The organism is Curtobacterium sp. Leaf154 (genome assembly GCF_001424595.1).
Classification (GTDB): domain Bacteria; phylum Actinomycetota; class Actinomycetes; order Actinomycetales; family Microbacteriaceae; genus Curtobacterium; species Curtobacterium poinsettiae.
On the sequence record NZ_LMOS01000007.1, the window covers coordinates 1 to 54,927 of the forward strand.

The window sequence follows — 54,927 nt, forward strand, 5'->3', positions numbered from 1 at the left end:
CTCGAGGCAGGCCTGCGGGTCGTGGAGACCCCGATCACGTTCACCGAGCGGGAGTTCGGTGTCTCGAAGATGAGCGGCAACATCGTCCGCGAGAGCCTCGCGCTCGTGACGAAGTGGGGCATCGACCGTCGCATCCGCGAGACCCGCTCCCTGGTCAAGGACCACCGCAAGCTGCCCTCCGTGCGGAAGAACACCCGCTCCTAGCCGGCGCCCTGCAGCAGGGCCAGCAGCTGGATGCTCGACCACTCGCCGACGTCAGAGTCGGGGCTCGAGTGCGCCTGCCCATACGCTGGCGGGTGTGCATGCTGACGTGAAGCGGGACACCCGCAGGAACGCCCGATGGGTCATCGCCGGCGGAGCCACCCTCTTCGGCACACTCATCACCCTGATCGCGATCACCCACCGAACCATCTGGCTCGACGAGACCGCGACCATCGCAGCCTCGACCCGGTCGTGGGACGCACTGCAGGACCTCATCGGCCGGATCGACCTGGTGCACGCGGCGTACTACGTCGGCATGCACCTCTGGTTCGACCTCGTCGGCTACAGCCCCTTCACGCTCCGCTTCCCGTCGGCCGTCGCGATCGGACTGGCAGGCGGGCTCGTCGTCCTGCTCGCTGAGCGGCTGTTCTCCCTTGCCACGGCGACGATCTCCGCGATCATCCTGCCCCTCCTGCCCGTCGTCGCCTCGGCCGGCACATCCGGACGTTCTCCGGCGTTCGAGCTCCTGCTAGCGGTACTCACAACGGTGCTGCTCGTCCACGCTTTGGACGCCACCGACAGCCGGAAACCGCCACTGCTGATCACCCTGTGGTGGCTGCTGTACGCGGTCTTCGCCTACGTGTCGGTGCTGGTGTTCCTGTGGGCGGCACTCATCGTCGCCGCGCACGCCCTGACGGTGTTCCTCCGCTTCCTCTTCGCACCGAAGCAGCGCTGGATTGGTCTCGCAGCCGCAGCGTGGACGATCGCCATCCTCGGCGTCGCCGTCGTGCCGTTCGTTCGCGCAACGATCCCGCAGTCCCGACAGATCGGATGGCTGCAGGCACCCACCTGGCACAGCGCCATCGAAAACGGATGGCGGCTGCAGTTCTTCGACTTCGCGCTCGTCACCACCACCAGATCCTTCGTGACCGCAGTCGCCGTCGTGTCGTGGTTGCTGGTCCTCGTCGGTGTCGCGTTCGCGCTCCGAAAGCGCAGGGAAGCGCTGGTGGTGATGCTGCCGTGGCTGATCGTGCCCACCGTGGCGCTGCTCGCCGCATCGCACTTCTACAAGCCCGTCTACAACGCCCGCTACGTGACGTACTCCGCACCGGCACTCGCGATCCTCATCGCCGCCGGCATCGTCGCCCTCCTCCCCTACGCGAAGGGCATCATCAGTGGCCTGCTCCTCATCGCGTTCCTCATCCCCGCCGGACAGGTGTGGTGGAGCATCCGGTACGCATCCCCGAAGTCCACCGATCTCGCCACCGCCGCACGGGAGCTCACCGAGGCACGCCAGGACGAGCGGGGCCCAGCCGGACTCATCCTCGGCAAGATGCACCGGCCAGCCGACCAACTGACCATCGCTTACCCGTCATCCGTCGAGGGGTTGAAGGACCTCTGGACGAAGACGAGCGCGGCGGACATGAACTACTTCTTCGCGCGCATGCACGGCGCCGTCAACGCAGCGAACGACACCAAGGGTCTCCGCACTGTCTGGTACATCGGCGACAACCCAGCCGAACTCGACCAGGTCGCGGCGGCCCTCCGCAATGCGGGGTTCAAGGAGCAGAAGAAGCTCAACTACGGCGGGGCCGGCGAACGCAACTTCATTACTGAGTTCACCCGCTGAGTACTCGAGCGAAGACGCCTTCATTCATGCAGCATCCCGTCGAGTCTGACGAGCGGAAGGGCTGCGGCACTCAGCAGTCACGCATTCGCGATGCTCCTCAGCCGGCTCGGCTTCGCTCAAAGTGAGGCAACCGTAGGGATTTAGACTCTCAGACCGCCGCAGGTCGCCCTCCTGTGCTTCCTCGCACCCCGCCTATCTGAACGTCCATTAAGCCCACAGCGGTACTAACCCCTCTGATCAGGTCTTTCTCTCAGCGCCCCCAAACGGGTGCCACCCTGTCGTACTCAGCTTCCTCCTAAGCTTCGGGGGTTGACAGCAGCTCGTGCTGTCTGATTCATCTAGGGGGTTCCGTGCGCTCGACGCTGCACGCTCCGCGTATGGGAAAGCGCAGCATCGCTGCCGCAATCCTCGGCGCGATTGCACTGGTTGGTTCGTTACTGGTCGCCACGCCGGCTCAGGCGTTGAATGATTCCGGGACTGGTGGAGTATTTGTCCCCGCGAGCGGCCGGATTCTCGACACGGCGAAGGGTACTGGCGGTTTCAGTACGCCGATGGAAGCGGGCAAGTACCGCACGATCAAGGTCGCTGGTCTCGCTGGTTTGCCGGAGGACGGCTCCGTTGGCGCCGTTTCCCTCAACGCAACCGTAGGCACCACCCCAGACAACGGCACGCTGTTCGGTCGCCCCAACGCCGACACGTCACGCACCACGATGTTGATCTACAACGACCACACCGGCGAGTACGTTTCGAACACGGCGACGGTCGCGGTTGGTGCAGACGGAACGATCCAGATCATGACCGAAACCACGGCTCGCGTGATCCTCGACGTGCAGGGGTATTACACAGCGAACATCGACGGCACCTCTGCTGGCGGCTTCATCCCCGTCGCAGGGAAGCGGGTTGTGGACACCCGCTCCGGGCTCGGCACCGCCAAGGCATCGATCGCGCCGGGTAAGAGCATCGACGTGCAGGTAGCGGGTACCAATAGCATTCCATCAGACGCATCAGGTGCCGTCGTGAACCTGATCGCTATCAACTCTACGAACTTGGACGGCAACCTCACGCCCTACGCTGCCGATTCACCGAGACCGCAGAACTCGCTGCACTACGCCCCTTCGGAGACCACCTCAGTCCAGGCGCAAGTTGCCCTCTCTCCGACCGGCAAGATGACGATTGCGAACTCATCGACCACGATCAACCTTGTCGTGGATCTGCAGGGCTACTTCACTGCCGCAGGTAAGTCCGGCGCGAGCTTCACGCCCGCCACCGGCCGCGCCTACAACTCACGCGCAACCGGAAATACCCCGCTAGCGAAGAACGAAACCCGTTCCATCCAGATTGCCGGCCAAGCTGGTGTTCCCGTGATGGGTTCGGGGATCACCGCCGTAGTGCTGACCCTCATCGTCTCGCACGGCGGCAGCGACGGCCGTGCCACCGTTTGGGCTGACGGCACAACCAAACCCGACACCACCGCGATCAACTTCCAGACAGACGATATTCGCACCAACACCATCACTGTCCCCCTCGGCGCCAACGGCAAAATCGACCTCAACAACGTAGCGGACGCGACGCACTACATCGTGGACGTTCAGGGTTGGTATGTGAACACGATGGCCCCGACAATCTCCTGCCCGACCGAATACAAAGCTGGCAGTTGGACGACGCATTCGGATGGCGCTGACATCGTCTGCAAAGTCACAGCGCACCCCTCAGCGGACTCAGACTCTTACCTGATCACGCTCTTGAACGACGACCCGATCGACACCCTGCCACTCACCAGCGACAACGGTGCGTCGGTCAATGTCACCATCCCTGGTACACCCGGCTGGCATCGCGTTACGGCAATCATCACCAACGCTATGGGCGACACCGAAGAGCAAGAGTTCGCATTCGGACTAAACGCAACAGCCCCAAGCGCAACCCTCACGGCGATCGAGAACGCCACTCCCGAGTCCCTCATGGATTTGTCATCTCTGAAAAAGACCACCAGCGGCGCAGTGGCAATCCAGACGACCGATGAGGTAGCCGTAACGGTTCCGAATAGCGCCACGGACGGAATCACCTTGGATCCCACCGCCTCCGATTCCGCAAGCACCGTCCTCTCAGCGGCCCTTCCTTTCGCCGCCGGAGCAACCGCTGCTGTGTCCGAAACAGACGGCGTCGTTTCCTACAACAATCAAAACGGCTCTAGCACCGTACCCATCGTGCACTCAGACGGCGCCGTTCAAGTCGCCACCGTGATCGAAACAGCTCAAGCCCCGACCCGCTTCGCGTATCCTCTGGGCCTGCCGGAAGGTAGCCAAATCGCGACGACCGAAGACGGGGCGCTGGTTATCACGGATAGCTCCGGCTTCTTTATCGGCTCCTTGAACGCGCCGTGGGCGAAGGATGCACGAGGCGCTGACGTTCCAACGCGCTACGAGGTCGATGGTGACACCGTTACGCAGGTGGTCGACACTAGCAATGTGGACAGCTTCCCCGTGGTTGCCGACCCTGATCTTTGGACCACTATCAAGAATGTAGCGGGTTGCGCTCTCGATATCGCGTCTTGGACCCTGCCGGCCGCGAAGGCAGTACAAAAGCTTGCGAAGGTTGAAAAGATTATCAAAAGCTCTAAGAAGGTCATCAAGGCCTACAACGAGCTTGGTGGCAAGCTTGATAAGGTCATGAAGTCACTGAAGAAGTATGTTGCCAACAAGTCCAGCCTGTCGAAGAAGAAGGTTGGCGCCTGGGGGACTATCATCTCACTGGTTGGTGCCGGGCTCTTTGAGTTGCTAGGTATCGGGAATTGTGTTGAATTGGTCAAATCGTTCGCGGTGAGGAAATGAACAGTATCGACAATGACAAGGGATCACCTAAACTGCTGCAGCAACTATCATTTCCGTCCGGTCGGCTTCTCTCGTTATACGTTGCGGCTATGGCGATAACTACCATAATCGGCCTCGTGCTGTGGGTATCGTTCGATGTGGGTGTTCCGATATCGAGATGGATCATTGGCGCACTGTCCGTGTTCGGCCTACTGTGGACCGTGAACATAATCAGAAATGATCGTTCGAACAACTCAGATGACGAATCGCGCTGATTCTGCATAACCTTACATTGGGCCCCATGCCGCATCAGCGGGATGGGGCCCAATTTTTCACGGATTATCGTTGCCGCCTGAGATACCACGGCAAAGGGTTGGGCACAGATACCCCGATCGCCACATTGCTTAGAGCGGGCGAGGGCTGGAGTGATGTAGTTCCGGAATAAGATGTTTTGAAGCCACCCAATCCGGTGCATTTTTCACAGCGCATTGTATTACTGCCGCTTTCGACGCTCAACCAAGCTCGTCATCGTCTTGGTCCAGGATAGGAACGAGCAGGTCGTCGATCGCCATGCCGAGCCGACGCGCCTCTGCGAGGGCTTCGGCGGAACGCACGAACGCGGCCTCGGCCTTCGCTTCGAGATCTCCGGCAGCTCGGTAGGTGTCGGTCGCGCTCAGGTCGTCGAACTGGGTCGGCTTCCTGGTGTGCGGGCCGACCTCCTCCGCGAACCCAGTCGTTAGACGTCGCGCCGGGATGATCGACGTGATCGAGCGTTTCGACAGCGGCACACCGGTCCGGACCCAGCCGTAAGTGTCCAACGGCACGAGCAGGTCGGTAGCTCGGCGCCACTGTTCAGTGACCGGCTGACCGCAGTCGTGCTTCGTGAGGTCTGCCTTCGTGGGATCCAGGAGCCCGCGAGTCTGAGCACGGTGGCCGAGGTAGGCGTTACCGGCCACGCGCAGCCAGCGCGTCACAGCGCAGGCAAGACACGTCACCGGGTCATCGTTGCTCGGGATGACGCGACCGCAGATCTTCACGATGCTGCCAAGCTCGATCGCCGCTGGTGAGAGTTGTCGCGCTTCCTGCCGGCTGAGCTGCAGGAAGCCGACGAGCACGATCAAGAAGGCGTCGCGTCGGCCGCGCAGCCCAACAGGGTGGCGATACTTCGGGATCTCACCCAGGGCCTGCTCGATGTCAGCAACCACCGCCGAACCCTTCCAGACGCGGGCGGGCGGGACCAGGATGATTGGGGACGGCTCCCCCGCGTCCAGGTGTTTGACGGTGATCGCGCGCCGTCGAAGGCGCTGCTTGGATTTCGAGCCAGGGAAGAGCGCAAGGAATCTTTCCACGGTCTCCGGGGACGCCGGCAGGGCTTCCCTCCCCGACGCCGCGCACCAGGCCTCGAAGCGTGCCCAGTGCCGCTCGAGCTGCGGCGTCACGGTCACAGCTTGATCCGGGTCGAGGCGTTGCGGACCAACGGGGTGTACTCGCGGTCGTAGATCCGCAACGTCGCCGCGGAGTTGTGGCCAGTCTGGTTCATGATCTCGACGTCGGTCGCGCCGGCGTTGCGTGCCTCGGTGATGAAGCCGGCGCGCATCGAGTGCCCGCTGAAGCCTTCGGCGTCGACGCCGGCCTTCCGTATCCGGGACTGGACGACCTTGCCGACCGCGGTTGGGGTGAGCCGGGCCTCGCGGAAGAAGCCCCACTTGCTCACCGCTGGGAAGAACGGGGCGGCGGGGTCGAGACGTTCCTCGTGCGACGGAAGACCCTCATCGCAGATGTGCACGTCGGTCGCGGCGTCCATGAGCGCAGCAAACATCCCCGCCTCGCCGCGCTGATGCTGCTCGACCTGCAGGCGATACAGCCGCACGAACGCGCAGGGCCCGCAGGTGAGCGGGTTCGATCCGAAGCGGATGATCTTCGGCGGCCCGTCGCCCTCCTGCTGCGTCTTCGACCGACGCATCCGGATGCGGACGCCCTCGTCGGGGACGAGGCGGTAGTCGCTGACGTCGGTCGCGACGAGCTCGCTCTCGCGGAACGCACCCACGAAGCCGAACAGGAGCAGGGCGTAGTCGCGGGTATTGATAGCGCCGCGCTCGAAGTTCGTCAGGTCGATCGCGCGCAGGGTGCGCTGCAGGAGCTTCAGCGTCAGCGGAGCAGCACGTTGGACGGGTGGTGGGTCATCGCGACGGATGCCCTGCATGGTGTCGCGGACGCGCGGGTGCTTCCCGGGCGGATCGAAGTGGCGGCGCTCGTGCTCCCAGTTGATCGCAGCGAGGTAGCGCGCGATCGTCGATGGCGCGTAGCGACGGACCCCTGGCGCCACCTCCGAGGCAGCCTTGGCCGCCAGGAAGTCAGCAACCTCCTTGGCCGTCCGCGGCGCCGTGCGCACGCGAGCGATGTCGGCGGGGTCGTGCACCTCGTCGTCCTCGAAGCCGGCGAGCCAGCGCGCGAACTGGCGAAGATCACTCTGGTAGGCGCGCACCGTGCTCTCGGACTTCGCCTCGAGGGCGAGCTGCTCAGCCGTCTTCGCTACGACCGGCGGCCGCGGCCCCCGTGCTGCAGCACGACGAATGGCCGCTGCGGTGCGACTGCGCTCGGCGGCCGCGCGCTGCTCCGCGGTCATCGCCTTGCCCGACACCGCCCGGAGTGGCCGGCGCGCCAGCCGGTCATCACCGAGGAGCTCGGGGACGAGATCGTTGGGTGCGTCGCTTGCGACGACGAGCTCCTCCCCCGGCTCGTCACTCACCGGTGCGCCTCGGCCATCGTGTGCACAGCTCTCCCCTCGGCGGGACGGCTCGGCGTCACCTCGCTGCCAATTCACGTGTCCAGAACGGGCCTGTGGCCCCGGCCGCCTCAGTTCCGATAATAGTCATTCTCGGAACGTGCCAGCGGGAGATGAAGTGACCAGACTCGAGGCCGGGAATCGATCCGTCCGCACCCCTCGGACCTGCTCGAACCGATGCCGGATTGTTACACTCCCATTCTTAGTCTGGTAAACGAGCAAACCCGACATCTTGACTCGTAATCGGCGCCTACAACCGGAGTCGCAGCTATGTAGCTTTGCGAGAATGAGCATTCCGAACAGCACCGAGGACGGCCCGCGCCCGCGGCAAAAGAACGCACTGACCACGACAGCGGTGGAGGAGCAACTGCTACTTGCCTTCCGGGCTCTGGGAGCTGAAGGCGACTACCTTGTTCGCGGCCTCACGACGCTGATCAAGAGCATGCCGCCCGTGCTTCCGCGAGCAGCCCAATCTGAACACAGCAGGAGTCTCGTCGAGGCTGGGGTGATGACAGCCGAAGACGTGGCTGCTGCCGAAGACGAGCTTGCGCAGGGTGCACTCCCGCTAGTCGAGTCGGGCGGTTGGCTCTCGAGCGCCTGGGAGACGGTATCGCTGGACTCAGCGTCCGCGTTTCTGCATCGGACGCCTCAAGACATCGTCAGTGCCGCGGAACGAGGCGAGCTCTTGATGGTCGAGATCGGCGGCGAAAGACGTATCCCGACTTGGCAGTTCACGACCAGGCCAGTCGGTCAGCTCCTGCCACACCTGGCCGAACTGGTGCCTGCGCTCCTCGAGCGGTGGCAGCCGCTTTCGATCGGCCGCTTCTTCACGACACGTCAGGAGGACCTGATCGATGCGGGCATGAAGACACCTGCGGCCTGGTTGGAGGACGGCGGCGACCCCTCCGAGGTGCTCGACCTCATCAGCGCAGGGCTGTACCGATGACCGCGAACGGCATCGCGGTACCGGCCGTACAAGTGGCCCACGTCTCAGTTTCGGCCCGCTCCTCCGCACGGACGGTGACGCCTCGTGAACGAGGCTGACGCTAGCTCCGACTGGAGCACCGAGGCAGACGCCTTACGTCAGATCCTGACCCGGGAGACCGCTCGCATCGTCGTGACACGACTGAGCGTGTCGCCGTGGTTCGCTAGCAGGCACTGGGAGGATCTCAGCCGCGAGGAACAAGACAACATCCTCGGGTGGGTTGAACTCGTCTCCATCGCGCAGATCGAGGCGTACGGATCTGCGCTGAAACTTGCAGGTCTAGATGTCGACGAGGACTGAGCGCCGCGCGGCATGGTGGCCAAGCCGACAAACTTCGCCTCCAGCGAGCTGGGCCTACGTAATTGAAGACCTACTTGCGCCCGACCGTTCGCGGGAGTGGGCACGGGCCGCAGCCCTCTTCATCGAGGTGCACACGAAGCAACGGGGTCACGGACCGACGTTCAACGAGCTGTTCATACATCTCTTACCGGAGACGAACGGAGTTCCGTCACGGCGCCCGGAAGGCGTGAACTCACGAGACCACTACCACGCCAGGAGCTACTTCCGGCTCTATGTCATGCGCGAATGGCGCAAGCACGACCTATTCGTTTGGAGAACAGGAGTGCATCGGAGCCTCAACGTTCCGGGGAAGTTTGCAAAGAGGCTACGTCAACTCGAGCGCGCGGACGCAGCGCGATCTTGAGCCGCGCACTCACGCGCGGCGCGACGCCGTCTAGGCGCGAGGAAGCCGGACGGCTGGACCGCGTCGCTTAGACGAGCCGCTGCGCAGTGGATGCACAATCGCGCACAAGCCCGTCGCGAGGTTGTGCACGTCGCCGGGCGGGAGTAAAGCTCGAAGAATCGCGCCGATTGGCGGCACTCGGCCGAAACCTCGTGCACGACTTCGCGACGAAACTCAAGCTCTCAGTAAGCGGCCGCGCGGCGGTTCCATCGGGCTGCCGAGCCATCGATGCACAATCGTGCACGTTCTTGTGCTTAAGAGTCCCGCGGCCAAAGATTGGGGCTCAGTCCGGTACCGGTACAACGGGTACGCCGTCAGCAGGCTCTCGCGCCTCGCACTGGGGCTCGCACCCGGGCACCCGATCTGACTGGATGGATGCCATGGGGACGAACGACGCCACTGGAGCCGGTGCATCCGCTCATCGCGAATACGACCGCCGGCGGGCGCGCGACGAGGCGAAGGTCCGCGAGACGTGGGGCGAGGGTCGCATCGGCAAGATCGCCGTCGCGCTCTCGAGCGAGCGGCAGAGCACCGTCGCATGGAAGTCCGGGGCAGCCGGCGAGGCTATCGTCGGCCAGGCGCTTGACGCCATCGCCTCCGAGGACATCGTCGTGCTGCACGACCGCCGCGTCCCCAGGACGCGAGCGAATATCGACCACATCGTGATCACCCGCGCCGGCGTCTGGGTCATCGACGCGAAGCGCTACCGCAACAAGCGGCCCCGGCTGCAGGTCGAGGGCGGGCTGTTCCGGCCACGCACCGAGAAGCTCATCGTCGGCGGCGACCGCACGAAGCTCGTCGACAGCGTCCTCCGCCAGGCGGCGCTCGTGCACGAGGTCGTCGACCCGGTCAGCGTGCACGGCGCGCTCTGCTTCGTCGACGCGGACTGGCCGCTCCTCGGCGGCTCGTTCACCACCCGTGGCATCGAGGTCTGCTGGCCGAAGAAGCTCGCGAAGCAGCTCGCCTCGCTCGACGGTCAGGTCGACGTCACCGCGACCGCGGCCACGATCGCAGCGCACTTCCCGCCCGCCTGATTCGACGCACCGCAAGCCGCGCCCTCCATGGCGACGTGGTCGCCACAATTGCCACTTTTCCGGAATAAGTGACATTATCGACATGACTATTGGCGGGAAGGACGCGCGATGACGAACTGGCCAACACACACGACGCGCGTCGTCCCGTGGACGAGCACGAGCCGCCGAGGCGCACGCGAGGACCGCATGCTCACCGAGGTGGCCGTGTCCATCCCTCCGATGATCGCCAGCGCCCACGTGCCCGTCATCGCCGACCGCGACCTCGCCCGGGCCCGCTACGAGGCCGCCGACCTCGAGCGCGTGGCAGACGGCGTGCTCAGCCCCCTCGCCGGCTTCCTCATCCGCATGGAGTCCGTCGCCTCCAGCCGCATCGAGCACGTCGAGGCATCTCCGGTCGCGTTCGCGCGCGCCATCGGCGGATTGAAGGAGAACGCCTCCGCCATGTCGATGGTCGCCGCAGGCGCCGCGATCACGAAGCTCATCGACGCCTCGAACACGACGATCACGCTCGACGAGATCCTCGCCGCGCACAAGGCGCTCATGCAGGACGACCCGGACGTCGCCGAGCGCCCCTACGCCGGCCGCATCCGCGATGTGCAGAACTGGATCGGCGGCTCCCAGCACTCGCCCCGTGGTGCGCTCTACGTCCCGCCTCCGCCGGAGGAAGTCCCGGCGCTCCTGGACGACCTGCTCGCGTTCACCAACCGCGACGACGTCGAGCCGGTCACCCAGGCCGCGATCGCGCACGCCCAGTTCGAGAGCATCCACCCGTTCACCGACGGCAACGGCCGCATCGGCAGGGCGCTCATCGGCGCGATCCTGCGTCGCCGGGGCGTCACGCCACACACGGTGCTGCCGGTCGCCAGCGCCCTCGCCGCGGACACGGGCCACTACTTCTCGCTCCTCGGCGCGTACCGCACGGGTGACGCGGAGCCGATCGTCACCGACCTGGCGCTCTGCGTCGAGACGGCGGCCCGTGAGGCCCGCGGCACGTCGCGCGCCTTCGCGCAGTACGAAGCCGCATGGCGCGAGCAGGCATCCCCGCGCGCTGGCAGCGCCGCCGACCGCATCCTGCCGGTCCTCCTGTCGCTGCCGGTGTTCACCATCGAGCAGCTCGTCGAAGCGCTCGGCGACGTCCCGGATCGGAGCGTCTACCGCGGCGTGCAGGCCCTCGAGGAGGCCGGCGTCGTCGAAGCCGTCACCGAGCGAGTCCGCGGCCGCGCGTACGCCGCGATGGACGTACTCGACGAGTTCGAGGACCTCGACACCCGCATCCGGGAGCGGATCACCAGGCTCCGCGGAGCGTGACGCTCGTCACGACGACCGCTGCACGTTCGCTCGCACGTCGTCGGCCTGTGCCTCGTCGAGTACCCAGAATCCGGTGTGCTCCGGGTAACGCTCCCGCAGGTAGGCCCGCACGGCACGCCCCGGACGAGACTCGTTCGTGTAGCCGAGCTCGGCTGCCAGCTCTCGCGGTGTGTACGTCGTCACGAGGCCGGCCGCTTCGAGTGGTTCCGCGCGGGGTTCCGAGGCTGGGTGAGCGACTTCGAGTTCGTCCGGCACACCTCACCGACGTCGGAGCCGCATGTCGGGCACGGGTGCGACAAGTCCTCGGTGGCCCTGAGGTCGCGCTCCAGGCCTGCGTAGAAGGCGTCGACCGGAACGCTCGACGAGTCGAGGATCGCCTGTTGGACCAGATCGCGGTGCTTCACGAGGGCGTCGTAGAACCGCTGGGGGTCACCCGCCACGCGAATCACGGCTGGGGCGACCTCCCAGAGAGCCTGTTGAAGGCTCGGGAATGGTCGCGGACCTCCGAAGTCACCATTGCCGACCCGCACACCGTCTCGACGGGCCTCGGCGATGTAGAGCATTTCGAGGTAGTGCAGCTCGAGCGACGACCCCGCCGTCGCGACGATGCGCTTCGTGAGTCCGCCGGTGCCATGCTCTGCGATCACCTGAGTCATGAACGCACCGCTACCGAAGTAGCCATCGACATGTGCCGGATCGAGACGAGTGCTCTGACCGACGTACGCCCACGACTGGTCAGCGGGCTCTGTTCGGAACACATACCCGACCGCGCCCTCCGGCAACTCTGTCTGCTCGCTCATCGTCGTTCCACCCACCAAGGCCATTGTCATCGTCCCATGAGCCGGTCGAGCCACCCGCGGCGTCGCAGAGGCGCGACGCCCGGTGCTGATGAATCCACCGGCTGCGGCGCCGGCACGCCGATCATGATGGTCAGCTCGCGCTCGGCCGGGTCCGGCATCGGCGTCATCGGCCAGTCCGACGGCTCGTAGTCGTCCGGCACGACGTACCCGCCGCAGTCGACGACCTCGCCAGCGGCGTTCACTGTGACGTGCTGCACGTACAGCGTCCCGTCGTCGAAGTCGTAGGAGCTGGGCCCGTCCGGGACGTAGGCCGTCTGTCCGCGAAGCCCCTTCGACCAGGAGAGTCTGCCGACGGTGCCTTCGTCCGACGTCGCCCACCAGTGGGTGCCTCGCCACTCGACGTGGAGCTCGTCGCCGACGCGGACGGATCCGATGTGCTCGGTGACCGTCGAGTGGTACGGGCTCGACAGCATCGGCGTGCCTCGGCCCGCGTAGACGCGCGACAGGAGCCCCGCGACACCGAAGCGGCGGTCGCCGTTCTTGTGCGTCGAGCCGAGCTGCGGATGCCCGTCCGCTGCTACTGGTGAAGTCATGGCCGGCATCCCTGGGTCGTCGTCATCGCCGGGACTCGCAGACCGCCGTGTCCGGGAACACACCGCAGGCGATCTCGAGGTCCTGATCGCCGGTTGCGCGAGTCATGCCGAGGAGGCTGGGGTGCTTCGCGAACGCCTTATTCCAGTCATCGGCGTCCCGGCACATGTCGAGGCTCCGCTCGACGTAGAGGTCCGCGTTGTAGTCCGCGTCCGAAGCTTGCCGCTCGGCTTGTTCCATCGCCATCGTGCAGCTAGCGGTCGGTCCGATGGCCGTGCCGATTTTCACCGCGCCGATGATGCCGCCGAGCACGGCGAGCGTCAGCACGGGCAGCAAGATTGCGCTCCCCCACGGCAGCAGCTGCTTCCGCTTCACGACCGGTCGGACTTCCGGCGCAGCCTCGCCGTCCTGGAGCCATCGCTGACCCGTCCAGTACCGGTAGGTGTCCAGGCGCCACGGGTGGAGATGCCACCCGATGCGCCGGCCCGACTGCCGAGGATCTGTCATGGCGCGATTCTCGCAGAGATCGACTGCCTCAGCGGCTGCCCGCATCCGCAGACAGACGCAGCATCAGGTCACTTCAAGGGGTGCGACTCACACCGACGGTAATGGCACTTAACGCAACTTTTCGGCGCAGGGGTCAGCCTCTCCACCCCCGTCCATCCCGGTGCATCGTGCAGCTTGGCACGACGCAATTCCGCTGACGACTTGGGGTTACAGCTCAGCCCTTCACTCGGAACGGACGATCGCCGTTGTCCTCCTCGGCAAGCTGGCGCCGGAGCGGCTCGAGTCTCAGTGCGATCGACTCCCAGAGCTGTGCCACGGTCCCATCAGGGAGGAGCGGGAGCGGACAGCGTCCCAGAACATGGACGGCGCGATCTGCGATGCCGAGGACGAACGCCGCGTGGTTCACGACTTCCTGACGCGGAAGCCGCAGCCGGCCATTTGCGAGGAGCGAGCCGAGCGCCGGCACCATGCCGTGGGCGAATGAGGAGAGCTGCGAGTACGGGGTCCATTCGTCCAGATCCACGTTGCCCCACGCGTCAGCCGCGGCTTCGCGCACCGCGGTGCCGAGCGCCCAGCTCGGGGCTGTTGCGTTGATCGCTCGCTTCTGCGCAGTCACGAGGGCGAGGAACTCGCGGCGGTCGAGCTCACCTTCGACACCGACGAATTCAGTCGCGAACGCTGACTTGTCCACGTCCGAGTGCAGGACCGAGAGCGCGCGCACACGCACCTCGTCCGGCGTCGCGCCGATCGTGACCCAGCGGATTCGTGCCAGCGACTCGACTGCACCTCGGGCGATGGTAGCCGACGACGGTCCGAGCTTCGGACTCAGGATGAGGGTGTTCATGCTTCGCGCATGGTCGCCGACCGCCAACAGGTTCATCGCGATCATCTGCGACAGCAGGAAGTCCGGATCAATTTGCCCTTCCCAGTCGAGACTCCTGGTGCGGATCTCGGGCGCGAGCGCATCGGCACCCTGCTCGATGCCCTTCCAGAGGCTGCGAGCAAGCGAGCGCACCTCGGCGTCAGAACGTGTGGTCGGGCTCATCACTTCAGCGTGGCCTTCTTCCGGTCCAAGCGCGACTGGACGAGCATCCAGAGGACGATGCCCTGCGATACGAGGGTGGGAAGGTCGAGGTCGATTTCGATGGCCGAAAGGGTGATCTTCACGGCTGCTCCTGGGTCGTCGGACGAGGGTGCGGGCGCACCCACACTCGGGAATATCGACCCCGCGAGCCGTGGCTCGGCCCTGGTCGGTCCGGTTGTGCGGGTGGTACGTCGTCTACTATCGGATTCCGTTCAGCGGACTGGATCTGCCCGCCGAGCACTTGCTTCCGTCCGACCGACACCTCCTCTGCGCGGGGAGTTGATCCGCTCTTCAATGCCGTTCGCGGGATCCCCGCGGATCGGAGGTATCTACTCATCGGCCGCGCCTGAGGCGGGCCCGGATCTGGCGCCCGGCAGGCGTCTTCTACGTCGACGAGGGCCGGGTCGTCCTTCGCGAAAAAGCAGCCTGATGTTGCGGATGGTCGCACCTGCTGCGGGAAGCTCCGTTACCGCTTGGTTACCGGCGTAGTCGCCGAGGCATTACGAAAGAGCCCCAGATGCCCGTCGCAACGGGGATCTGGGGCTCTTGATCGTGGCGGTACCGGTGGGATTTGAACCCACGGTGGAGTTGCCCCCACACATGTTTTCGAGACATGATCCTTCGGCCGCTCGGACACGGTACCGGGAAAGAGTTTACACGATCCGGGAGGCCCGTGATGACACCCCGGGTCGGATCGCCCTCCACAGGCGGTCACCTGCAGGGCTCTCCCCACACCCACAGGTCCTCCTCGTCTCCGGCAAGACCGGCGGGCGTACCGTCCACGGCATGAGATCCCGCACGCTCATCGCACTCCTCACCTCCGTCATCGGCAGCCTCGGCGTCGTCGGTGCCGCAGCCGTCGGTGCCCGCGCTGGCGTGAAGGGCCAACGGGCAGCGGCGCAACGGGTCGTCGACATGCTCCCGATCCACGCCGACTGGTGGCGGGAACGACAGCAGCACGAGGGGCAGCTGCTCTACGTGGCGATCGGTGATTCGGCGGCACAGGGCGTCGGCGCGACCGCCCCCGGCCGCGGCTACGTCGGGCTCCTGACCCGGCGCATCCGGCACCGCTCGCACATGTCCGTGCGGGTGGTGAACCTCAGCGTCTCCGGTTCGACCACGTGGGGCGCGAAGCGTGACCAGCTGCCGAAGCTCCGGCACTACGCGCCCGACATCTGCACGGTGTCGATCGGGGCGAACGACATCGCCGACTTCGACCCGGACAAGTTCGAGCGGAACATCCGGGCGATCTACGGGGCGGTCCCCTCGCACGCAGTGGTGGCCGAGTTGCCGTGCATGTTCGTGCCGGACCGGGAGCGCAAGGTGGCGGTGGCAAACGAGATCGTGCACCGGGTGGCCGACGAGTTCGGGCTGACGGTGGCGCCGCTGCACACCATCACGAAGCGCGTCGGTGTCCGCCGCACCTTCTTCAACAGCTACGGCGACCTCTTCCACCCGAACGACCGCGGCTACGAGGTCTGGGCGAGCGCGTTCGAGCCGGCGGTCGACGCCCGGGTCGACACCGTGGCGGCGATCCGGCACTACCTGTCCGTGCGCGAGGCTGAGAACCTCGGTCGTGAAGCCGGGGCGGTGGCGAACGCCCGCGCCGAGCAGGACACCGACGGCGCCGAGGCGCTCGACCACGCCTCACGGCAGGCTCCGGGACCGGTCGAGCGCCTGCGCCACCGGATGACGGGGTCGATCGCGGTCCCCGACGACGGCGACGAGTCGGGCGGACACGGCGGACCGGACGAGCCGGGCGACCGCGCAGGTGATGTCGGCCGTACGGCCTAGCCTCGACGACATGGCGCGCCCGCAGTCCCTCTACCGTTGCACCGAGTGCGGCTGGACCAGCATCAAGTGGGTCGGCCGGTGCGGTGAGTGCCAGACCTGGGGCACCGTCGAGGACAGCTCTGCGGCGTCGGCGAGCACACGGGGCACGTCCGCGGTCGCCGTCACCGGCGCCCGGGCCGCACGACCGATCACCGAAGCCCGCGGCACCTCGGTGCAGCGTTGGCAGACCGGCATCGGCGAGTTCGACCGCGTCCTCGGCGGCGGCGTGGTGCCGGGTGCGGCCGTCCTGCTGAGCGGCGAGCCGGGTGTCGGCAAGTCGACCCTGCTGCTCGAGGTCGCCTCGCGAGCCGCGGCCTCGGGCAAACGCGTCCTCTACGTCAGCGCCGAAGAGTCCGTCGACCAGGTCCGGCTCCGTGCCGAACGCACCGGGGCGATGCACGACGACCTGTACCTGGCGAGCGAAGTGGACCTCGGCGTCATCATCGGCCAGATCGACCAGGTGCAGCCCGACCTGCTCATCGCCGACTCCGTGCAGACCATCTCGTCCAGCTCGATCGACGGCATCGCGGGCGGCACGTCCCAGGTGCGCGAGGTCGCCTCGACCCTGATCCGCATCGCGAAGGACCGCGCCCTGCCCGTCCTCATCGTCGGCCACGTCACGAAGGACGGCACGATCGCCGGCCCGCGGCTGCTCGAGCACCTGGTCGACGTCGTCTGCCACTTCGAGGGCGACCGGCAGACCGCCCTGCGCTTCGTCCGGGCGCTCAAGAACCGCTTCGGCCCCACGGACGAGGTCGGGTGCTTCGACATGGGCGGCGACGGCATCCACGAGGTCCCCGACCCCAGCGGCCTGTTCATGTCGAAGAACACCACCCCGGTGTCCGGCACCTGCGTCACCGTCGCACTCGAAGGGCGTCGAGCACTGCCGGTCGAGGTGCAGGCCCTCATCGTCCCGAGTTCCGCGCCGCAGCCACGCCGGGTCGTGAACGGTGTCGATGCCTCGCGCGTGGCGATGCTGCTCGCGGTCCTCGAACGACGCGCCGGCCTGAAGCTGTCCGACGCCGATGTCTACGTGTCCACGGTGGGCGGCATGAAGCTCACGGAGCCCGGCGCCGACCTGGCGATCGCGCTGGCCCTCGCGAGCGCCGCACGAGACCGTCCGTACCCGCACACGCTCGCAGCCGTGGGCGAGATCAGCCTCGCCGGCGAGATCCGTCCGGCCACGGGCACGAAGCAGCGCGTGAACGAGGCCACCCGCCTCGGGTTCACCACGGTGCTCGGCTCGGACTCCGGGCACCTGCGCGAGGCCCTGCGGGTGGCCTTCTCGATGACGCAGTCCCCGCGCGAACGCGAGCTCGACCGCGCGTTCTGAGGCGCTACGCGCGCAAAGCGGCCAGCAGGTCCGCCGGTGCAGCCTGCATGGTGTGCGGGCCGGCGATGTCGAAGAACACGCCCTCGAGCATGTCGAGGTGGGCGGCCAGGAACTCCTCGAGCCGCGGTCCGTCGTAGACCATCACCTGCCGGATCTTCTCGTCCGGCACCATCGCCGTGTAGGCGTCCGCCGACGAGAACAGCAGCAGGATGCGCTTGTCCGACCCCTCACGGCCGAACACCCGCACCTGCATGTCCTTCTTGCCGGTGACGAGCCGGGGGACGATCACGATGTCGTGGCGGAGCGCGAACGCCACCGCGGCGACGTCCTGCTTCGCGAGGGCTTCCTCGAGCTGTTCGCTGCGGAAGCGCTGTTCCTTGTCTGCCATCAGCTCAATTCCACCAGATTTTCGACGTTCCGGGACGCACGGGTAGCCAGTCGGCCCAGAGCACGCTAGCCTGATGGAACCGCTTCGGCGGCGCTCAACGTCCGGGCGAGGTGGTTTGCCCCTCAACCCGGGCCCCAGGGTCACTGGCCGACAGGCCTGACCCCGAACCCGTCCCGCCGGCACCTGCCCGCGTGGCGCATTACCCCCGTCGACGTACGTCGGGGTCTCCGTCGGTGCATCTGCACCTTGGCGGAAGCAAGAAAGCTAAGGAAACGCCATCATGGCATCTACCGGTACCGTCAAGTGGTTCAACAACGAAAAGGGCTTCGGCTTCATCGCCCCGGACGACGGCAGCGCTGACGTCTTCGCGCACTTCTCTGCGATTGCTGGCAACGGCTACAAGTCGCTCGAGGAGAACCAGAAGGTGGAGTTCGACATCACCGAGGGCCGCAAGGGCCCGCAGGCGGAGAACATCACCGTCCTCGGCTGATCACATCAGCTTGAACAGGCCCCGTCGTCTTCGGACGACGGGGCCTGTTGCTGTTCCCGGCGCCCCTGATCGGCACAGCGCAGCCGGAAGGGAACGGATCGGAATCGCGAACCGCGAACCGCGAACCGCGAACCCGCCGCCTACTGCAGGATGAACTGCACCGAGGTCTTCGACTCGAGGTTCCCGACGGCGACCTGCAGGTGGTAGCTCGCTCCCCCGGCGGTGACGGCCGGCCGTGACGAGTCGCACGTCGACGTGGACGAGCGGGTGCGGTCCCACGCGATCGCGGGCGTCGTGAGCGTCTGACCGGACTTGATCGTGACGTCCTGGTTCGTGCCGCCGGTCTGGCAGTCCTTCGACGACCAGTACTGCTCCTGGCCCGAGCTGATCGTCAGCACCTGCTGCGCCGAACCGAGGTCCAGGTGGCAGGAGTTCGTGCCGGAGTTCTTGATCGACATCGCGATCTTCGGGTCCTCGGTGGGGCCGTACGCCGACTTGTCGAGCACCGGGGTCAGGACGATCTGGTCCTTCGTGCAGGTCGAGCCGTCGGCAGCAGCGGGCTTCGTCGCAGCAGCCGAGGCGGACGGCTTCGGCGCCGCAGCCCGCGAGGACCCAGAACCGGAACCGGAACCGGCAGACCCGGCAGACGACGCACCGGCACCAGACCCGGCGCCGGCAGAGGCCGACGCGCTCGGCGCCGCCGACGTGGCCCCGTTCCCCCGCCCGACGACGATGAGCACCACGACCAGGACGACGACCAGCAGCGCCCCGAGCACGAGCGCCCGGCGACGCCAGTAGACGACCGGCTTCTCGGGTCCGACGGGGTGACGCAACGACGACATGCGCAAAGGGTAGACAACGGCGCGGGCCACGCACGGCCACCCCGCCGGGCGGCACGGGAAAGCGTCAGAGGTTCTTCAGCATCCGGGTGTTGCCGAGGGTGTTCGGCTTGACCCGGGCGAGGTCGAGGAACTCCGCGACCCCTTCGTCCGACGAGCGGACCAGTTCGGCGTAGACCTCCGGCGGGACGACGCTCTCGCCGATCTCCAGGTACCCGTGCTTCGTGAAGAAGTCGACCTCGAAGGTCAGGCAGAAGATCCGGGCGACGCCGAGTTCGCGGGCGTCGTGTTCGAGCGCCTCGAGCATCCGGTGCCCGACGCGCTTGTGGATCCACTGCTCGTCGAGGGCCAGGGTGCGGACCTCGGCGATGTCGTCCCAGAAGACGGCGAGCGCGCCGCACCCGATGGGGGTGCCGTCGGGACCCTCGGCGATCCGGAACTGCTGGATCGAGCCGTACAGGGCGACGTTCTCCTTGCCGAGCAGGATGCGCCGGTCGACGTAGGGGGCGATGAGCCGCTGGATGTGCGGGACGTCCGAGGCGAGCGCCGGACGCACGAGGATCCCGTGGTCGTCGCGCTCGTGGAACGCGTGCTTCCCGTGCTCTGTCATCCGCCCCACACTACTGGTGTCGCAGGGGGACAGCGCTGCTGAGTGCCGCCCAGGTCGATCGGCCTACCGTCCGGTACATGCCTCAGATCATCGAAACCGTCGACGTCAACGTCCCCGTCCGCCCGGCCTACGACCAGTGGACCCGCTTCGAGGAGTTCCCGCACTTCCTCGACGAGGTCGAGAAGATCGTCCAGGTGGACGACAAGACCACCGACTGGACCGTGAAGGTCGCCGGCCAGGAGCGCGAGTTCCGTGCCGTGATCACCGAGCAGCACCCCGACGAGCGTGTCGCGTGGACCGTGAAGGACGGCGAGACCGACCACGCCGGTGTCGTCACCTTCCACAAGCTCTCGGACGACGAGACGCGCGTCACCGTGCAGATCGACTGGGAGCCGTCCGGCTTCCTCGAGAAGCTCGGCTCCGCCGTGGGCGTCGGCGGCCACGCCGTCAAGAAGGACCTGCAGAACTACAAGGAGCGCGTCGAGAACGCGCCGATCCAGCCGGGCTGGCGCGGCGACGTGCAGGCGTAGTCCGCACCACACGACGAACGGGAGGCGCGGTGCCAGCTGGCACCGCGCCTCCCGTTCGTCGTCCCCCGTTCGGCATCCCCCCATCGAAATGCCGACCTGACGAGCGAGCGCGAGCCTGGCAGAGTGGTGACACCGGCTGACGCGCTGGATCAGTTTTATCATGTCTGAGACAGATGTGAGAGTGGGGACACGTGATCGAGTACAACGACGACGACGCACACCGTCGGGAACTGTCGCGCAAACTGCAGCTCCTGATGGACGTCGTCGAGGCCAACTCGGGTCAGCGACCCCCGTACAAGGAGATCGCCGCCGAGATCGAGGCGCAGGGTGCGTCGATGAGCCGACCGCGCTGGGGCTACATGCTCGGCGGCAACGGTCCGGCCGTCCGTGACCAGCGACTCCTGGCGGCCCTGGCGGCCTACTTCGGCGTCCCGGCGGAGTACCTGACCGACGCCGCCGGCAACACGGACGTGCCCGAGCGGGTGCAGGCGCAGCTCGAACTCGTGCTCGAACTGCGCAAGCGCGAGGTCGTGGCGTTCGCCACCCGGCGTCTGGGCGAGTTCGCCTCGGCGGACGAGATCCGCGACTTCACCGACCACCTGCGTCGGCTCGACGAGTCGGGCGGCACCCCGTGAGCGGGTACCGCGACCGGTTCGGCGCCCTGCGCCGGCAGACCGAGGCCCGTCGTCGCGTGCAGCGTCTCGGGCTCCCCCGCCGGCTGACCCTGCCGGAACTGACCGCGCGGGCCGAGGCGGCGCTCGGCAAGCCGATCCACGTGCGCACCACCGAGCTGCCGGGCGACCTGTCCGCGCGGCTCATCCAGCGCACCGACCACGCCCTGCTCGAGACGCGCCCCGGGCTGTCCGAGCGCTCCCGGGTCGCCTCCGTGCTGCACGAGCTCGCCCACGTGTTCATGGACGACACCGGCTGCGACCACCAGGCGTACACGGGGCTGCTCACCGGCCGGACGGCGTTCACCCGTTCGCTGGACACCCCGCACGAGCAGGCCGTCGAACTCGTCGCCGACCAGCTCGCGCTGCGGATCGGGCTGCTCGACCCCGAGGGTCACCCCGGGATCTTCCGGTGATGCGATGACACTGCACGTCTGGGGATCGATCCCGGTCTGGCTCATCCTGGCGGTCCTGGTCGTCCGGCTGTTCCTCGTGCGCACCCAGTCGGCCAGCGTCACCTGGCTGATGGTCTGCTGCAGCTGTGTCGCGGTGGGGCTCACGATCAACCAGCCCGACGTCACCACGTTCCTCGCCGGCGTGACGGACGTGCCGAACATCGCCGACCTGATCGGCCGCTGCCTGATGGTGTGCGGCATGTTCGCCCTCGCGCAGTCGGTCGAGGCAGCGGCGCGCTCCGCCAAGCTCCTGCGCGCCAGCCGCATCATCGGCTGCGTGCTCGTGCTCGTCGCCCTCGTCGTGCTGTTCAGTCGCATCGACGCACCGACCCCGACGGCACAGTTCATGGTGGTCTACGGCGACCAGCTGCCGACCGCGCTGTACTCGGCCGTCGAGATGACCTACATCGCCATCGTCATCGCCCGGTCCGCCGTCGCCGTGCTGCGCGGGTTCCGGAGCGGGGACGGACTCGGCCGCCTGTACTGGCTCTTCGTCGTCGGGGCAGCCGGTCTGGTGCTCCTCGCCGGCATCGCGATCGCCCTGGACGCCGTGCACGTCGCCGGTGCCGACGGCGCGGTCGGGGTGCTGTCGAAGCTCTACACGCCGGTGTTCCTCGGCTCGATGGTCCTGCTCGCCATCGGTGCGGCCGGCGGTGTGCTGCCCGACGCCGCTCGGGAGTTCCGCGACTGGCGGGCCGCCCGACGCCGGTTCCGCGCCCTCGAGCCGGAACTCCGTCGGCTCGAGACGGCTTCGGGCAACACCGGGCTCTACTTCACGATCGTGTGGCAGCGTCGCCAGTGGCGGAGCCGGCAGCACCGGCTCTCCGTCGAGATCGAAGACCGCGCGCGCGAGGCCGGGCAGGCAGTGCCGGCCGCTGCGACGCTCACCACGGCACGACTCAGGGAGATCACATGACCGGCGCACGCATCACGGCACTCGGCACCGCAGCGGGGGCGGTCGGCACGCTCGGCCTCAGCACCTTCGTCGCACGGCGGCTGCTGTTCCCCACGCCCTACACGGCGACCGCCACGGTCCGCAGTGCCACGGACACCGAGGTCGAGCTCACCGCCACCCGCGACACCCGCCTGCCGGGCACCTACGACCTGCAGCGGGACGGTACCCGGGTGCAGGTCGGCGCGATCACCACCGCGAGCACCCAGAACGGGGCCAGCGGCGACGGCGACACCGTCCGACGCAGTGCGACCGGCCCCGTGCCGACCGGCGAGTGGGCCTGGGACGCCATGCGGTACGACGGGCCGGACGACGTGCCCGGCTCCGAGCCCGAGGCCGCCACAACGCACGTGGTCCACGTGCACGGACAGTCCCTCGGCCCGCGCCAGGTGCTGCGGGGCGTCGGGGTCTGGCGTTCGCTCGGTGCGTCGTCCCAGGTCATCGACACCACCGACCTGCCGCTCCGCTCCCTCGATGCCGGGGCCGCCGACCGCATCGTCACCGCAGTCCGCGCCGCGCGTGCGCGCGGTGCCCGACGCGTCGTCCTGCAGGGCTGGTCCGCCGGAGCCCTCGCCTGCTCCGTCGCCGCCGGCCGGGTGGACGTCGACGGGATCGTCGCCGTCTCCCCGCTGCTCGACGTCGCCTCGGCACTCCGCGGCGCCGTCCGTGGTGCACGCCTGCCCGCCTTCGTCGGGACCGTCGCCGGCCGCATCGCGACCACGAACGTGCTGTCCCGTCTCGCCGGGGCCTCGATGCCCGTCACGACGACGACCTGGCAGGACTCCGCGACGCCGACGCTGCTGATCCACTCCGAGGCGGACGCCCTGGTCGCCGCCGACGACGTCGCCACGGTGGCTGCACGGTCGGGTGCCACCACCCTCGCCTTCCGCACGGCTCCGCACACGCTGGAGTGGAACGAGGACCCGGAGCGCTGGGAGCGCGCCGTCCGCGACTTCGCCGCACAGCTGCCCGACGCCGCCTGACGCGGCGGACGCCCGCCCGCACGCACGGCCGACCGCAGGCACCACCGACCGGAGGCACCACCCCTGAAACGTGCAACGGCCCCGGTCTGCGAACAGACCGGGGCCGGCTGCGTCTCGACCCGTTGGGGGGAACCGGTCGAGCGCGACGCGCGAGGAGTTGGGGGGAACGTCTCGCGCGTTGCCACAACAGTACCCCCGGACGGGGGCCGATGGGCGCACGACGCGCAGATCGGCGGGTGGAGATCTGGACGCGACCCGAGAACGGACAGGAGGCCCGGTGCCAGCTGGCACCGAGCCTCCTGTTCGTGGAGTGTCAGGTCCTAGGACTCGATCTCGCCCTGGGGCGTGTCGGTCGCGGCCTCGACCGCGGCTGCACCGGCGAGGACCTCTTCGCGGCCCGGCTGACGCCCGGTCTCGAAGTGGAACGCACCGTCGACGAAGTCGACCTTCACGTGGTCACCGGCGTTGAGCTCACCCTGCAGGATGTGCTCGGACAGCTGGTCCTCGACCTCGTGCTGCATCGCGCGACGCAGGGGCCGAGCACCGAGGGACGGGTCGAACCCGACCTTGATGAGCTGCTCCTTGGCCGGCAGCGTGAGCTCGACGGTCATGTCGCGGTCGAGCAGGCGGTCGGCCAGACGCTTCACGAACAGGTCCACGATCTGCAGCAGCTCGGGCTGCGACAGCTGCGGGAACACGATCGTGTCGTCGACACGGTTCAGGAACTCGGGCTTGAAGTGCTTCTTGAGCTCCTCGTTGACCTTGCCGCGCATGCGGTCGTAGCCGACGGCCGAGTCGCCCTCGACCTGGAAGCCCACCGGGCCACCGGCGATGCCCTGCGAACCGAGGTTCGTGGTCATGATGATGACGGTGTTCTTGAAGTCGACGACGCGGCCCTGACCGTCGGTGAGACGGCCTTCCTCGAGCACCTGCAGCAGCGAGTTGAAGATGTCCGGGTGGGCCTTCTCGATCTCGTCGAACAGGACCACGGAGAACGGCTTGCGGCGCACCTTCTCGGTGAGCTGGCCGCCCTCTTCGAACCCGACGAACCCGGGAGGGGCACCGAACAGGCGGGACACGGTGTGCTTCTCACCGAACTCCGACATGTCGAGGGAGATCAGCGCACCCTCGTCGTCGAACAGGAACTCGGCGAGTGCCTTGGCGAGCTCGGTCTTCCCGACGCCCGTGGGGCCGGCGAAGATGAACGAGCCGGAGGGACGGTTCGGGTCCTTCAGGCCGGCGCGGGTGCGGCGGATGGTCTTGGACAGGGCCGAGATGGCCTCTTCCTGACCGATGACGCGCTCGTGCAGTGCCTTCTCCATGAAGACGAGACGCGACGTCTCCTCTTCGGTGAGCTTGAACACCGGGATGCCCGTGGCCTGCGCCAGGACCTCGGCGATGATGCCCTCGTCGACGGTGCCGGACGCGGCGACGTCACCGGCACGCCACTGCTTCTCGAGGCGGAGACGCTCGCCGAGGAGCTTCTTCTCCTCGTCGCGCAGGCTCGCGGCCTTCTCGAAGTCCTGCTCCTCGATGGCGGCTTCCTTCGACCCGCGGACCGTCGAGATCTTCTCGTCGAACTCGCGGAGCTCCGGCGGCGCCGACAGGATCGACAGGCGCAGGCGGGCGCCGGCCTCGTCGATCAGGTCGATGGCCTTGTCGGGCAGGAAGCGGTCCTGCACGTAGCGGTCCGCCAGGTTCGCCGCGGCGACGATCGCACCGTCGGTGATGGACACCTTGTGGAACGCCTCGTACTTGTCGCGCAGACCCTTGAGGATGTTGATCGCGTGGGGCAGCGACGGCTCGTTGACCTGCACCGGCTGGAAGCGACGCTCGAGTGCGGCGTCCTTCTCGAAGTGCTTGCGGTACTCGTCGAGCGTGGTGGCACCGATGGTCTGGAGCTCACCGCGGGCGAGGAGCGGCTTGAGGATCGACGCGGCGTCGATCGCGCCCTCGGCTGCACCGGCACCGACGAGCGTGTGGATCTCGTCGATGAAGACGATGATGTCGCCGCGGGTGCGGATCTCCTTCGTGACCTTCTTCAGGCGCTCCTCGAAGTCACCGCGGTAGCGGGACCCGGCGATGAGTGATCCGAGGTCGAGCGAGTAGAGCTGCTTGTCCTTCAGCGTCTCGGGCACGTCGCCCTTGACGATCGCCTGGGCGAGGCCCTCGACGACGGCGGTCTTGCCGACGCCGGGCTCACCGATCAGGACGGGGTTGTTCTTGGAGCGGCGGGAGAGGATCTGCATGACCCGCTCCATCTCCTTCTCGCGCCCGATGACGGGGTCGAGCTTGCCGTCGCGCGCGGCCTGGGTGAGGTTGCGACCGAACTGGTCGAGGACCTGCGAACCCTGCTGCGCGTTCTGCTGCTGCTCGCCGCCGACGGCGACCGCTTCCTTGCCCTGGTAGCCGGACAGGAGCTGGATGACCTGCTGGCGCACCCGGTTCAGGTCGGCGCCGAGCTTCACGAGGACCTGGGCTGCGACACCCTCGCCCTCGCGGATCAGGCCGAGCAGGATGTGCTCCGTGCCGATGTAGTTGTGGCCGAGCTGCAGCGCCTCGCGCAGGGACAGCTCGAGCACCTTCTTGGCGCGCGGCGTGAACGGGATGTGCCCGGTCGGCTGCTGCTGGCCCTGCCCGATGATGTCCTGGACCTGCTCGCGCACGGCGTCGAGCGAGATGCCCAGCGACTCCAGCGCCTTGGCGGCGACGCCCTCGCCCTCGTGGATGAGGCCGAGGAGGATGTGCTCGGTGCCGATGTAGTTGTGGTTGAGCATCTTCGCTTCTTCTTGAGCGAGGACGACAACACGACGGGCCCGGTCGGTGAATCTCTCGAACATGTGCTCTCCCTTGGCCCCTGATGAGCGGAGCCGACGCTGTGCCGGTCTCGTGTGAGTCCGGCCAAGTACTTCGAGAGTAACCAGCGCTCCCCCCGCGGGCTGCCCCTGTTCGCCGTGGGCGTGACCGACGTGCGTCTTGTGCGCAGTGAGCGAACGACGAGACGGACCGGGCCCCGCCGCCGGTACCGGACCGACGCGCCAGCGGCGGGTCCGCCGTACACACGGGAGGCCCGTGGCGATCCCGCCACGGGCCTCCCGTGTGCGCTGTGGTCGCGCTGGGTCAGGCGCGACGCACCGCGCGACGCAGGTCGCGTCGGAAGCGACGCGGGTCGACGCCGAGGGCGTCGAGGACGTCGTGCGCCGATCCGGCGAGCGGGTCGTCGACGGCGTCGAGCACGGCGAGCACGACGTGCGGCGGCCGGATGCGTTCCGATCGACCGGCGATCGTCGCGGCTCGGGCGAGCACGCGCATCGCAGCGGGCGTGCAGGCGACCCGGTCGTGCTCGCCGGGGCAGGTGGTGTGCGCCCCGACGAACGCGCGGATGCTCGCCCGGACGGCGTCGGGCGAGACCCGGTGGGCGTCGAGGACCGGCCGGAAGCGGGGCATGCCGGCACACAGGGTGACGGCCGCGAGGAGCAGGTGCTCGGCGTCGACGAACCCGAAGCCGGACTCGTGGGACTCGAGGTCGGCGAGCAGCACGATCTCGCGGCCGTGCCGGACGGAAGGGAGAGCGACGGAGAGCTGAGCGGTCTGCATGTATTCAGAATATCGCATACCTGTTCGATCGACCAGCCCGTATCGGAGGTCCGCTCGGTACGATCCGCTCATGGAGCAGCCCGTCGTCGGCCTCGTCGTCCACCCGACCAAGAACGTGCAGGAGTCCGTCACGACCCTGCAGCGCTGGAACGCGTCCGGCCAGGGCGAACTGCTCGCCCGCCGCGCGGACGCCCAGCGCATCGGTGGCGGGGTCGAGGTGGTCGACGACGACGACTTCACCGACCGCGTCGACCTGGTCGTGGCGCTCGGCGGCGACGGCACCATGCTCGGCGCGATGCGGCTCGTGGCGAGCCGCCCCGTGCCCGTCCTCGGCGTGAACTACGGCAACGTCGGGTTCCTGGTCGAGATCGAACCGCCCGAACTCGAGAGCGCGCTCGACCGGTTGTCCGCCGGCGAGTACCAGCTCGAGCCGCACCACGCGCTCGAGGCCCGGCTGTCCTGGGGCGGCGCCCGCACCGACTACCTGGCGTTCAACGACCTGACCATCGTGCGGCGGCCCGGCTCCGGGCAGGTCTCGGCCGACCTGAGCGTCGGCGGCCTCGGGTACGGGTACTACCGCGCCGACGCCATCGTGGCCGCCACTCCGGCGGGCTCCACCGCGTACAACTACGCCGCCGGCGGCCCGGTGCTCTCCCCCGCACTCTCCGGCTCCGTGGTGACCCCGGTCGCGCCGATGGCGGGGATCGACCGCTCCGTGGTGCTCTCCGCGCGCGAGCGCTACCGGTTCGACATCGCCGAGGGCACCAGGAGCGCAGCGCTCGAGGTCGACGGGCTCGTGGTCGGCGAGGTCGCGACCGGGGCGCAGATCGACATGCGGCTCCGCAAGGACGCCGGCAGCGTGGTGCGCCTCGACGCCGAGCGGCACGGGCGCACCGGCCGCGTGAAGCTCAGCCTGCTCGACCTGCCGGTGCGGCCCGACCAGCTGGTCGAGCTCATCCCGAGCGACCTGCGGCAGAAGCTCCGGCGCGAGATCGACGACTGACACCGCGGGCGGTTGCCCCGGGAACGTGAATGGCCCGCTCGAGCAGTGCTCGAGCGGGCCGTCCCATCACCCCACCGGATCGACTTCCCACAGAACGACCCGGTTTCCCCGCGCCGACACGGGTGAGCGTGCCGGCCGAAGTCCACTGACCTAGTCGGTCAGGTACAGCTGCATGTCCTGCGAGACCGCCTTGGCAAACAGGCGGAGCTTGGCGCGCGACTCCACCCGGCTGACCGCCTGGCGGGTCGTGTGCACGATCTTCGAGATCTCGTCGAGCGTCATCGGCTTGTCGTCGTCCAGGCCGTAGCGCATGCGGATGACGTTGGCCTCGTCGCTCGGCAGCTCGGAGACGATGGAGCGGATGTCGCGGTGCAACAGCGTCGTCTCGGTGAGCTCGTTCGGGCTGGCGGCGTCCTCGTCCTCGATGAAGTCACCGAGTTCGCTGTCGTCCGAGTCGCCGACGACCGTGTGGATCGAGACCGGCTCGTGCGAGCGGCCCTTGAGGTCGACGAGTTCCTCGACGCTCATGCTCAGCTCGGCCGCGACCTCTTCCGGCATCGGCGCGCGGCCGAGGTCGACGGTCAGGTCACGCTCGGTGCGCGAGATCTTGTTGATGAGCTCGACGGTGTGCACCGGGATGCGGATCGTGCGCGCCTTGTCGGCGAGACCACGCGAGATCGCCTGGCGGATCCACCAGGTGGCGTAGGTCGAGAACTTGTAGCCCTGCGTGAAGTCGAACTTCTCGACCGCGCGGACCAGGCCGAGGTTGCCTTCCTGGATGACGTCCATGAAGGGCAGGCCGCGCTGCGAGTACCGCTTGGCGATGCTCACGACGAGACGGAGGTTCGAGGTGATCATGCGCTCCTTGGCGCGCTCACCGTCGCGGACGAGCCAGCGGAGTTCACGCTGCAGGGTCTTCGCCAGACCCTTCTCGGTGGCGAGCTTCTCTTCGGCGAAGAGCCCGACCTCGATGCGGCGGGCGATCTGCGCTTCTTCCTCGGCGGTGAGGAGCGAGAGACGGCCGATGTGACGGAGGTAGTCGCCGACCTGGTCGACCGAGGCACCGCGGACACCGGCGAGCTGCTCGTCGGCCTCGACCTCGGTGTCGAGGGAGGTGGTGGCGGACTCGGCGGTCGCGGTCTTCGATGCCGATGCCTTCTTGGTGGCGGTGCGGCGGGTGGTGCTGGGTGCAGCCGTTGCGATCGTCATGGTGTTTCTCCCTGCGTTCGACGGTGATGGCTTCGTGGGGTGGTACCGGGGGGTGCTGATGAGTAAAGCGGCCCGGAGGTGTACCCCACAAATCGTTCGGAGCGATTCTCAGGGATCTCCGTGCTTCACCCTCGGCAGCATCCCCAGCGGGGTACAGCACACCGCCAGTCTGGTCCCCCATCAGGCCCCGGATCAAGCCGGAACTGCCGTGTTTCCGGCGTTGCAGACGTGTTTCACCAGCATTTCCAACCGTGTACCCCGAGGGACTGCGTACTCCGGACATGCAAAAGGGGTACGTGCGACCCGATCAGTGTGATCTGGTCGTCGTACCCCGAACAAGGGATGGGTGGGGGTCACCAGGAGGGTTCGAGCCACCCGTCCCGGCGCTTGGACACCTCGAGGTCGGCGTCTCGGTCGAACTCGTCGTACTCGCTCTCGATGTCCCCGACGAGGCTGCGGCCCGTGAAGGGATGTGCGGTGGTTGCCATGCGGACGATGCTCACCCCGGCACGCGTCGGCGAGGTGAACGGTGTGTGACGGTCGGTCGGCGCTCAGACGTCGAGGTCGTCGACGTCGCCCTCGTCGTCGAGGGCTCCACCGTCGGCGACGCCGGTGGCTCCGCCGGGTCCGTCCGTGCCGTTCGGCGCGCCGGACGTGCCCGACACCCGGTGGCCGAAGGCGTCCTCCACGTCGAGGTCGTCGAGGTCGTCGACGGGATCGGGGGAGGTCGGCACGCGCGACAGGATCACACCGCGCGGTGAACACGGGGTGAAGTGGATCGTGCGCGGGCGGCTACTCGCCGGGCGTCGGAGCCGGCGCGGGACGACCGTGCTCGCGCTCGAAGCGGGCGCGCTCTTCGGCCTCGACCTTGGCGTACGCGGCACGCTCGGTCCGGTCGGCACGCATGATCGCGCGCATCACGAACCAGAAGATCAGGCCGACGACGATGGTCGGCGTCAGGGCGAAGACGATCCCGCTTACGACTCCATCAGGCACCCGAGCATCGTACCCCGGTGGACTCGGAGTTATTTGACCAGCGGGAACAGGATCGTCTCGCGGATGCCGAGGCCCGTGATGGCCATCAGCAGGCGGTCGATCCCCATGCCCATGCCGCCCGACGGGGGCATCGCGTGCTCGAGCGCCCGCAGGAAGTCCTCGTCCACACGCATCGCCTCGAGGTCGCCGCCGGCCGCGAGCTTCGCCTGCTCGACGAAGCGCTCCCGCTGCACGACCGGGTCGACGAGCTCGGAGTACGCCGTGCCGAGCTCGAAGCCACGGACGTACAGGTCCCACTTCTCGACGACGCCCGGACGGGTGCGGTGCTGCCGGGTGAGCGGCGAGGTGTCGACCGGGAAGTTCATCACGAAGGTCGGACGGTCGAGCGAGTCGATGACGAAGTGCTCCCAGAGCTCCTCGACGTACTTGCCGTGCGTGGCGTGGGCGACCTCGACGCCCTCGGCCTCGGCGAGCGCCTGCAGCTCGGACAGCGGGGTCTTCGGGCTGATCTCGCGCCCGGCGGCCTCGGACAGCGAGCCGTACATGTCGATGCGGGGCCACTCGCCACCCAGGTCGTAGGTGCTGCCGTCGGGCAGGGTGACCTCGAGCGCACCACCGGTGACGGCGCGGGTCGCGTTCTGCACGAGCTCCTGGGTCAGGTCGGCCATCTGCTCGTAGTTGCCGTACGCCTGGTACGCCTCGACCATCGCGAACTCGGGCGAGTGCGACGAGTCGGCACCCTCGTTCCGGAAGTTGCGGTTGATCTCGAACACCCGGTCGATGCCACCGACGACGGCCCGCTTCAGGAACAGCTCGGGGGCGATGCGCAGGAACAGCTCGGTGTCGAAGGCGTTCGAGTGCGTCACGAACGGTCGGGCCGAGGCGCCGCCGTGCTGGGTCTGCAGCATCGGGGTCTCGACCTCGAGGTACTCGTGGGCGGTGAAGGTCTGGCGGAGCGACGCCATCACGGCAGCTCGGGCACGCACGGTGGCGCGGGCTTCGTCGCGGACGATGAGGTCGAGGTAGCGCTGGCGGACCCGCGTCTCCTCGTTGAGCTCGTTGTGCAGGTTCGGCAGCGGCAGGATCGCCTTCGCCGCGATCGCCCAGTCGTCGACCATGATCGACAGCTCGCCGCGGCGCGAGGAGATCACGCGGCCGTGCACGAACACGTGGTCACCGAGGTCGACGAACTCCTTCCAGCGGGCGAGGGAGTCGTCCCCCACCTCGGCCAGGGAGACCATCGCCTGGATGCGTGCGCCGTCGCCGGACTGCAGCGACGCGAAGCAGAGCTTGCCGGTGTTGCGCGAGAACACGACACGGCCGGCGATGCCGACGACGTCCTGGGTCTCCTCGCCGGTCTCCAGGTGCGCGTACTGCTCGCGCACGGCCGGGATCGTCGTGGTGAGGGGGAGCTCGGCGGGGTACGCCTCGACGCCCGACTCCAGCAGCTTCGCCCGCTTGTCGAGCCGGACCTGTCGCTGCTCGCTGGTCTCCTGCTCGGCCAGTGCGGCGGCGTCGGTGATCGCGGTGTCGGGGGTGACGGTCTCGTCGGTCATGCGGGTGCGGCTCCGATGGTCGTGGGGGTCGGGGGAAATGCTACCCGCGCCACGCTCCCGCCCCGGAACCGTGCCCGCCGGACCAGGAGCCGAGGCCGCGGTCACAACACCCCGCACGCGTCACGCCCGCCGGTCACGATCTGTCGGCCGGAGCGCGCGCAGCCGACAGGTCGTGACCACTCGGGGGAACTGAGCGGGGAGTCGTGACCGACCGCCGACCGACCGCGACCGACCGCGACCCCGACCCCGACCCCGACCTAGAGCGTCGACTGCCCGTCGGCCGCGGTCAGCGCGTTGTCGACGGCGGAGCGGACGAGCGCCCCGAGGACGCGACCCGGGTGTTCGACGCCGATGCCGGACAGGGTGCCTGCGGACTGGTCGACGATCGCCGTCGAGAAGCTCACGGCCGCCCGCACCGCATCGGCGTACGCGGGCCGGTCGCCCTCCGCCACGACGAACGGCTCGGCGCCCATCTCGACCACCAGTGCCTGCGCGATGGGGAGCACGGGTGCCGGGGCGGTCACCGCGCAGTACGCGTCACGGAGCCGTGACAGGTCGACGCTGGTGCCCGTGAACGCCATCGCGGGGTGGATCGCGAGCGGGATCGCGCCGGCCGCCATCGCCGGGGCGAGGATGCCGACGCCGTGGTCCGGGCTGGTGTGCACGACGAGCTGCCCGGGCTGCCAGATGCCGGCGTCGGCCAACCCCTGCACGAGCGAGGCGAGCTGGTCGTCCGGCACCGCGAGCAGGACGAGTTCGCTGCGCTCGACCAGGTCGGGCGTCGCGAGCACCGGGGCGCCGGGCAGCATCGCCTCGGCACGGTCGCGGCCCTCTTCCGACACGGCGGTCACGCCGACGACGGCGTGCTCCGCGTTCGCCAGGGCTGCTCCGAGGACGGGTCCGACCCGTCCGGCGCCGACGATGCCGACCCCGAGACGCCCGGCCCTCATCGTGCGGCTCCGGTGGGCGGGACGTCGCCCCACCCCGGGCCGGGAGGCGCGGCGTCCTGCCGGTGGGCCACGGCGGGCCCGGCAGGGGCTCCGGACCCGGGCCACGGTGCGTCCGCAGCGTGTGTGGCGGACGCGGGGCGGGCCTCCCGTTCGCGCCAGCGGTGGGTCGTGTCGACGGCGGCGGCATCGACGGCGCGCTGGGTGGTCTCGGACCAGAAGCGCTGCGCGTCACACGCGTCGAGCGCGCCGATGCGTGCCGAGACCGGACCGGCGACGGTGTGGACGTGGACGGTCGCGACCCGCAGGGCACGCTCGAGCGGTCCCTGCTCGACCTTGACGCTCTGCACGCGGGGCAGCGGCACGATGACGAGCGACCGCCAGACGGCGCCGAGCCGCAGCAGCACCGCGCCCTGCACGAACCGGTAGCCGTTGCGCCGGAACGCGAACGGGCGGAGCCACGCGCCTCGCCGTGGGGAGTGCACGAAGCCGCCGCGGTCACCCGAGGTGGTGAGGCTGTCGTCGACGACGTCCACGGCTTCGGCCGCGCCCTCACGCAGGGCTTCCGGCGAGGCCTCGGGGCCGGCGACGACGGTGCCGACGAGCCCCGGCAGGATGATGTCGAGGACCTCGCGGACGTCCGCCGTCGTGCCCACGGGCAGCACGATCGAGGACACCTGCTGGTTGCTGGACGCCCCGTTGCCGGCGCTCGTCGCACGGTTGATGCGGATGTCCCACCAGCCGAACGGGCGCCACAGCAGCGGCTGCGCGACGCTCACGGCGTGGATGCGCCCGGGCGGCAGCGTCTCGTTCGACGTCGAGACCAGCCCGAAGCCGATCCGGATGCCGTCACGCGTCTCGGCGATCGTGTACTGCAACGAGCGGGAGAACTTGCGGACGTAGTAGCCGCCGGCACCGAGGACGGCGGGGAACAGCCCGAACAGCACCGCGAACTCGCCGGTGAGGGCGACGCTGACGATCATGCCGGCGATGACGAGCAGCAGGAACAGCGTCGTGCCGGACAGCAGCATCGACACGATCAGCCGCCCCGGGCGCACCTTGACGATGCGGGTGGCGTGCACGGCCACCGGGTCGAGCTCGGGCGAGAACATCTCGTCGACGCGGTCCTGCAGTGCGCCGTGCGACTGCCGCGACGGACCACCGTGGCCGTCGTCGTCCTTGGCGCCGGACGCCAGCACCAGGATCCGCTGCCGCAGGTCGTCGGCGGCGCGGACCCCGAGGTAGGCGAGCTGCACGTTGGCGTCGTTGCCGGCCTGCGCGATCTCGAGCTTGGCGGTACCGAACACCCGGGGCACGAGCGGCCGCTGGATGTTGATGCCCTGGATCCGGTCGAGCCGGGCCTTGCGGTGGTTCCGGAACAGCACGCCGGAGCGCACCTCGACGATCTCGCCGGTGACGCGGAACTCGTGCATGCGCCAGGACAGGTAGAACAGCCCGATCAGCACCAGGAGCAGCACCACGATGCCGAGCAGGACCCAGCCGACGACGCCGTGCTCGTACACGTACCGGACCGGGTCACCGTCCTCCCGCTGGTCGCCGGGGATGAAGAACTCGACGAGCTGGTCCCGCAGGCTGTTCAGCACGTAGCCGAGGACGACGATGAGGAAGATCCCGCCCTTGAGCAGCGGGGTGAGCGGGTGCAGGCGGTGCCACTCGCCGTCGGTCAGGGGTGCCGCGGCGGCCGCGTTGCCCCCGGTGGGCGGCGCGGGCGGAGCGGGCGGCGGGGTGCCGGGTCGGAAGGTCACGAACGGCCCCTACAGTCCGGCGCGACGGGACTCGGCGAGCTCGACGAGGCGGTCGCGCAGCTCGTCGGCGTCCGCTGCCGGCACACCGGGGATCCGCACGTTGGTCGCGGCGGCGGCGGTGACGAACTTCAGCTCGCTCATGCCGAGCGCCCGGTCGAGCGGGCCCCGGGCGACGTCGACGAGCTGCATCCGGCCGTAGGGCACGGCCGTGAAGCGCTGCCACATCAGCCCGCGGCGCACGACCAGGTCGTCGTCGCGGAGCGCGTAGCCGATGGCCCGGACCCGTCGGGGCGTGAGCGCGGCGGTGATCGCCGTGGTGACCGCGACCGCGATGCCGACGGAGAGCCAGACGGTGCCGGCCCCGGAACCGAAGCCGTCGTTGACGACCCCGATGAGCACGAAGCCCGCGGTGAGCACGACACCGATCACGAGCGTGGCGATGAGTTCGGTCCACACGAGCTTCGTGGACACCCGGTGCCAGGAGATCCCACCGAGGCCGAGGCCCGGCTCGTCGAGTCGTTCACGCGGCATCGCGGCCTCCTGGGGTTGCTCGGTCAGTTCACCGTCGTCGAGCCGTTGCGGGGATCGTCACGGTCGTCGTCGTCACCCGGGGGTGCGACGCACATCCGTTCCGCGACCAGTGCGCAGACCGTCAGGACGATCCCGCCCCCGACGGCGATCACGTTCGGCAGGGTCGAGCCTAGCGAAGGCGTCGCGGAACGGGTCAGCAGGTACAGCACCAGGCCCAGGGCGAACCCACCGAGCAGCGTGCCGCAGATGCTGGACGCCTTCGCGAGCACGACGACGCGGGTCGCGTAGAGCGGGTCGACGGGCCGCTGCCGCCCGGCGCCCTCGCGTGCGTGGCGGCGCACCGGTCTGGCCATCAGCACGACGGCGACGCCGATGAACGCGAGCGTGATGCCGAGCGGGAGCGAGAACAGGAACGTCGGCAGCTGGCGCGACGCCAGGACGGCGTCGAGGGCGAACCCGGCGGCCACCGTCACGACGGCGATGCTGAGCAGCGTGGAGGCGCGGGTGGGCTTCATGCGCTGGTCGCGCTCCCCGCCGGTCTGGAGGCCCGTGCCGGCTCCGCGAACAGGCGCGGCTCGTCGACGCGCTCGGTGTCGTCCCCCACGGCGGCGAGCAGGTCGGCCACCGGTCCGGCGCCGGGCAGGACGGCATCGGGGTCGGCGTCGAGCCAGGGGGCGAGCACGAACGCGCGCTCCGCTGCCCGGGGGTGCGGCACGACCAGGGTGTCCGTGGCGATCCGCAGGTCGTCCACCGCGACGACGTCGAGGTCGAGGGTGCGGTCGCCCCACCGGACCTCGCGCGTGCGGCCGTGGGCGTCCTCGATGCCGTGCAGGGCGTCGAGGAAGGGCTGCGGCTCGAGGTCGGTGTCGACGACCACGACGGCGTTCCGGTACCGGGGCTTCGAGGTGTCGAGCCCGTCCAGGGTCACGGCGACCGACTCGACCTCGCGGCTCGAGGCCACCGGCACCACCCCGGGCAGGGCGGCGATCGCGGTGGCCGCCGCGCGGAGGGTGCTCCCCCGGTCACCGAGGTTCGCACCGAGGGCGACGACGACCCGGTGGGTCATTCTTCTTCCTCGTCCGGCACCGTGGCGCCGCGGCTGCGGTGGATGGTGATCGAGACGTCGGTGAACGGCACGGTGATCGGCGCCTGCGGCTTGTGCACCGTGACCTCGGTCGCCAGCGCGGCACGGTGGGTGAGCACGGCCGCGGCGATGCGCTCGGCCAGCGTCTCGATCAGGTCGACGGGGTCGCGTTCGATCTCGGCGACGACCTGCTCGGCGAGCACGCCGTAGTGCACGGTGGCGTCGAGGTCGTCGCTGCCCGAGGCCGCACGGGCGTCGAGCTCCACGGCGACGTCGACGACGAAGTCCTGGCCGTCCTCGCGCTCGTGGTCGAAGACGCCGTGGTGTCCGCGGGCGCGGACCCCGGTGAGTCGGATGGTGTCGTTCACGATCGAGCTGCCCTCCAGGCGTCCCAGACGTCGAGCACGGCACGGGTCGGTGCCGGGTCGTGCACGCGCACACCCCACGCGCCGCGTTCGGCGGCGAGCAGGCTGATGGCGGCGGTGGCGAGGTCGCGCTCCCTGGGAGGAGCGCCCTCGGGGCTCCCGACACCGTCGAGGAACCGCTTGCGTGAGGCGGCGACGAGCACCGGCAGGCCGATGGAGGCGAAGCGCTCGTAGCCGGCCAGGATCTCCCAGTTCTGCACGCCGTGCTTGGCGAAGCCGAGGCCCGGGTCGATGACGACCTGCTCCTGCCGGACGCCGAGCACGATGAGCTCGGCGACGCGGAGCTCGACCTCGCGACGGACTTCTTCGACGGCGTGGGTGTACTCGGCGTTGCGGTACATCCGGTCGCTGTGACCCCGCCAGTGCATGACGACGAAGCCGACGCCCGTGGACGCCACGACGCGGGCCATGTCCGGGTCGGCGAGGCCACCGGAGACGTCGTTGACGATGGCGGCACCGAGGTCGACGGCACGCTCGGCCGTCGCGGCGTTCATCGTGTCGACACTGACCGGGATGCCCTCGGCGACGAGCTGCTGCACGACCGGCAGCACGCGTTCCTGCTCGACGGGCACGGGCACGCGCTCGGACCCGGGCCGGGTGGACTCGCCACCGACGTCGATGACGTCGGCACCGGCGGCGACGAGGTCACGTGCGTGCTGCACAGCCGCGTCGTAGGCCTGGTGCAGACCGCCGTCGCTGAACGAGTCGGGGGTGACATTGAGGATGCCGAGCACCCGGGTGCGCTCCTCGGCCGGACCACCGCGGTCACGGCGACGGCCGGTCACGACCTCGGGCACCGGCTGGGGTGCACGGAGGTCGATCGCGACCGTCGCCGGTTCGGCGGCGGCGGCGCGGGCACGACTCACCTCGGCGAGTCGACGCTCTCGTCGCGTCGGCAGCTCGGACATGCGGGCCTACGCGGGGGCGATACCCGGGTTGCCGAACGGGCGACGACGGGTCTTCGAGGTCGACTCGGAGTCCGTCGGGTCCGCTGCGGTCGCGGCGGCCTTGCCGGGCACGTCGATCGCGGGCAGGTTGCTGACCGGGCGCTTGTCGCTCGAGAGCCACTGCGGGCGCTCGGGCAGCTTGCGGACGTCCTTGAAGATCTCCACGAGCTCCGGGGCGTCGAGCGTCTCCTTCTCGAGGAGCTCACCGGCCAGGCGGTCGAGGATGTCGCGGTTGTCGTTGAGCACCTGGTAGGCCTCGTCGTGCGCGGCCTCGAGCAGGGCGCGGGTCTCGGCGTCGACCGTCTGGGCGATGTTCTCCGAGTAGTCCCGACCGGTGCCACCGCTCATGTCACGGCCGACGAACGGCTCGCTGGACCCGGAACCGAGCTTCACGGACCCGACGGCCTGGCTCATGCCGTACTCCGTCACCATCTTGCGTGCGGTGCCGGTGGCCTTCTCGATGTCGTTCGAGGCGCCCGTGGTCGGGTCGTGGAACACGATCTCCTCGGCGACGCGACCACCCATGGCGTAGGTGAGCTGGTCGAGGAGCTCGTTGCGGGTGACCGAGTACTTGTCCTCGAGCGGGAGCACCATCGTGTAGCCGAGGGCACGGCCGCGGGGCAGGATCGTGATCTTCGTGACCGGGTCGGTGTGCCGCATCGCCGCTGCCGCCAGGGCGTGGCCGCCCTCGTGGTACGCGGTGATCAGGCGTTCCTGGTCGGACATGATCCGGGTGCGGCGCTGCGGGCCGGCCATCACGCGGTCGACGGCCTCGTCGAGGGCACGGTTGTCGATGAGCTGCGCGTTCGAGCGGGCGGTCAGCAGGGCCGCCTCGTTCAGGACGTTCGCCAGGTCGGCGCCGGTGAAGCCCGGCGTCTTGCGGGCGAGCAGCTCGAGGTCGACGCTCGCGGCGAGCGGCTTGCCCTTCGCGTGCACCTCGAGGATCTGCTTGCGGCCGGCGAGGCCCGGGGCGTCGACGCCGATCTGACGGTCGAAGCGGCCGGGGCGCAGGAGCGCGGGGTCGAGCACGTCGGGACGGTTCGTCGCGGCGATGAGGATGACGTTCGTCTTGCCGTCGAAGCCGTCCATCTCGACCAGGAGCTGGTTCAGCGTCTGCTCGCGCTCGTCGTTGCCACCGCCGATGCCGGCACCACGGTGACGACCCACGGCGTCGATCTCGTCGATGAAGACGATGGCCGGCGAGTTCGCCTTGGCCTGTTCGAAGAGGTCACGGACGCGGCTCGCACCGACACCGACGAACATCTCGACGAAGTCCGAACCGGAGATCGAGTAGAACGGCACACCGGCTTCACCCGCGACGGCGCGGGCGAGCAGGGTCTTGCCGGTTCCGGGAGGGCCGTAGAGCAGCACGCCCTTGGGGATCTTCGCCCCGACGGCCTGGAACTTCGCGGGCTCCTTGAGGAACTCCTTGATCTCGTGGAGTTCCTCGATCGCCTCGTCGGCACCCGCGACGTCGGCGAACGACACCTGCGGGTTCTCCTTGTTGTTGATCTTGGCCTTCGACTTGCCGAACTGCATCACCTTCGAGCCGCCGCCCTGGGCGCTCGAGAGCAGGAACCAGAACAGGGCACCGATGATCAGGAACGGCAGCAGGATGCCGAGCAGCGACAGGAACCAGTTGCCCTGCTGCACGGTGTCGTTGTAGCCCTTGGGCAGGTTGGAGTCGTTCACCGCCTGGATGACCTCTTCGCCGCGGGGCGTGGAGTAGTAGAACTGCTCCTGCTTGTCGCCGTCCTTGAGGACGAGGTCGACCCGCTGCTCCGTGGAGTTGACGGTCACGGACGAGACCTTGTCGTCGGCGAGCTGCTCGAGACCCTTCTGGGTGTTGATCTCTTGCGTGCTGCCCTGGCTGATGACGCTCCAGCCGATGAAGATGCCCGCCAGCGCGATCAGCACGTAGAGGTACGGGCCGCGGAAGATGCGCTTGAAGTTCATGTGATCCGGGCGCGAGTGCCCGACACCTTTCTCTGCCGAAGTTGCGTGCAGGTCAGCATACGGCCGCGATTCTGTGGCGAGAATGGGTGTCCTCTGCGGGCGAACTCACCCCCGGGCCAGAGTCGGCCGAGTGCGACCCGAGCGCAGCGGGTCGCTCGTCGGTCAGGAGTAGACGTGCGGGGCGAGGACGCCGACGCCGCGCAGGTTGCGGTAGCGCTCGTCGTAGTCCAGGCCGTACCCGACAACGAACGCGTCGGGGATGTCGAAGCCCACGTACTTCACGTCGACCTCGACCTTGGCTGCCTCGGGCTTGCGCAGCAGGGCGACGATCTCGACGCTCGCGGCACCACGCGACTGCAGGTTCTGCTTGAGCCACGACAGGGTCAGGCCGGAGTCGATGATGTCCTCGACGATCAGGACGTCGCGCCCGTGCAGGTCGGTGTCGAGGTCCTTGAGGATCCGCACCACGCCGGACGACTTCGTGCCGGAGCCGTACGACGACACCGCCATCCAGTCCATCCGCGCCTGCATCTTGAGGTGGCGCGAGAAGTCCGCCATCACCATGACGGCACCCTTGAGCACCCCGACGAGCAGCGGGTCGCGGCCCGCGTAGTCGGCGTCGACGACCGCCGCGAGCTCGGCGAGCTTCTCGTCGATCTGCTCGGGGGTGAAGAGCACTTCGGACAGGTCTGCCTGGACGTCGGAGAGTTCCACCACGCCAGCCTAACCGGCGCTGAACTCGATGCGGTCGCCGGTCCGCGTGGCACGGACGCCCGGCAGGTCGATCGGGCCCTGTCCACTCCAGTCCGTGACGAGCCGGCAGACCTCGAGCGTCTGCACACGGGACAGCGTCACCCCGAACTCACTTTCCACCGCCAGGCGCACGAGTCGCTGCCGGAGTGCCGGCGGGTTCGCCCCGAGCGCCCGCACCGACAGCGAGATGCCCGCCTCGGAGTGCTCGGCGATGTCCTCCGCGATCTCCTCGGCGAAGTGGTCGAGTGCCGCGGAGTCCTCGCGCAGCTGGTCGGCCGTCCGGGCCAGGGCCTCGGGGACCCCGGCGCCGAGCTCCCGTTCGAGCACCGGCAGCAGGGTGTTCCGCACCCGCACCCGTGCGTACGCGGGGTCGTCGTTCTGCGGGTCGTGCCAGGGCGCCAGGCCCGCTGCGGCGCACGCCTGCCGGGTCGCGTGCCGCCGGACGGTCAGCAGCGGACGGCCGTAGGCCGGACCGGCGTCACGCCGGGCGAGCGGCTGCATGCCGGACAGGCTGTCCGGTCCGCTGCCGCGCAGCAGGCCGAGCAACACCGTCTCGGCCTGGTCGTCCAGGGTGTGCCCCAGCAGCACCAGGGGTGACCCGGTGGCGGCCGCGACCTCGGCGATCGACGCGTGGCGGGCCTCCCGGGCGGCGCCTTCCGGGCCACCGTCGGAGCCGACCGCGACCCTGCGGACCGTCACCGGGTCGAGTCCCAGCTCGGATGCCTGCCGGGAGGCACGGCTCGCGACCGCCTCGGAGCCCGCCTGGAGCGCGTGGTCGACGACCACTGCCCCGGCCCGGAGACCCTGCTTGCCCGCCTCGAACGCGGTGGCCGCGGCGAGGGCGAGGGAGTCCGGTCCGCCGCTCAGTGCGACGAGGACCAGGTCGCCTTCGGCGACCACGCCGCCGTCGACGGCTGCGGCGAGCAGGTCGCGGACGGCCAGACGGGTCTCGGCGACGGCGGGGTCGAGCCGGGGACGCGGAGAGTTCACCCGGTAACGTTAGCCGCGCTTTCGCAACACACGACAGTCCCCGAAGCAGACACAGGAGCGCAACATGGCCGCGTACGACGTCGTCGTCGAGATCCCCAAGGGCAGCCGCAACAAGTACGAGGTGGACCACGAGACCGGTCGCGTCTACCTCGACCGCGTGCTGTTCACCTCGTTCGTCTACCCCACCGACTACGGGTTCTTCGAGAAGACCCTGGCCGACGACGGTGACCCCGTGGACGCCCTGCTGCTGCTCGAGTTCCCGACGTTCCCCGGCGTGGGCGTCAAGGTCCGCCCCGTCGGCGTCTTCAAGATGAGCGACGAGGCCGGCATCGACGAGAAGGTCCTCGTCGTCCCCGCCAAGGACCCCCGCTGGGCGCACATCCAGGACATCGCGGACGTGCCGGAGCAGACGAAGGCCGAGATCGCGCACTTCTTCGAGCACTACAAGGACCTCGAGCCGAACAAGTGGGTCAAGGCCGAGGGCTGGGGCGACGTCGCCGAGGCCGAGCGCATCGTGCAGGCCGGTCAGGCCGCGTACGTGCCCGGTTCGCACTGACGATCCCCTGACGACGAACGGCGCCCGCTCTCCATCCGGAGGGCGGGCGCCGTTCTGTGCTGGTGCCTGCTCCCGCAGCCGCTCTGGGAGGGAACGGGCACACCGGGAGCTGGCTACAGGGAGCCGCTCGGGCGGGCGACGTACGGCATGAGCTGGTTCGGCAGCCAGATCGCTCGCTCGACGACGCCGACGCCGGGCCGTGCAGCCTCGACCATGGTGCCGTAGCTCGTCACGATCGAGTCGTGGTACGCCCCCGACGACGTGCCGTTCGACGAGTAGAACAGGATGTCGCCGGGCTGGCGCTGGGACAGCGGGACGAGGCGACCGATCGACTTGAAGTAGTTGTACTGCCAGACGACGTTGTGCCCACCGGTCGCGATGCCCTGCGAGCTGTAGGCCATCATCACCAGGCCGGAGCAGTCCCAGGTGTTCGGGCCGGCGCCGTTCAGCACGTACGGCTTGCCGAGCTGTCCGCGGGCGAACGCGATCGCACCGGCGGCCTTCGAGGGGCTGCTGGGCGCGGGCGCCGGGGCTGGGGCTGGAGCAGGAGCGGGAGCCGGGGCCGGTGCAGGAGCCGGGGCGGGGTTGCTCGGCCGCGTCGGCGTGCTGGGCTTGCTCGGGGTGCCGGGGTTCGACGGGGTGCTGGGCTGGGCCGGAGTGGAGGTGCCGCCGGTGGTGCCGGAGTTGCTGCCGCCGCCGGTGCTGCCGGTGCCGCCGGTGGTGCCGGAGTTGCTGCCGCCGCCGGTGCTGCCGGTGCCGCCGGAGGAGCTGCCGGTGGTGCCGCCACCGGAGTTGCGCGTCTGCTTCGCGATGGCCGCCGCGGCTGCCTTCGCCTGCTGGGCGCTCCAGTACGCGGTCTCCGTCGCGACGCTCGTGCCCTTCAGGTACGCGAGCTGGCGCAGGACCTCGCCCTGCTGCTCCTGCTGCTTCTGCACCCGTTCCTGGGCGCCGGCAGCGGCGGCGTTGGCCGTCGCGAAGGTGGTCTTCGTCGCCTTCGTCGCCTTGCTCAGGGCTTTCTCGGCGGCGGACTGCTGGGCTGCCAGGGACTCCACGGTCTTCAGGTCGGCGCGGGCCTCGGCCAGGACCGTCGCGGAGCGCTCGGACAGGTGCGACATCGTGCCGACCCGGTAGAGCAGGTCCTTGGAGTCCGACGAGTCCATGAGCATCGTCGTCGACAGGTCGCCGCCACCGGTGCGGGACAGCTCGACCACGAGCCCGGCCACCTGGCCGGCGGAGTCGTCCGCCCGGGCCTTCGCGCGCTTCGACTGCGCGGACAGGTCGGCGAGGTCGTCCTTCGCCTCCTGCTGCTGCGACGCGGCAAGGGCGTACGCCTGCCCGGCCTGCTGCTCGGCGACGCCGGCCTGGTCGGCGGCATCCTGCAGCGTGCTGAGCCGGTCGCTCAGCTCGTCGACCGTCTGCTGGGCGTCGGCCGCGTCGGACTTGGCGGCCTTGACGTCGTCCCAGGAGGGGCCCGAGGGCGCGGCCTGGGCCGGTCCGGCGATGACGACCGACAGGCCGATGCCGAGCACGGCGATGGTCGCGATCCCGCAGGAGAACGAGCGAGCGGAGGTGGTCATGACGTGGGACGACTCGTTCCGGTGGCGCTGATGCTCATACCGAGATCCCCCGCGCTGCCATGAAGGGGACCGGGTCGACGGCAGCGCCGTTGATCCGGGTCTCGAAGTGGAGGTGGCACCCGGTCGACCAACCGGTCGAACCGATCTTGGCGATCTGCTGCCCCGCGGTGACGTGCTGGCCGGCGGTGACCATGATCCCGCCGTCGACGACGTGGCCGTACGCGGTCGAGATGCCGCCGCCGTTGTCGAGGATGACCTCGTTGCCGTACCCGCCACCGTTGCCGGCGAAGGTGACGGTGCCGTCGTGTGCCGCGTAGATCGGGGCGTAGCAGGCCGGGGCCAGGTCGACACCCGCGTGCAGGGCGCTGATGTGCGTGTACGGGTCGACGCGGTAGCCGTACGGGCTCGTCTGGAACCCTCCGGCGGGGCGGACCCACCCGGCGGGGTTGGCGCTGCCGCCGCCGGTGCCGCCCTGGCTGGTCGCCGCGGCCTTGGCTGCTGCCTTCGCGGCGGCTGCGGCGAGGCGGGCCTGGCGGGCCTTCTCGGCGGCGACGCCCTTGCGGTAGTCGGCCTCGACGCCGCGCTGCTTCGAGGTGAGCGCGGTCAGCTGCGCCTCGAGCCGGGATTCGTTGTCGTTCTGGGCGTCGACCGCGGTCTGTGCGGCGTCGGCTGCGCCCTGGGCCTGCTGCATCTTCGACTGCGCGGCGTCGGCGAGGTCCCCGAGGGCCTGCTTGGCACGATCGGCCTTGTCAGCGAGCCCCTGGGCCACGCCACGGTCCTGCGAGGCCTGTGCGTAGATGCCCTCGGACTGCTCGCTGAGCTTCGACATGGCGCCGAGCTCGTACAGCAGGTCGCCCGAGTCGGACGGGTGCGTGAGGATGTCCGTCGTCACGTCGTCGCCGCTGGTGCGCCCGAGCTGGGCGGCGAGCTGGCCGGCCTGCGCCTCGGACTGCGCGGCGGTCTGCTTCGCATCGTCGGCCTGCGACTGGAACTTCTTCTGCTTGAGCGTCGCCTCGTCGTACTTGTTCTGCGCTGCCTGGTACGCCTCACCGGCGGCCTGCGCGGCCTTCTGCTTGGCGGCGGCCTCGCTCTTCAGTGACGAGATGAGCGACTTGATCTCACTGACCTTCGCCTGCTGGGCGCTGGTCGACGACTTCGCCTGCTGCACCTCGTCCCAGCTGGGGTAGCTCGCAGCGCTGGCGGACGACGTCGGGGCGAGGGCCGCGAGCGTGCCGGCCGTGAGCGCGACGGCGACCGCGGCGGCGATCAGGCGGCTGCGGGTGCTGAGGGAGAGCGGAGTGGAGGTCGACATGTATCTCGATTTCGTAACAGCGCGGCAAGGCTCACGCACGTAACACTGTTAACAGTTGCAACAGTAACAACACGGGTCGCAGGCTCGACAGCCCCTCGGACGAGGGGTGCGGCCGCCGACGATGCTCGCACCGACAGCATCGGAGACCCGTGCGCTGACGGCACGACACGCCGGGGATGCACGGTTGGCGGGGTCGGATTTGTGAAACCCGGGGGGCATCCGTATGCTTGTCCATCGGTAGCGCGATGCACTGCTTGCGGCCCTATCGTTTAGTGGCCTAGGACACCGCCCTTTCACGGCGGCAGCACGGGTTCGAATCCCGTTGGGGTCACTCCTTGAGTGAGCGAGCAAGTAGTACTGAACAACACCACAGCAAGACACAACACAACATGGCCCTGTAGCGCAGCTGGTTAGCGTGCCGCCCTGTCACGGCGGAGGTCGCGGGTTCAAGTCCCGTCAGGGTCGCCACGGCTGGATAGCTCAGTTGGTAGAGCGTTCGACTGAAAATCGAAAGGTCCACGGATCGATGCCGTGTCCAGCCACCGGTGAAGGCCCCCTGCTTCGGCAGGGGGCCTTTTCCGTTGTCCGGCCAGTGTGACCTGCTCGCAAAACACCGGTGTTCGCGCATCGAGCCGCGGCCTGCGCGTGTTCAACGGGCGAACACCGGTGTTTCGCGGAGGGCCTACGCCTCGCGGGTCTTCGGGCTGCTGTCGTTCGTCTTCGCCGGGTCGCGCTCGACCACGGCGCCCAGGGCATCGTCGATCCGCGACATGAGCTCCGCCGGGATCGTGACGCCGGCAGCGCCCGCGTTGTCGTGGACCTGCTCCGGGCGCGATGCCCCGATGATCGCCGAGGCGACGTTCTCGTTCTGCAGGACCCAGGCGACCGCGAGCTGCGCCATCGACAGGTCGAGCTCCTTCGCGATCGGCTCGAGCTCCTGCACCGAGGACAGCACCTCGTCGCGCATGAAGCGCTTGATCATGTCCGCGCCGCCCTTGTCATCGGTTGCACGGGAACCCTCGGGCAGCGGCTGACCCGGCTTGTACTTGCCGGTGAGCACACCCTGGGCGATCGGGGACCAGACGATCTGCGAGATGCCGAGCTCCTTCGAGGTGGGGACGACCTCGTCCTCGATGACCCGCCACAGTGCCGAGTACTGCGGCTGGTTCGAGATGAGCTGGAAGCCGAGGTCCTTCGCGAGCGCAGCACCGGCCCGCAGCTGGTCCGCGGTCCACTCGCTGACGCCGACGTACAGGACCTTGCCCTGGCGCACGATGTCGGCGAAGGCCTGCATCGTCTCTTCGAGCGGGGTCTCGTGGTCGTAACGGTGCGCCTGGTACAGGTCGACGTAGTCCGTCTGCAACCGCTGCAGCGAACCGTCGATCGACTCGAGGATGTGCTTGCGGGACAGCCCGGTGTCGTTGTGGCCCTTCGGACCGGTCGGACCGAACACCTTCGTGGCGATCTCGAGGGACTGGCGCCGCTCCCCCTTGAGCGCTTCACCGAGGACCGTCTCCGCGCCGGTGTTGGCGTAGACGTCGGCGGTGTCGAACGTCGAGATGCCGACCTCGAGGGCCGCCTTGACGCAGGCGATCGCCGCGTCGTTCTCGACCTGGGATGCGTGGGTGAGCCAGTTGCCGTAGGTGATCTCGGAGACCTTGAGGCCCGAGTTGCCGAGGTAGCGGTACTCCATGTGCGTGTCACTCCTGTCGTGGGGCGCGTCGGTGCGACCCGAACCGTGACGGTAGTCGGCTCGGACGGTGCAGGATCACATGGGACGACGGCGCGACGCTGCGCCGCATCGAAGCGAGGGAGCATCCATGACCGGAGCGAGCGTGTTGTTCATCGGCGGGAGCGGCGTCATCAGCGCCGCCTGCGTCCGGGAAGCCGTCGAGCAGGGGTTCGACGTGACCGTGCTCAACCGGGGAACCACCGGGGGCAGGCCGATCCCGGAGGGTGTGACGCGCCTCCAGGCCGACGTGTCGGACCGCAGCGCCCTGGCGGACGCACTCGGCGACCAGCGGTTCGACGTGGTCGTGAACTGGATCGCCTTCACGCCCGACCAGGTGCAGGCCGACGTGGACTTCTTCGCCGGGCGGACGCGGCAGTACGTGTTCATCAGCTCTGCCTCGGCGTACCAGACGCCGGCGACGCACCTGCCGATCACGGAGTCGACGCCGCTGAAGAACCCGTACTGGCAGTACTCGCGCGACAAGATCGCGTGCGAGGAACTGCTGATGCAGGCGTACCGGGAGCAGGACTTCCCGGTGACGATCGTGCGGCCGTCGCACACCTACGACGAGACGAAGCTGCCGCTGACGGGCGGCTGGACCGCTGTCGCTCGGATGCGTGCCGGCAAGCCGGTCGTCATCACCGGCGACGGCACGTCGCTGTGGACGCTGACCCACAGCCGCGACTTCGCGGTCGGGTTCACGGGGCTGCTCGACCGGGCCGAGGCGATCGGTGAGCCCTTCACGATCACGAGCGACGAGGCCCCGACGTGGAACGCCATCGCGCACGAGATCGCGGCTGCGGCCGGGGTCGAGGACCTGCGGATCGTGCACGTGCCGGCGGACGCGATCAACGCGGTGGACCCCGAGTGGGGCGCGGCGCTGCTCGGCGACAAGGCGAACTCGTCGGTGTTCGACAACAGCAAGATCCGGTCGCTCGTGCCGTGGTACCGGCCGCGCACGACCTACCGGCAGGGTGTGCGCGAGGTCCTCGCCTGGTACGAGGCACACCCCGAGGAGCAGGTGATCGACGAGCGGCTCGATGCCCTGATGGACGAGCTGGCGGCGCGCTGGGCCGTGTGAGCCGCGCTCGGTGACGCGCGCCGGCGCACGCAAGACACCGGTGTTCGCGCTCCGCACCGCGGGATGCGGGGGTTCAACGCGCGAACACCGGTGTTTTGCGGATCAGGTCAGGCGCGCGCGGCGAGCACCTCGGCCAGGGTTCCGATCGCGAAGCGCACCTCGTCGTCGGTGACGACCAGGGGCGGTGCGAAGCGGATCGTCGACCCGTGGGTGTCCTTCACCAGGAGCCCGCGGTCGGCGAGGTCCTTCGAGATCGCCTTGCCCGTGCCGAGCGCGGGGTCGATGTCGATCCCGGCCCAGAGTCCGGCGACCCGGTGCGAGACGACACCCTTGCCGAGCAGGTCGTCGAGCAGGCCGCGCAACAGCGGTTCGCCGTCGAGGGCCCGCTGCTGGAACGTGCCCTCGCCGAGCATCGCCACGACCTCGGCGCCGACGGCCGCCGCGAGTGGGTTGCCGCCGAAGGTCGATCCGTGCTCCCCGGGACGCAGGACGCCCAGGACATCGCGCGAACCCACCACCGCGGACACCGGCACGATGCCGCCGCCCAGGGCCTTGCCGAGTGTGATCAGGTCGGGACGCACCCCGACGCGCTGCACCGCGAGCGTGTGCCCCGTGCGACCGAGGCCGGACTGGATCTCGTCGGCGATGAACAGCGCACCGAACTCGTCGCAGACCGCGCGGACGTCAGGAAGGTACGACTCCGGCGGGATGACCACGCCGCCCTCACCCTGGATCGGCTCGAGCAGCACGGCGACGACGGTCTCGTCCATCGCCTCGCGCAGCGCCGCAGCGTCGCCGTACGGCACCGTGCGGAAGCCGGGCGTGAACGGCCCGAAGTCGTCGTGGGCCGAGGGGTCGTCGGAGAACGAGATGATCGTCGTGGTGCGCCCGTGGAAGTTGCCGGACGCGACGATGATCGTCGCCCGCTCGGCCGGCACGCCCTTGACGCGGTAGCCCCAGGCGCGGGACACCTTGATCGCGGACTCGACGGCCTCGGCACCGGTGTTCATCGGCAGGACCATCTCGGTCTCCGTCAACGCCGCCAGTGCTGCCGCGAACGGCCCGAGCTGGTCGTTCACGAACGCGCGGCTGGTCAGCGTCACGCGGTCGAGCTGCGCCCGCGCGGCGTCGAGCAGTCGCGGGTTGCCGTGGCCAAAGTTCACCGCCGAGTACGCGGCCAGGCCGTCCAGGTACCGCTTGCCGTCGACGTCGGTGACGGTCGCTCCCTGACCCGACGCGATGACGACGGGCAGTGGACTGTAGTTGTGCGCGAGGGCGCGGTCCTCGACGGCGAGCGCCGCCGCGGTGTTGACCCCGAGCGACGCTGCCGCAGACATCAGCTGACCCCGAGCGAACGCGCGACCGAGGTGCCGGTGCCGACCGGGTGCAGATCGAGGGTGCAGCACTTCACGCCACCACCGCCGAGCAGCAGCTCGGACAGGTCGACGCCGATCGGGTTGTAGCCCTTCTCGCGCAGCTGCTCGGCGAACCGAACGGCCCGGGCGGCGATCACGACGTTGTACCCGTCGGAGTACGAGTTCAGGCCGAGGATCGCGGCGTCTTCTTCGGTGGCGATGATCGCGTCCGGGAAGCGCTCGCGCAGGATCGCCAGCGACGGCTCGTCGAAGGCGCTCTCCAGGTAGGCGATGTTGCTCGTCCCGTCGACGGCGGGCTCGGGGTCGAGCACGGCGATGGCGGTGTCGAGGTGGTAGAAGCTCGGGTTGATGAGCTTCAGCGTGACGACCTCGCGGCCGTAGATCGTCGCGAGCTCGTCGTGCGAGGTGCTGTCCGACCGGAAACCGGTGCCGGCGAAGATGGTGTCACCGATGAGCAGGAAGTCGCCCTCGCCCTCGTTGGTCTGCTCAGGCTCGGCGACGGTCAGGCCGGCCTGGCGGAACCAGTCCATGTACGCGGGGCCCTCGGGCTGGCGCTCGGGGTACTGGAACTTCGCGCCGTACGCGATGCCGTCGAGGACGAACCCGCCGTTGGCCGCGTAGACCATGTCCGGCAGGCCGTCGATCGGGTCGATGTACGAGATGTCGAAGCCGAGCTGCTCGTAGACGGCGACGAGCGACTCCCACTGCTCGACGGCCTTCGACGTGTCGGTCGGCTCCTCCGGGTGCATCCACGGGTTGATCCGGTAGCTCACGGTGTAGAAGTCCGGCTTGCACATCAGGATCGTGCGCTTCGTGGCGACACGGGCCGGGGTGGCGACGGACTCGGGGGCGGGTGCGGTGTTCGACATCAGTCCTCCTGGAAGGGACCGGGGCCCGAGCCTGCCAGGAACCGAAACGGAACGAGGAGAAGAGCTCCGGTGAGATGCAGGCTCACTCACCGCAGCGGACCAGGTCGACGCCGGGTCGATCCTTCCACAGACTCACCGCAGCGGAACAGTGACACTCAAGCATCGACGCCACTCCGATCCTGACACACACCGTCCAGCAAGTGCAGTACGGAGGCCCCGACGGCGTGACACCCGTTCGGGTGACGCACGTTTCGTGCGCGAGACCCACCGGCCTCGCAACAAGTCCGCGTACGATAGGGGACAAATGGACACGCTCGACCACCGCATCCTGGATCAGCTCCGGGACAACGCCCGCGCCGGCTACGGCGACATCGGGTCGGTGGTCGGACTCTCGGCCTCGGCCGTCAAGCGCCGCGTCGACCGGCTGGTCGGTGACGGTGTCATCCAGGGGTTCACGATCAAGGTCGACCCCGCCGTCGAGGACCGCGGCACCGAGGCCTGGGTCGAGCTCTACTGCCGCGGCACCGTGTCGCCCGACGAGCTGCGTGCCCTGCTCGACACCGTCCCCGAGGTCATCGACGCCGGCACGGTCACCGGCAGCGCCGACGCCGTCGTGCACATGCGTTCGAAGGACCTGTCCGCGCTCGAAGAGGCGCTCGACAAGGTCCGCCTCGCTCCCCAGGTCGACCACACCCGCTCCGCGATCGTGCTCTCCAAGCTCGTCAGTCGAGAGACCGCGTAACGTCCCACGCATGGGACGGAAGACGGCCGGGAGGCGCGGATCACCGCCCACGGGATCGCGTCCGGCCCGGCAGCTGGTCACCGCTGCGGGCCTCGCCTACGTCGCGAACTGCCTGTGGGGCACCGCGGTCGCCGTGCGGCTGATCCGCACGAAGAAGCTCCGCGTCGTGCACCACGGGCTGTTCGTCGTGACCGCGACCCTGACCGGTGTCGCCGCGACGACCCCCGTGTGGACGCGCGACCGGACCGCCCTGTTCCTGCTGCCAGCACTCGTGCCGCTGGCGGTCGCTCCACGCACGAACCCGCGCGCCGGAGCACACTGGAGGGTCGCGGTCGCCGCAGCACCGTCCTACCTGGGGGCCGTGCTCGCCCGCAGGCGATCAGAGAGGTGAGCAGTGGAGCTGTTCGAGGCCATCCGACGACGACGCACGACGAACGGGCCGTTCCTGCCCGATCCGGTGTCGGAGGAGCACCAGCGGCTGCTCATGGAGCTCGCCGGACGGGCGCCGTCGCAGCTCAACAGCCAGCCGTGGCGCTTCGTGCTGGTCGAGGAGCGCGAGACGATCGACCGCGTCGCCGAGATCAGCGGCAGCTCGATGACCCGCACCATGGCCGCGGGCACGTTCTTCGACCGGTACAAGCCGTACTTCCGGTTCTCGAAGGCCGAGATGGACGAGCGGCGCGACGGGATGCTGTTCGACAAGCTCCCCGGGCCGCTGCGGCCGTTCACGAAGCAGGTGTTCACGAAGCGCGGGCAACTGCTCATGAACACGCTCCGGGTGCCGCAGACCCTGGGTGAGGAGAACCGGAAGCTCGTCGCCGGGTCGCCGCTGCTGCTCGGCGTGATGCTCGACCGCCACGAGTACCGGAAGGAGGAGCTGTCCGGCTTCTACTCGGTGTTCAGCATGGGCGCGGCGATGGAGAACATCTGGCTCGCGACGACCGAGCTCGGCCTGGGGATCCAGTTCGTGTCCTTCCCGATGGAGACCCCCGGCGCGTGGGAGGAGATCGAGGGACTGCTCCGCGTGCCCGAGTCGCTCGAGCTGATGGCCGTCTACCGGATCGGGTACCTGCCCCCGGAACGACGACGGCCGGCCATCGACTGGACGTCGAGCGAGCGGAAGCGTCCCTCGCAGTACGTGTTCCGCGGCACCTGCGACACCCCGCAGCGCGGTTGGGACGACGCACCCGTCGCAGCCCACATCGAACCGGAGGCGACCACATCGTGACCGACACCCGACCCACCCAGAGCGCCCCGGGCCTCCAGCCCGTCGCCCCCGGCCTGCCGGGCCGTCCCTGGATCTCGCAGGACTGGCTCGACGTCGTCTTCGTGCACTGGCGCGTCGACGTGTCGGCGGTGGCGCCGCTGCTACCGGCCGGCACACGGCCCGACACGATGGCGCTCGACGGCACCGACGACGGCGTGACCACCTGGGTGGGCCTCATCGCGTTCCGGTTCGAGGACACCCGGTTCCCGCCGTTCTCGACCGGGAGCATCGGCGACTTCGTCGAGCTGAACGTCCGCGTCTACACGGTCGACGAGCAGGGACAGCGCGGGGTGGTGTTCCTGTCGCTCGACGCCGGCAAGCTCCTGCCGACCATCGGGGCGCGAGTCGCGACGGGCCTGCCGTACCGGTGGGCGGTCGCCGAGTCGCGCAGCGGTGACGGCCGCGTCGGGTACGCGATGCGTCGGCACGGCACCCACCTGCGGTCGATGCTCGACATCCGGGTGGGCGAGGCACTCGACGAGCCAGGGGCCCTCGAGACGTTCCTGACGGCGCGGTGGGGCATGCACGTGCACCGGGCCAGACGGACGCGCTTCTGGCCGAACGAGCACGAGCCGTGGCCGTTGCACCGGGCCTCGGTGGTGTCGCTGCGGGACGACCTGGTCGGGGCGGCCGGGCTGCCCTTCGGGCTGACCGAGCTCGAGCCGGACTCGGTGCTCTACTCGCCGGGGGTCACGACGCGGTTCGGTCGGGGGCGCTGAGCGGATCGGTGCCCGGCTCCGGTCCCGGTCGCTGACCCTCGACGGCCTCCGCCCCGTCGAGGTCGGGCTCGGCCGTCCTCGACGCGGCTCGCCAGTTCAGCACCGCGACGACGACGGCGACAGGGATGACCAGGACGCTCCACCCGATCCACAGCGATGCGTGCGCTTCGTCGACGACCGGGACCGTCAACGCCACGACCGCGAACACGGCCGCCACCACCGCGACGGCCGCCGACGCCACCGCACGACCGCGCCGCTCGAACCGCGTCGGGTCGTCGCGTCGCATCGTGTACAGGCCCGTCGCGACGACCAGGTACCCGATCAGGAGCGTCCGTGCTCCCGCCGCGAAGGCGAACACCGACAACGCGACGCCGACCACGTTCCACACGAGGACCTGTGTGCGATGCAAGTGCCAAGCCTCCGCCCGACTCGGGTACCAGTACGCACGCCGCCCGGCGACCGCGAGCACGAACGCACCGACCAGCACCACGGCGCCGACCGGGATCACGACGGGCAGGGCGGGACGCTGCAACCAGATGCCGGTCGCCACGATCGCCATCACCCCGACTGCCAGAGCCGTCGGCGGACCCCACCACTGCTCGGGGACGATCGGCGTCCGGCGGATCCAGCGCGGCTGCGGCTCCGCGTCCGGCTCCGGTTCCACGGGGTCGTCTCGCGTGTCCACACCACCATCATGCTCGGCCACCGTCCGGAGGCACGGGTCGTCGGGGGACAGCGGCTGAGTGGTGCATGGGCGACCGCAGGTACAAGGGAGCCATGACTCGAGTGGCAGTGGTGACCGGTGGATCCGCAGGACTGGGACGGGCGACCGTGCGGGAGCTCGCCGCACGGGGGTGGGACGTGGCCGTCCTGGCCCGCGGGCAGGAGGGCGTCGACGCCGCCGTCGCCGAGGTCGTGGCCGCCGGGCGCCGCGGCCTGGCCCTGGTCGCCGACGTCTCCGACCGCGACGCCGTCGAGGCCGCGGCCGACCGGGTCGAGCAGGAGCTCGGGCCGATCGACCTGTGGGTGAACGGCGTGATGGTCGGGGTGTTCGGGAAGTTCCTCGACACCGCCCCGGAGGACTTCGAGCGGGCGCTGCACGTGACCTACCTCGGCTTCGTGAACGGCACCCGGTCTGCACTGTCGCGGATGGTCCCCCGCGGTCGTGGGCACGTGATCCAGGTCGGTTCGGCGCTCGGGTTCCGCGGGATCCCCCTGCAGGCCGCGTACTGCGGAGCGAAGCACGCGATCGTCGGGTTCACCGAGTCCGTCGTCTCCGAGCTGCGCGAGCAGGGCAGCAAGGTCAAGGTGTCCCGCGTGGACATGCCCGCGCTCAACACCATCCAGTTCCAGTGGGTGAAGTCGAAGCTGCCGCACCACCCGCAGCCGGTCGCCCCGATCTACCAGCCCGAGGTCGGTGCCCGGGCCATCGCCGCGGTGGCCGAGCGGCCGCGCAGCCGCACCTGGGTGGGCGAGTCCACGGTCTACACGATCCTCGGCAACCGGATCAGCGGACGCTTCGCCGACTGGTACGCCGCCAAGACCCTGGTCGACGGGCAGCAGGCTCCGGACAAGGACGGCCTCGAGATGCGGGACAACCTGTACGAGCCGGTGCCGGGCGACCACGGTGCACACGGGGTCTTCGACGAGTCCGCGCACGCCTGGTCGCCGCAGACCTGGTGGGTGGAGCACCGCCGGGTCGGCAACGGGATCATCGGAGCGGTGCTCGGTGCCGCCGGGGCCGTCGCCCTCGTCGCAGGACGCCGACGATGAGCCGCCGGTCGTCGACCGTGTCCGGAGCAGCCGTCGTCGAGCTGGCCCGAGCTGGGCTCGGCCTGTGGCACCTGAGCCGTGCGGCCCGAGGGTCGGACCAGGCGGCGCTGCACGGTGTGCTCGGGGTCCGGCAGCTCGGACAGGCTGTGCTCGTCGCGCGGGCGGGTTCCGGCAACGCGCACACCCTGAGCGCCGTCGTGGACACCCTGCACGGCGTGACGATGGTGCCGCTGGCCGTCGCCGATCCCCGTCGCCGCCGGTTCGCGCTCGACCAGCTCTGGATCGCCGCCGCCCTGGCGATCGCCGAGGCAGCGGTCGTCGGTCGCGGAGGACGGCGCTGAGTGCTGTCGGGGGTGCTCGGTAGCGTCCCTGGCATGAGCACGATCTACTCCGTCGCGTCCTCGCTGGACGGCTTCGTCGCTGCGCCCGACGACGACCTCGACTGGCTGCTGCGGTTCGGCTTCGAGCCGTTCCAGGAGCACCACGACCGGTTCTACGCGGGCGTCGGCGCGATCGCGATGGGGTCGACGACGTACGAGTGGTTGCTCGAGCACGACGACACGTGGGCGTACCCGGACCTGGCGACGTGGGTGTTCACCACGCGA

58 protein-coding genes, 4 tRNA genes and 1 pseudogene (1 of these 63 only partly in view) are annotated in these 54,927 nt (G+C 69.1%); 28 read left to right on the forward strand and 35 right to left on the reverse strand.

Annotation, left to right across the window (positions count from 1 at the left end; genetic code table 11):
• The 3 genes and pseudogenes from ASF75_RS17910 to ASF75_RS14075 form a co-directional block, all read left to right on the forward strand.
• Positions 1-204 (forward strand): annotated as a pseudogene (locus ASF75_RS17910) (dolichol-phosphate mannosyltransferase); the annotation flags it as partial.
• 94 nt (positions 205-298) lie between these two features.
• Positions 299-1,831 (forward strand): hypothetical protein, encoded by a 1,533-nt coding sequence (locus ASF75_RS14070; RefSeq protein WP_056072368.1) that lies wholly within the window; start codon positions 299-301, stop codon positions 1,829-1,831.
• A 377-nt stretch (positions 1,832-2,208) separates the two neighbouring features.
• A complete protein-coding gene (locus tag ASF75_RS14075) occupies positions 2,209-4,659 on the forward strand; it encodes a hypothetical protein (protein WP_156463894.1) in 2,451 nt (816 codons plus the stop codon).
• 491 nt (positions 4,660-5,150) lie between these two features.
• On the opposite strand, the gene ASF75_RS14080 is transcribed toward ASF75_RS14075, so the two are convergent.
• Both ASF75_RS14080 and ASF75_RS14085 read right to left on the reverse strand, forming a co-directional pair.
• Positions 5,151-6,077 (reverse strand): hypothetical protein, encoded by a 927-nt coding sequence (locus tag ASF75_RS14080; protein WP_156463895.1) that lies wholly within the window; start codon positions 6,075-6,077, stop codon positions 5,151-5,153.
• Between the two features lie 2 nt (positions 6,078-6,079).
• Entirely contained in the window at positions 6,080-7,387 is a 1,308-nt protein-coding gene (locus tag ASF75_RS14085; protein ID WP_056072382.1) for a tyrosine-type recombinase/integrase, read from the reverse strand.
• Positions 7,388-7,709: 322 nt separating this feature from the next.
• On the opposite strand from ASF75_RS14085, the gene ASF75_RS14090 reads away from it, so the two are divergent.
• From ASF75_RS14090 to ASF75_RS14105, 4 genes are all read left to right on the forward strand, one after another.
• Positions 7,710-8,369, forward strand: coding sequence for a hypothetical protein (locus tag ASF75_RS14090; protein WP_156463896.1), 660 nt, complete (start codon positions 7,710-7,712; stop codon positions 8,367-8,369).
• 84 nt (positions 8,370-8,453) lie between these two features.
• Entirely contained in the window at positions 8,454-8,708 is a 255-nt protein-coding gene (locus tag ASF75_RS14095; protein ID WP_056072387.1) for a hypothetical protein, read from the forward strand.
• 822 nt (positions 8,709-9,530) lie between these two features.
• Entirely contained in the window at positions 9,531-10,184 is a 654-nt protein-coding gene (locus ASF75_RS14100) for a nuclease-related domain-containing protein (protein ID WP_056072389.1), read from the forward strand.
• A gap of 108 nt (positions 10,185-10,292) precedes the next feature.
• On the forward strand, positions 10,293-11,492 hold the full coding sequence (locus ASF75_RS14105; protein WP_056072393.1) for a Fic family protein: 1,200 nt from the start codon (positions 10,293-10,295) through the stop codon (positions 11,490-11,492).
• 6 nt (positions 11,493-11,498) lie between these two features.
• On the opposite strand, the gene ASF75_RS17760 is transcribed toward ASF75_RS14105, so the two are convergent.
• The 7 genes from ASF75_RS17760 to ASF75_RS14130 form a co-directional block, all read right to left on the reverse strand.
• The gene (locus ASF75_RS17760; RefSeq protein WP_156463897.1) at positions 11,499-11,675 is read right to left on the reverse strand and encodes a hypothetical protein; all 177 of its coding nucleotides are present in this window, start codon (positions 11,673-11,675) and stop codon (positions 11,499-11,501) included.
• Complete coding sequence (locus ASF75_RS14110; RefSeq protein WP_156463898.1) at positions 11,672-12,292, reverse strand: hypothetical protein; 621 nt, start codon at positions 12,290-12,292, stop codon at positions 11,672-11,674. Before ASF75_RS14110 ends, ASF75_RS17760 begins: the two co-directional genes overlap by 4 nt.
• 26 nt (positions 12,293-12,318) lie before the next feature.
• Positions 12,319-12,885, reverse strand: a complete 567-nt coding sequence (locus tag ASF75_RS14115; protein WP_156463899.1) for a hypothetical protein — start codon at positions 12,883-12,885, stop codon at positions 12,319-12,321.
• 22 nt (positions 12,886-12,907) lie between these two features.
• Positions 12,908-13,258: a hypothetical protein gene (locus ASF75_RS14120; RefSeq protein ID WP_156463900.1), complete on the reverse strand. Its 351-nt coding sequence runs from the start codon at positions 13,256-13,258 to the stop codon at positions 12,908-12,910.
• Between the two features lie 346 nt (positions 13,259-13,604).
• Positions 13,605-14,435 carry a hypothetical protein gene (locus tag ASF75_RS14125; protein ID WP_156463901.1) on the reverse strand — a complete coding sequence of 277 codons (831 nt, stop codon included), beginning with the start codon at positions 14,433-14,435 and terminating at the stop codon, positions 13,605-13,607.
• Complete coding sequence (locus ASF75_RS18250) at positions 14,435-14,557, reverse strand: hypothetical protein (RefSeq protein WP_268750875.1); 123 nt, start codon at positions 14,555-14,557, stop codon at positions 14,435-14,437. Before ASF75_RS18250 ends, ASF75_RS14125 begins: the two co-directional genes overlap by 1 nt.
• A gap of 470 nt (positions 14,558-15,027) precedes the next feature.
• A tRNA-Ser gene (locus tag ASF75_RS14130) sits at positions 15,028-15,117 on the reverse strand.
• A gap of 143 nt (positions 15,118-15,260) precedes the next feature.
• On the opposite strand from ASF75_RS14130, the gene ASF75_RS14135 reads away from it, so the two are divergent.
• Entirely contained in the window at positions 15,261-16,268 is a 1,008-nt protein-coding gene (locus ASF75_RS14135) for an SGNH/GDSL hydrolase family protein (RefSeq protein WP_071249833.1), read from the forward strand.
• 10 nt (positions 16,269-16,278) lie between these two features.
• Positions 16,279-17,640: a DNA repair protein RadA gene (gene radA, locus ASF75_RS14140; RefSeq protein WP_017887660.1), complete on the forward strand. Its 1,362-nt coding sequence runs from the start codon at positions 16,279-16,281 to the stop codon at positions 17,638-17,640.
• 4 nt (positions 17,641-17,644) lie between these two features.
• On the opposite strand, the gene ASF75_RS14145 is transcribed toward radA, so the two are convergent.
• A complete protein-coding gene (locus ASF75_RS14145) occupies positions 17,645-18,028 on the reverse strand; it encodes an SseB family protein (RefSeq protein WP_017887661.1) in 384 nt (127 codons plus the stop codon).
• A gap of 280 nt (positions 18,029-18,308) precedes the next feature.
• Between ASF75_RS14145 and ASF75_RS14150 the strand changes: the two genes are divergently transcribed.
• Positions 18,309-18,518 (forward strand): cold-shock protein, encoded by a 210-nt coding sequence (locus ASF75_RS14150; RefSeq protein WP_017887662.1) that lies wholly within the window; start codon positions 18,309-18,311, stop codon positions 18,516-18,518.
• Positions 18,519-18,658: 140 nt separating this feature from the next.
• Here ASF75_RS14150 and ASF75_RS14155 read toward each other — a convergent pair whose 3' ends face one another.
• Both ASF75_RS14155 and ASF75_RS14160 read right to left on the reverse strand, forming a co-directional pair.
• Complete coding sequence (locus tag ASF75_RS14155) at positions 18,659-19,360, reverse strand: hypothetical protein (RefSeq protein WP_056072408.1); 702 nt, start codon at positions 19,358-19,360, stop codon at positions 18,659-18,661.
• Positions 19,361-19,424: 64 nt separating this feature from the next.
• Complete coding sequence (locus ASF75_RS14160) at positions 19,425-19,967, reverse strand: amino-acid N-acetyltransferase (protein ID WP_042536938.1); 543 nt, start codon at positions 19,965-19,967, stop codon at positions 19,425-19,427.
• 77 nt (positions 19,968-20,044) lie between these two features.
• Here ASF75_RS14160 and ASF75_RS14165 point away from each other — a divergent pair, with 77 nt between their 5' ends.
• From ASF75_RS14165 to ASF75_RS14185, 5 genes are all read left to right on the forward strand, one after another.
• On the forward strand, positions 20,045-20,497 hold the full coding sequence (locus tag ASF75_RS14165; RefSeq protein ID WP_056072412.1) for an SRPBCC family protein: 453 nt from the start codon (positions 20,045-20,047) through the stop codon (positions 20,495-20,497).
• A 191-nt stretch (positions 20,498-20,688) separates the two neighbouring features.
• A complete protein-coding gene (locus ASF75_RS14170; protein WP_017887666.1) occupies positions 20,689-21,132 on the forward strand; it encodes a hypothetical protein in 444 nt (147 codons plus the stop codon).
• Entirely contained in the window at positions 21,129-21,584 is a 456-nt protein-coding gene (locus ASF75_RS14175) for a hypothetical protein (protein WP_056072416.1), read from the forward strand. The genes ASF75_RS14170 and ASF75_RS14175 overlap by 4 nt, the downstream gene beginning before the upstream one ends.
• Before the next feature lie 4 nt (positions 21,585-21,588).
• The gene (locus ASF75_RS14180; RefSeq protein WP_056072419.1) at positions 21,589-22,539 is read left to right on the forward strand and encodes a hypothetical protein; all 951 of its coding nucleotides are present in this window, start codon (positions 21,589-21,591) and stop codon (positions 22,537-22,539) included.
• A complete protein-coding gene (locus ASF75_RS14185) occupies positions 22,536-23,558 on the forward strand; it encodes a hypothetical protein (protein ID WP_056072422.1) in 1,023 nt (340 codons plus the stop codon). The genes ASF75_RS14180 and ASF75_RS14185 overlap by 4 nt, the downstream gene beginning before the upstream one ends.
• A gap of 320 nt (positions 23,559-23,878) precedes the next feature.
• On the opposite strand, the gene ASF75_RS14190 is transcribed toward ASF75_RS14185, so the two are convergent.
• Positions 23,879-26,398, reverse strand: coding sequence for an ATP-dependent Clp protease ATP-binding subunit (locus ASF75_RS14190; protein WP_027467068.1), 2,520 nt, complete (start codon positions 26,396-26,398; stop codon positions 23,879-23,881).
• 280 nt (positions 26,399-26,678) lie between these two features.
• Complete coding sequence (locus tag ASF75_RS14195) at positions 26,679-27,155, reverse strand: Clp protease N-terminal domain-containing protein (RefSeq protein WP_042536930.1); 477 nt, start codon at positions 27,153-27,155, stop codon at positions 26,679-26,681.
• 70 nt (positions 27,156-27,225) lie between these two features.
• Between ASF75_RS14195 and ASF75_RS14200 the strand changes: the two genes are divergently transcribed.
• The gene (locus tag ASF75_RS14200; RefSeq protein ID WP_017887672.1) at positions 27,226-28,158 is read left to right on the forward strand and encodes an NAD(+)/NADH kinase; all 933 of its coding nucleotides are present in this window, start codon (positions 27,226-27,228) and stop codon (positions 28,156-28,158) included.
• Positions 28,159-28,308: 150 nt separating this feature from the next.
• On the opposite strand, the gene ASF75_RS14205 is transcribed toward ASF75_RS14200, so the two are convergent.
• The 15 genes from ASF75_RS14205 to tilS form a co-directional block, all read right to left on the reverse strand.
• Complete coding sequence (locus ASF75_RS14205) at positions 28,309-29,367, reverse strand: sigma-70 family RNA polymerase sigma factor (RefSeq protein ID WP_017887673.1); 1,059 nt, start codon at positions 29,365-29,367, stop codon at positions 28,309-28,311.
• 353 nt (positions 29,368-29,720) lie between these two features.
• Positions 29,721-29,855, reverse strand: a complete 135-nt coding sequence (locus tag ASF75_RS18255; protein WP_258320880.1) for a hypothetical protein — start codon at positions 29,853-29,855, stop codon at positions 29,721-29,723.
• A gap of 63 nt (positions 29,856-29,918) precedes the next feature.
• Complete coding sequence (locus ASF75_RS14210; protein WP_139179570.1) at positions 29,919-30,101, reverse strand: hypothetical protein; 183 nt, start codon at positions 30,099-30,101, stop codon at positions 29,919-29,921.
• A 58-nt stretch (positions 30,102-30,159) separates the two neighbouring features.
• Positions 30,160-30,363 (reverse strand): hypothetical protein, encoded by a 204-nt coding sequence (locus ASF75_RS14215; RefSeq protein ID WP_017887676.1) that lies wholly within the window; start codon positions 30,361-30,363, stop codon positions 30,160-30,162.
• Positions 30,364-30,392: 29 nt separating this feature from the next.
• Positions 30,393-31,919 carry a lysine--tRNA ligase gene (lysS, locus tag ASF75_RS14220; protein ID WP_056072428.1) on the reverse strand — a complete coding sequence of 509 codons (1,527 nt, stop codon included), beginning with the start codon at positions 31,917-31,919 and terminating at the stop codon, positions 30,393-30,395.
• Positions 31,920-32,176: 257 nt separating this feature from the next.
• Complete coding sequence (locus tag ASF75_RS14225) at positions 32,177-32,869, reverse strand: Rossmann-like and DUF2520 domain-containing protein (protein WP_031260037.1); 693 nt, start codon at positions 32,867-32,869, stop codon at positions 32,177-32,179.
• Positions 32,866-34,632, reverse strand: coding sequence for a PH domain-containing protein (locus tag ASF75_RS14230; protein ID WP_056072431.1), 1,767 nt, complete (start codon positions 34,630-34,632; stop codon positions 32,866-32,868). The genes ASF75_RS14225 and ASF75_RS14230 overlap by 4 nt, the downstream gene beginning before the upstream one ends.
• 9 nt (positions 34,633-34,641) lie before the next feature.
• Positions 34,642-35,163, reverse strand: coding sequence for a PH domain-containing protein (locus tag ASF75_RS14235; protein WP_056072434.1), 522 nt, complete (start codon positions 35,161-35,163; stop codon positions 34,642-34,644).
• Between the two features lie 23 nt (positions 35,164-35,186).
• Positions 35,187-35,678: a DUF3180 domain-containing protein gene (locus ASF75_RS14240; RefSeq protein WP_017887681.1), complete on the reverse strand. Its 492-nt coding sequence runs from the start codon at positions 35,676-35,678 to the stop codon at positions 35,187-35,189.
• Positions 35,675-36,229 (reverse strand): 2-amino-4-hydroxy-6-hydroxymethyldihydropteridine diphosphokinase, encoded by a 555-nt coding sequence (folK, locus tag ASF75_RS14245; RefSeq protein WP_056072437.1) that lies wholly within the window; start codon positions 36,227-36,229, stop codon positions 35,675-35,677. The genes ASF75_RS14240 and folK overlap by 4 nt, the downstream gene beginning before the upstream one ends.
• A complete protein-coding gene (folB, locus tag ASF75_RS14250; RefSeq protein WP_017887683.1) occupies positions 36,226-36,615 on the reverse strand; it encodes a dihydroneopterin aldolase in 390 nt (129 codons plus the stop codon). Before folB ends, folK begins: the two co-directional genes overlap by 4 nt.
• On the reverse strand, positions 36,612-37,580 hold the full coding sequence (gene folP / locus ASF75_RS14255; RefSeq protein ID WP_017887684.1) for a dihydropteroate synthase: 969 nt from the start codon (positions 37,578-37,580) through the stop codon (positions 36,612-36,614). The genes folB and folP overlap by 4 nt, the downstream gene beginning before the upstream one ends.
• A gap of 6 nt (positions 37,581-37,586) precedes the next feature.
• Positions 37,587-39,575 (reverse strand): ATP-dependent zinc metalloprotease FtsH, encoded by a 1,989-nt coding sequence (gene ftsH / locus ASF75_RS14260; RefSeq protein WP_017887685.1) that lies wholly within the window; start codon positions 39,573-39,575, stop codon positions 37,587-37,589.
• A 162-nt stretch (positions 39,576-39,737) separates the two neighbouring features.
• Positions 39,738-40,289 (reverse strand): hypoxanthine phosphoribosyltransferase, encoded by a 552-nt coding sequence (gene hpt / locus ASF75_RS14265; protein WP_017887686.1) that lies wholly within the window; start codon positions 40,287-40,289, stop codon positions 39,738-39,740.
• A gap of 9 nt (positions 40,290-40,298) precedes the next feature.
• Complete coding sequence (gene tilS / locus ASF75_RS14270; RefSeq protein WP_056072440.1) at positions 40,299-41,318, reverse strand: tRNA lysidine(34) synthetase TilS; 1,020 nt, start codon at positions 41,316-41,318, stop codon at positions 40,299-40,301.
• 64 nt (positions 41,319-41,382) lie between these two features.
• Here tilS and ASF75_RS14275 point away from each other — a divergent pair, with 64 nt between their 5' ends.
• Complete coding sequence (locus ASF75_RS14275) at positions 41,383-41,874, forward strand: inorganic diphosphatase (protein WP_056072443.1); 492 nt, start codon at positions 41,383-41,385, stop codon at positions 41,872-41,874.
• A 113-nt stretch (positions 41,875-41,987) separates the two neighbouring features.
• Here the strand turns inward: ASF75_RS14275 and ASF75_RS18020 are convergent, their stop codons facing one another.
• Both ASF75_RS18020 and ASF75_RS14285 read right to left on the reverse strand, forming a co-directional pair.
• Positions 41,988-43,451, reverse strand: coding sequence for an NlpC/P60 family protein (locus ASF75_RS18020; RefSeq protein ID WP_056072446.1), 1,464 nt, complete (start codon positions 43,449-43,451; stop codon positions 41,988-41,990).
• Positions 43,452-43,485: 34 nt separating this feature from the next.
• A complete protein-coding gene (locus tag ASF75_RS14285) occupies positions 43,486-44,763 on the reverse strand; it encodes a M23 family metallopeptidase (RefSeq protein WP_042537946.1) in 1,278 nt (425 codons plus the stop codon).
• Positions 44,764-45,021: 258 nt separating this feature from the next.
• Between ASF75_RS14285 and ASF75_RS14290 the strand changes: the two genes are divergently transcribed.
• From ASF75_RS14290 to ASF75_RS14300, 3 genes are all read left to right on the forward strand, one after another.
• Positions 45,022-45,094, forward strand: a tRNA-Glu gene (locus ASF75_RS14290).
• Between the two features lie 60 nt (positions 45,095-45,154).
• Positions 45,155-45,231: transfer RNA gene (locus ASF75_RS14295), tRNA-Asp, on the forward strand.
• Position 45,232: 1 nt separating this feature from the next.
• Positions 45,233-45,305: transfer RNA gene (locus tag ASF75_RS14300), tRNA-Phe, on the forward strand.
• A 140-nt stretch (positions 45,306-45,445) separates the two neighbouring features.
• Here ASF75_RS14300 and ASF75_RS14305 read toward each other — a convergent pair.
• Positions 45,446-46,456, reverse strand: a complete 1,011-nt coding sequence (locus ASF75_RS14305) for an aldo/keto reductase family protein (protein ID WP_056072448.1) — start codon at positions 46,454-46,456, stop codon at positions 45,446-45,448.
• Positions 46,457-46,583: 127 nt separating this feature from the next.
• On the opposite strand from ASF75_RS14305, the gene ASF75_RS14310 reads away from it, so the two are divergent.
• Positions 46,584-47,576, forward strand: coding sequence for an NAD-dependent epimerase/dehydratase family protein (locus ASF75_RS14310; protein WP_056072451.1), 993 nt, complete (start codon positions 46,584-46,586; stop codon positions 47,574-47,576).
• Positions 47,577-47,683: 107 nt separating this feature from the next.
• On the opposite strand, the gene rocD is transcribed toward ASF75_RS14310, so the two are convergent.
• Positions 47,684-48,913 carry an ornithine--oxo-acid transaminase gene (rocD, locus tag ASF75_RS14315; protein ID WP_056072454.1) on the reverse strand — a complete coding sequence of 410 codons (1,230 nt, stop codon included), beginning with the start codon at positions 48,911-48,913 and terminating at the stop codon, positions 47,684-47,686.
• The gene (gene ddaH, locus ASF75_RS14320) at positions 48,913-49,821 is read right to left on the reverse strand and encodes a dimethylargininase (protein ID WP_017887693.1); all 909 of its coding nucleotides are present in this window, start codon (positions 49,819-49,821) and stop codon (positions 48,913-48,915) included. Before ddaH ends, rocD begins: the two co-directional genes overlap by 1 nt.
• Positions 49,822-50,125: 304 nt before the next feature.
• Here ddaH and ASF75_RS14325 point away from each other — a divergent pair, with 304 nt between their 5' ends.
• The 4 genes from ASF75_RS14325 to ASF75_RS14340 are packed head-to-tail and all read left to right on the forward strand — an operon-like array spanning position 50,126 to position 52,549.
• Positions 50,126-50,563, forward strand: coding sequence for an Lrp/AsnC family transcriptional regulator (locus ASF75_RS14325; protein ID WP_017887694.1), 438 nt, complete (start codon positions 50,126-50,128; stop codon positions 50,561-50,563).
• Between the two features lie 10 nt (positions 50,564-50,573).
• Complete coding sequence (locus tag ASF75_RS17765) at positions 50,574-50,954, forward strand: hypothetical protein (RefSeq protein ID WP_017887695.1); 381 nt, start codon at positions 50,574-50,576, stop codon at positions 50,952-50,954.
• A gap of 3 nt (positions 50,955-50,957) precedes the next feature.
• Entirely contained in the window at positions 50,958-51,791 is an 834-nt protein-coding gene (locus ASF75_RS14335) for a nitroreductase family protein (RefSeq protein ID WP_056072458.1), read from the forward strand.
• The gene (locus ASF75_RS14340) at positions 51,788-52,549 is read left to right on the forward strand and encodes a YqjF family protein (RefSeq protein WP_056072461.1); all 762 of its coding nucleotides are present in this window, start codon (positions 51,788-51,790) and stop codon (positions 52,547-52,549) included. The genes ASF75_RS14335 and ASF75_RS14340 overlap by 4 nt, the downstream gene beginning before the upstream one ends.
• Here the strand turns inward: ASF75_RS14340 and ASF75_RS14345 are convergent.
• A complete protein-coding gene (locus tag ASF75_RS14345) occupies positions 52,521-53,234 on the reverse strand; it encodes a hypothetical protein (protein ID WP_056072464.1) in 714 nt (237 codons plus the stop codon). The genes ASF75_RS14340 and ASF75_RS14345 overlap by 29 nt on opposite strands.
• A gap of 92 nt (positions 53,235-53,326) precedes the next feature.
• On the opposite strand from ASF75_RS14345, the gene ASF75_RS14350 reads away from it, so the two are divergent.
• The 3 genes in view from ASF75_RS14350 to ASF75_RS14360 are tightly spaced (at most 33 nt apart) and all read left to right on the forward strand, a layout consistent with a single transcriptional unit that may run on beyond the window.
• On the forward strand, positions 53,327-54,322 hold the full coding sequence (locus ASF75_RS14350; protein ID WP_042537967.1) for an SDR family oxidoreductase: 996 nt from the start codon (positions 53,327-53,329) through the stop codon (positions 54,320-54,322).
• The gene (locus tag ASF75_RS14355) at positions 54,319-54,663 is read left to right on the forward strand and encodes a hypothetical protein (protein WP_056072467.1); all 345 of its coding nucleotides are present in this window, start codon (positions 54,319-54,321) and stop codon (positions 54,661-54,663) included. The genes ASF75_RS14350 and ASF75_RS14355 overlap by 4 nt, the downstream gene beginning before the upstream one ends.
• Before the next feature lie 33 nt (positions 54,664-54,696).
• On the forward strand, positions 54,697-54,927 hold the start of the coding sequence (locus ASF75_RS14360; protein WP_056072716.1) for a dihydrofolate reductase family protein. The gene runs 312 nt beyond the window's last position; the window shows 231 of its 543 coding nt (coding positions 1-231); the start codon lies at positions 54,697-54,699; the stop codon falls past the right edge of the window.

Excerpts from the sequence above, each read along its gene's own strand:
- ASF75_RS14075 (WP_156463894.1), top strand. The coding sequence starts at position 2,209 with ATGGGAAAGCGCAGCATCGCTGCCGCAATCCTCGGCGCGATTGCACTG.
- ASF75_RS14090 (WP_156463896.1), top strand. The coding sequence starts at position 7,710 with ATGAGCATTCCGAACAGCACCGAGGACGGCCCGCGCCCGCGGCAAAAG.
- ASF75_RS14100 (WP_056072389.1), top strand. The coding sequence starts at position 9,531 with ATGGGGACGAACGACGCCACTGGAGCCGGTGCATCCGCTCATCGCGAA.
- ASF75_RS14105 (WP_056072393.1), top strand. The coding sequence starts at position 10,293 with ATGACGAACTGGCCAACACACACGACGCGCGTCGTCCCGTGGACGAGC.
- ASF75_RS14110 (WP_156463898.1), bottom strand. The coding sequence starts at position 12,292 with ATGAGCGAGCAGACAGAGTTGCCGGAGGGCGCGGTCGGGTATGTGTTC.
- ASF75_RS14115 (WP_156463899.1), bottom strand. The coding sequence starts at position 12,885 with ATGACTTCACCAGTAGCAGCGGACGGGCATCCGCAGCTCGGCTCGACG.
- ASF75_RS14125 (WP_156463901.1), bottom strand. The coding sequence starts at position 14,435 with ATGAGCCCGACCACACGTTCTGACGCCGAGGTGCGCTCGCTTGCTCGC.
- ASF75_RS14135 (WP_071249833.1), top strand. The coding sequence starts at position 15,261 with ATGAGATCCCGCACGCTCATCGCACTCCTCACCTCCGTCATCGGCAGC.
- radA (WP_017887660.1), top strand. The coding sequence starts at position 16,279 with ATGGCGCGCCCGCAGTCCCTCTACCGTTGCACCGAGTGCGGCTGGACC.
- ASF75_RS14145 (WP_017887661.1), bottom strand. The coding sequence starts at position 18,028 with ATGGCAGACAAGGAACAGCGCTTCCGCAGCGAACAGCTCGAGGAAGCC.
- ASF75_RS14150 (WP_017887662.1), top strand. The coding sequence starts at position 18,309 with ATGGCATCTACCGGTACCGTCAAGTGGTTCAACAACGAAAAGGGCTTC.
- ASF75_RS14155 (WP_056072408.1), bottom strand. The coding sequence starts at position 19,360 with ATGTCGTCGTTGCGTCACCCCGTCGGACCCGAGAAGCCGGTCGTCTAC.
- ASF75_RS14160 (WP_042536938.1), bottom strand. The coding sequence starts at position 19,967 with ATGACAGAGCACGGGAAGCACGCGTTCCACGAGCGCGACGACCACGGG.
- ASF75_RS14165 (WP_056072412.1), top strand. The coding sequence starts at position 20,045 with ATGCCTCAGATCATCGAAACCGTCGACGTCAACGTCCCCGTCCGCCCG.
- ASF75_RS14180 (WP_056072419.1), top strand. The coding sequence starts at position 21,589 with ATGACACTGCACGTCTGGGGATCGATCCCGGTCTGGCTCATCCTGGCG.
- ASF75_RS14185 (WP_056072422.1), top strand. The coding sequence starts at position 22,536 with ATGACCGGCGCACGCATCACGGCACTCGGCACCGCAGCGGGGGCGGTC.
- ASF75_RS14190 (WP_027467068.1), bottom strand. The coding sequence starts at position 26,398 with ATGTTCGAGAGATTCACCGACCGGGCCCGTCGTGTTGTCGTCCTCGCT.
- ASF75_RS14195 (WP_042536930.1), bottom strand. The coding sequence starts at position 27,155 with ATGCAGACCGCTCAGCTCTCCGTCGCTCTCCCTTCCGTCCGGCACGGC.
- ASF75_RS14200 (WP_017887672.1), top strand. The coding sequence starts at position 27,226 with ATGGAGCAGCCCGTCGTCGGCCTCGTCGTCCACCCGACCAAGAACGTG.
- ASF75_RS14205 (WP_017887673.1), bottom strand. The coding sequence starts at position 29,367 with ATGACGATCGCAACGGCTGCACCCAGCACCACCCGCCGCACCGCCACC.
- ASF75_RS18255 (WP_258320880.1), bottom strand. The coding sequence starts at position 29,855 with ATGGCAACCACCGCACATCCCTTCACGGGCCGCAGCCTCGTCGGGGAC.
- lysS (WP_056072428.1), bottom strand. The coding sequence starts at position 31,919 with ATGACCGACGAGACCGTCACCCCCGACACCGCGATCACCGACGCCGCC.
- ASF75_RS14225 (WP_031260037.1), bottom strand. The coding sequence starts at position 32,869 with ATGAGGGCCGGGCGTCTCGGGGTCGGCATCGTCGGCGCCGGACGGGTC.
- ASF75_RS14235 (WP_056072434.1), bottom strand. The coding sequence starts at position 35,163 with ATGCCGCGTGAACGACTCGACGAGCCGGGCCTCGGCCTCGGTGGGATC.
- ASF75_RS14240 (WP_017887681.1), bottom strand. The coding sequence starts at position 35,678 with ATGAAGCCCACCCGCGCCTCCACGCTGCTCAGCATCGCCGTCGTGACG.
- folK (WP_056072437.1), bottom strand. The coding sequence starts at position 36,229 with ATGACCCACCGGGTCGTCGTCGCCCTCGGTGCGAACCTCGGTGACCGG.
- folP (WP_017887684.1), bottom strand. The coding sequence starts at position 37,580 with ATGTCCGAGCTGCCGACGCGACGAGAGCGTCGACTCGCCGAGGTGAGT.
- ftsH (WP_017887685.1), bottom strand. The coding sequence starts at position 39,575 with ATGAACTTCAAGCGCATCTTCCGCGGCCCGTACCTCTACGTGCTGATC.
- ASF75_RS14275 (WP_056072443.1), top strand. The coding sequence starts at position 41,383 with ATGGCCGCGTACGACGTCGTCGTCGAGATCCCCAAGGGCAGCCGCAAC.
- ASF75_RS18020 (WP_056072446.1), bottom strand. The coding sequence starts at position 43,451 with ATGACCACCTCCGCTCGCTCGTTCTCCTGCGGGATCGCGACCATCGCC.
- ASF75_RS14285 (WP_042537946.1), bottom strand. The coding sequence starts at position 44,763 with ATGTCGACCTCCACTCCGCTCTCCCTCAGCACCCGCAGCCGCCTGATC.
- ASF75_RS14305 (WP_056072448.1), bottom strand. The coding sequence starts at position 46,456 with ATGGAGTACCGCTACCTCGGCAACTCGGGCCTCAAGGTCTCCGAGATC.
- ASF75_RS14310 (WP_056072451.1), top strand. The coding sequence starts at position 46,584 with ATGACCGGAGCGAGCGTGTTGTTCATCGGCGGGAGCGGCGTCATCAGC.
- rocD (WP_056072454.1), bottom strand. The coding sequence starts at position 48,913 with ATGTCTGCGGCAGCGTCGCTCGGGGTCAACACCGCGGCGGCGCTCGCC.
- ddaH (WP_017887693.1), bottom strand. The coding sequence starts at position 49,821 with ATGTCGAACACCGCACCCGCCCCCGAGTCCGTCGCCACCCCGGCCCGT.
- ASF75_RS14325 (WP_017887694.1), top strand. The coding sequence starts at position 50,126 with ATGGACACGCTCGACCACCGCATCCTGGATCAGCTCCGGGACAACGCC.
- ASF75_RS17765 (WP_017887695.1), top strand. The coding sequence starts at position 50,574 with ATGGGACGGAAGACGGCCGGGAGGCGCGGATCACCGCCCACGGGATCG.
- ASF75_RS14350 (WP_042537967.1), top strand. The coding sequence starts at position 53,327 with ATGACTCGAGTGGCAGTGGTGACCGGTGGATCCGCAGGACTGGGACGG.
- ASF75_RS14355 (WP_056072467.1), top strand. The coding sequence starts at position 54,319 with ATGAGCCGCCGGTCGTCGACCGTGTCCGGAGCAGCCGTCGTCGAGCTG.